The sequence below is a fragment of the Sedimentitalea todarodis genome (genome assembly GCF_032595355.1).
In the GTDB taxonomy this organism is placed as follows: Bacteria; Pseudomonadota; Alphaproteobacteria; order Rhodobacterales; family Rhodobacteraceae; genus Sedimentitalea; species Sedimentitalea todarodis.
The window spans coordinates 1-56,539 of record NZ_JASMWN010000001.1; the positions used below are offsets into that span (position 1 = coordinate 1).

At 60.2% G+C, this 56,539-nt stretch carries 53 protein-coding genes and 1 pseudogene (1 of these 54 cut by a window edge); 32 read left to right on the top strand and 22 right to left on the bottom strand.

Going from position 1 to position 56,539, the window contains the following annotated elements; translation table 11 throughout:
• The 4 genes and pseudogenes from tnpC to QO231_RS00020 form a co-directional block, all read right to left on the bottom strand.
• Positions 1–1,168: pseudogene (gene tnpC, locus QO231_RS00005) on the bottom strand (IS66 family transposase); the annotation flags it as partial.
• A 93-nt stretch (positions 1,169–1,261) separates the two neighbouring features.
• Complete coding sequence (gene tnpA / locus QO231_RS00010; protein ID WP_316771687.1) at positions 1,262–1,672, bottom strand: IS66-like element accessory protein TnpA; 411 nt, start codon at positions 1,670–1,672, stop codon at positions 1,262–1,264.
• Between the two features lie 363 nt (positions 1,673–2,035).
• Positions 2,036–3,721: a hypothetical protein gene (locus QO231_RS00015; protein ID WP_316771690.1), complete on the bottom strand. Its 1,686-nt coding sequence runs from the start codon at positions 3,719–3,721 to the stop codon at positions 2,036–2,038.
• A gap of 69 nt (positions 3,722–3,790) precedes the next feature.
• A complete protein-coding gene (locus QO231_RS00020) occupies positions 3,791–4,141 on the bottom strand; it encodes a hypothetical protein (RefSeq protein ID WP_316771693.1) in 351 nt (116 codons plus the stop codon).
• 378 nt (positions 4,142–4,519) lie between these two features.
• Here QO231_RS00020 and QO231_RS00025 point away from each other — a divergent pair, with 378 nt between their 5' ends.
• The 3 genes from QO231_RS00025 to QO231_RS00035 all read left to right on the top strand — a co-directional run bounded on the left by QO231_RS00025 (position 4,520) and on the right by QO231_RS00035 (position 6,936).
• Entirely contained in the window at positions 4,520–5,008 is a 489-nt protein-coding gene (locus tag QO231_RS00025; protein WP_316771696.1) for a peptidase associated/transthyretin-like domain-containing protein, read from the top strand.
• Between the two features lie 5 nt (positions 5,009–5,013).
• Positions 5,014–5,619, top strand: a complete 606-nt coding sequence (locus QO231_RS00030) for a ferric reductase-like transmembrane domain-containing protein (protein WP_316771699.1) — start codon at positions 5,014–5,016, stop codon at positions 5,617–5,619.
• A 282-nt stretch (positions 5,620–5,901) separates the two neighbouring features.
• On the top strand, positions 5,902–6,936 hold the full coding sequence (locus tag QO231_RS00035; RefSeq protein ID WP_316771702.1) for a ligand-gated ion channel: 1,035 nt from the start codon (positions 5,902–5,904) through the stop codon (positions 6,934–6,936).
• Between the two features lie 5 nt (positions 6,937–6,941).
• Here QO231_RS00035 and QO231_RS00040 read toward each other — a convergent pair whose 3' ends face one another.
• The 3 genes from QO231_RS00040 to QO231_RS00050 are packed head-to-tail and all read right to left on the bottom strand — an operon-like array spanning position 6,942 to position 8,973.
• Positions 6,942–7,736 (bottom strand): iron chelate uptake ABC transporter family permease subunit, encoded by a 795-nt coding sequence (locus QO231_RS00040; RefSeq protein WP_316771705.1) that lies wholly within the window; start codon positions 7,734–7,736, stop codon positions 6,942–6,944.
• On the bottom strand, positions 7,736–8,491 hold the full coding sequence (locus QO231_RS00045) for a metal ABC transporter ATP-binding protein (RefSeq protein WP_316771708.1): 756 nt from the start codon (positions 8,489–8,491) through the stop codon (positions 7,736–7,738). The genes QO231_RS00040 and QO231_RS00045 overlap by 1 nt, the downstream gene beginning before the upstream one ends.
• Entirely contained in the window at positions 8,488–8,973 is a 486-nt protein-coding gene (locus QO231_RS00050) for a transcriptional repressor (protein WP_316771710.1), read from the bottom strand. The genes QO231_RS00045 and QO231_RS00050 overlap by 4 nt, the downstream gene beginning before the upstream one ends.
• 90 nt (positions 8,974–9,063) lie before the next feature.
• Here QO231_RS00050 and QO231_RS00055 point away from each other — a divergent pair, with 90 nt between their 5' ends.
• The 6 genes from QO231_RS00055 to QO231_RS00080 all read left to right on the top strand — a co-directional run bounded on the left by QO231_RS00055 (position 9,064) and on the right by QO231_RS00080 (position 16,267).
• The gene (locus QO231_RS00055; protein WP_316771713.1) at positions 9,064–10,059 is read left to right on the top strand and encodes a zinc ABC transporter substrate-binding protein; all 996 of its coding nucleotides are present in this window, start codon (positions 9,064–9,066) and stop codon (positions 10,057–10,059) included.
• A gap of 241 nt (positions 10,060–10,300) precedes the next feature.
• A complete protein-coding gene (locus tag QO231_RS00060; RefSeq protein ID WP_316771716.1) occupies positions 10,301–10,933 on the top strand; it encodes an ATP-dependent Clp protease proteolytic subunit in 633 nt (210 codons plus the stop codon).
• 157 nt (positions 10,934–11,090) lie between these two features.
• Positions 11,091–12,362: an ATP-dependent Clp protease ATP-binding subunit ClpX gene (gene clpX, locus QO231_RS00065; protein WP_316771718.1), complete on the top strand. Its 1,272-nt coding sequence runs from the start codon at positions 11,091–11,093 to the stop codon at positions 12,360–12,362.
• Between the two features lie 3 nt (positions 12,363–12,365).
• Positions 12,366–12,746, top strand: coding sequence for a RidA family protein (locus QO231_RS00070; protein ID WP_316771722.1), 381 nt, complete (start codon positions 12,366–12,368; stop codon positions 12,744–12,746).
• Positions 12,747–12,838: 92 nt separating this feature from the next.
• Positions 12,839–14,395: an AMP-binding protein gene (locus tag QO231_RS00075; protein ID WP_316771724.1), complete on the top strand. Its 1,557-nt coding sequence runs from the start codon at positions 12,839–12,841 to the stop codon at positions 14,393–14,395.
• A gap of 234 nt (positions 14,396–14,629) precedes the next feature.
• Positions 14,630–16,267, top strand: coding sequence for a SulP family inorganic anion transporter (locus tag QO231_RS00080; RefSeq protein WP_316771726.1), 1,638 nt, complete (start codon positions 14,630–14,632; stop codon positions 16,265–16,267).
• A 70-nt stretch (positions 16,268–16,337) separates the two neighbouring features.
• On the opposite strand, the gene QO231_RS00085 is transcribed toward QO231_RS00080, so the two are convergent.
• The 3 genes from QO231_RS00085 to QO231_RS00095 form a co-directional block, all read right to left on the bottom strand.
• Entirely contained in the window at positions 16,338–16,784 is a 447-nt protein-coding gene (locus QO231_RS00085; protein ID WP_316771729.1) for a GNAT family N-acetyltransferase, read from the bottom strand.
• Between the two features lie 14 nt (positions 16,785–16,798).
• Complete coding sequence (locus QO231_RS00090) at positions 16,799–17,056, bottom strand: YjhX family toxin (protein ID WP_316771732.1); 258 nt, start codon at positions 17,054–17,056, stop codon at positions 16,799–16,801.
• A 311-nt stretch (positions 17,057–17,367) separates the two neighbouring features.
• Positions 17,368–17,973 (bottom strand): flavin reductase family protein, encoded by a 606-nt coding sequence (locus tag QO231_RS00095; RefSeq protein ID WP_316771736.1) that lies wholly within the window; start codon positions 17,971–17,973, stop codon positions 17,368–17,370.
• 79 nt (positions 17,974–18,052) lie between these two features.
• Here QO231_RS00095 and QO231_RS00100 point away from each other — a divergent pair, with 79 nt between their 5' ends.
• The 3 genes from QO231_RS00100 to QO231_RS00110 all read left to right on the top strand — a co-directional run bounded on the left by QO231_RS00100 (position 18,053) and on the right by QO231_RS00110 (position 20,395).
• On the top strand, positions 18,053–18,544 hold the full coding sequence (locus QO231_RS00100; protein ID WP_316771738.1) for a GNAT family N-acetyltransferase: 492 nt from the start codon (positions 18,053–18,055) through the stop codon (positions 18,542–18,544).
• Between the two features lie 57 nt (positions 18,545–18,601).
• Entirely contained in the window at positions 18,602–19,360 is a 759-nt protein-coding gene (locus tag QO231_RS00105; RefSeq protein ID WP_316771741.1) for an EcsC family protein, read from the top strand.
• 354 nt (positions 19,361–19,714) lie between these two features.
• Positions 19,715–20,395 carry a hypothetical protein gene (locus QO231_RS00110; protein ID WP_316771744.1) on the top strand — a complete coding sequence of 227 codons (681 nt, stop codon included), beginning with the start codon at positions 19,715–19,717 and terminating at the stop codon, positions 20,393–20,395.
• On the opposite strand, the gene QO231_RS00115 is transcribed toward QO231_RS00110, so the two are convergent.
• Positions 20,378–21,118 carry a helix-turn-helix transcriptional regulator gene (locus QO231_RS00115; protein ID WP_316771746.1) on the bottom strand — a complete coding sequence of 247 codons (741 nt, stop codon included), beginning with the start codon at positions 21,116–21,118 and terminating at the stop codon, positions 20,378–20,380. The two genes, QO231_RS00110 and QO231_RS00115, sit on opposite strands and share 18 nt — an antisense overlap.
• Before the next feature lie 108 nt (positions 21,119–21,226).
• Positions 21,227–22,207, bottom strand: a complete 981-nt coding sequence (locus tag QO231_RS00120) for a DMT family transporter (RefSeq protein WP_316771748.1) — start codon at positions 22,205–22,207, stop codon at positions 21,227–21,229.
• Between the two features lie 182 nt (positions 22,208–22,389).
• On the opposite strand from QO231_RS00120, the gene QO231_RS00125 reads away from it, so the two are divergent.
• The 9 genes from QO231_RS00125 to QO231_RS00165 all read left to right on the top strand — a co-directional run bounded on the left by QO231_RS00125 (position 22,390) and on the right by QO231_RS00165 (position 30,557).
• Entirely contained in the window at positions 22,390–23,319 is a 930-nt protein-coding gene (locus QO231_RS00125; protein WP_316771751.1) for an ABC transporter ATP-binding protein, read from the top strand.
• Positions 23,316–24,077 carry an ABC transporter permease gene (locus QO231_RS00130; protein WP_316771753.1) on the top strand — a complete coding sequence of 254 codons (762 nt, stop codon included), beginning with the start codon at positions 23,316–23,318 and terminating at the stop codon, positions 24,075–24,077. Before QO231_RS00125 ends, QO231_RS00130 begins: the two co-directional genes overlap by 4 nt.
• 135 nt (positions 24,078–24,212) lie before the next feature.
• The gene (locus tag QO231_RS00135) at positions 24,213–25,010 is read left to right on the top strand and encodes a S49 family peptidase (RefSeq protein ID WP_316771754.1); all 798 of its coding nucleotides are present in this window, start codon (positions 24,213–24,215) and stop codon (positions 25,008–25,010) included.
• Positions 25,011–25,178: 168 nt separating this feature from the next.
• Positions 25,179–26,126, top strand: coding sequence for a calcium/sodium antiporter (locus QO231_RS00140; protein WP_316771757.1), 948 nt, complete (start codon positions 25,179–25,181; stop codon positions 26,124–26,126).
• Positions 26,123–26,932, top strand: coding sequence for an SDR family oxidoreductase (locus QO231_RS00145; protein WP_316773035.1), 810 nt, complete (start codon positions 26,123–26,125; stop codon positions 26,930–26,932). The genes QO231_RS00140 and QO231_RS00145 overlap by 4 nt, the downstream gene beginning before the upstream one ends.
• Before the next feature lie 293 nt (positions 26,933–27,225).
• Positions 27,226–29,106, top strand: coding sequence for an excinuclease ABC subunit UvrC (gene uvrC / locus QO231_RS00150; RefSeq protein WP_316771758.1), 1,881 nt, complete (start codon positions 27,226–27,228; stop codon positions 29,104–29,106).
• A gap of 99 nt (positions 29,107–29,205) precedes the next feature.
• The gene (gene pgsA / locus QO231_RS00155; RefSeq protein WP_316771761.1) at positions 29,206–29,871 is read left to right on the top strand and encodes a CDP-diacylglycerol--glycerol-3-phosphate 3-phosphatidyltransferase; all 666 of its coding nucleotides are present in this window, start codon (positions 29,206–29,208) and stop codon (positions 29,869–29,871) included.
• On the top strand, positions 29,871–30,116 hold the full coding sequence (gene moaD / locus QO231_RS00160) for a molybdopterin converting factor subunit 1 (protein ID WP_316771764.1): 246 nt from the start codon (positions 29,871–29,873) through the stop codon (positions 30,114–30,116). The genes pgsA and moaD overlap by 1 nt, the downstream gene beginning before the upstream one ends.
• Positions 30,117–30,119: 3 nt before the next feature.
• Positions 30,120–30,557 (top strand): molybdenum cofactor biosynthesis protein MoaE, encoded by a 438-nt coding sequence (locus tag QO231_RS00165; protein ID WP_316771766.1) that lies wholly within the window; start codon positions 30,120–30,122, stop codon positions 30,555–30,557.
• Between the two features lie 7 nt (positions 30,558–30,564).
• On the opposite strand, the gene QO231_RS00170 is transcribed toward QO231_RS00165, so the two are convergent.
• The 3 genes from QO231_RS00170 to ubiA are packed head-to-tail and all read right to left on the bottom strand — an operon-like array spanning position 30,565 to position 33,832.
• Complete coding sequence (locus QO231_RS00170) at positions 30,565–30,876, bottom strand: hypothetical protein (protein WP_316771768.1); 312 nt, start codon at positions 30,874–30,876, stop codon at positions 30,565–30,567.
• Positions 30,863–32,809: an OmpA family protein gene (locus tag QO231_RS00175; protein ID WP_316773037.1), complete on the bottom strand. Its 1,947-nt coding sequence runs from the start codon at positions 32,807–32,809 to the stop codon at positions 30,863–30,865. Before QO231_RS00175 ends, QO231_RS00170 begins: the two co-directional genes overlap by 14 nt.
• 60 nt (positions 32,810–32,869) lie before the next feature.
• Positions 32,870–33,832: a 4-hydroxybenzoate octaprenyltransferase gene (gene ubiA, locus QO231_RS00180; RefSeq protein ID WP_316771771.1), complete on the bottom strand. Its 963-nt coding sequence runs from the start codon at positions 33,830–33,832 to the stop codon at positions 32,870–32,872.
• Between the two features lie 12 nt (positions 33,833–33,844).
• On the opposite strand from ubiA, the gene QO231_RS00185 reads away from it, so the two are divergent.
• The 3 genes from QO231_RS00185 to QO231_RS00195 all read left to right on the top strand — a co-directional run bounded on the left by QO231_RS00185 (position 33,845) and on the right by QO231_RS00195 (position 36,529).
• Positions 33,845–34,570, top strand: coding sequence for a 16S rRNA (uracil(1498)-N(3))-methyltransferase (locus QO231_RS00185; protein WP_316771774.1), 726 nt, complete (start codon positions 33,845–33,847; stop codon positions 34,568–34,570).
• Positions 34,567–35,094 (top strand): hypothetical protein, encoded by a 528-nt coding sequence (locus QO231_RS00190; protein ID WP_316771777.1) that lies wholly within the window; start codon positions 34,567–34,569, stop codon positions 35,092–35,094. Before QO231_RS00185 ends, QO231_RS00190 begins: the two co-directional genes overlap by 4 nt.
• A 64-nt stretch (positions 35,095–35,158) precedes the next feature.
• Positions 35,159–36,529 (top strand): glutamate--cysteine ligase, encoded by a 1,371-nt coding sequence (locus tag QO231_RS00195; RefSeq protein ID WP_316771779.1) that lies wholly within the window; start codon positions 35,159–35,161, stop codon positions 36,527–36,529.
• Positions 36,530–36,778: 249 nt separating this feature from the next.
• On the opposite strand, the gene QO231_RS00200 is transcribed toward QO231_RS00195, so the two are convergent.
• The gene (locus QO231_RS00200) at positions 36,779–37,405 is read right to left on the bottom strand and encodes a VPLPA-CTERM sorting domain-containing protein (protein ID WP_316771782.1); all 627 of its coding nucleotides are present in this window, start codon (positions 37,403–37,405) and stop codon (positions 36,779–36,781) included.
• Between the two features lie 318 nt (positions 37,406–37,723).
• Positions 37,724–41,080 (bottom strand): carbamoyl-phosphate synthase large subunit, encoded by a 3,357-nt coding sequence (carB, locus tag QO231_RS00205; RefSeq protein WP_316771785.1) that lies wholly within the window; start codon positions 41,078–41,080, stop codon positions 37,724–37,726.
• A gap of 187 nt (positions 41,081–41,267) precedes the next feature.
• On the opposite strand from carB, the gene QO231_RS00210 reads away from it, so the two are divergent.
• The 4 genes from QO231_RS00210 (at position 41,268) to QO231_RS00225 (ending at position 45,643) form a co-directional block, all read left to right on the top strand.
• On the top strand, positions 41,268–42,389 hold the full coding sequence (locus QO231_RS00210; protein ID WP_394356555.1) for an aminodeoxychorismate synthase component I: 1,122 nt from the start codon (positions 41,268–41,270) through the stop codon (positions 42,387–42,389).
• Entirely contained in the window at positions 42,344–43,009 is a 666-nt protein-coding gene (locus tag QO231_RS00215) for an aminotransferase class IV family protein (protein ID WP_316771790.1), read from the top strand. Before QO231_RS00210 ends, QO231_RS00215 begins: the two co-directional genes overlap by 46 nt.
• Before the next feature lie 64 nt (positions 43,010–43,073).
• Positions 43,074–44,852 carry an aspartate--tRNA ligase gene (aspS, locus tag QO231_RS00220; RefSeq protein ID WP_316771793.1) on the top strand — a complete coding sequence of 593 codons (1,779 nt, stop codon included), beginning with the start codon at positions 43,074–43,076 and terminating at the stop codon, positions 44,850–44,852.
• Positions 44,852–45,643, top strand: coding sequence for a BglII/BstYI family type II restriction endonuclease (locus QO231_RS00225; protein ID WP_316771796.1), 792 nt, complete (start codon positions 44,852–44,854; stop codon positions 45,641–45,643). Before aspS ends, QO231_RS00225 begins: the two co-directional genes overlap by 1 nt.
• A 106-nt stretch (positions 45,644–45,749) precedes the next feature.
• Here the strand turns inward: QO231_RS00225 and QO231_RS00230 are convergent, their stop codons facing one another.
• Positions 45,750–46,382, bottom strand: a complete 633-nt coding sequence (locus QO231_RS00230; RefSeq protein WP_316773039.1) for an MT-A70 family methyltransferase — start codon at positions 46,380–46,382, stop codon at positions 45,750–45,752.
• Between the two features lie 225 nt (positions 46,383–46,607).
• Here QO231_RS00230 and QO231_RS00235 point away from each other — a divergent pair, with 225 nt between their 5' ends.
• Both QO231_RS00235 and QO231_RS00240 read left to right on the top strand, forming a co-directional pair.
• Positions 46,608–47,999 (top strand): DUF1800 domain-containing protein, encoded by a 1,392-nt coding sequence (locus tag QO231_RS00235; RefSeq protein ID WP_316771798.1) that lies wholly within the window; start codon positions 46,608–46,610, stop codon positions 47,997–47,999.
• A 10-nt stretch (positions 48,000–48,009) separates the two neighbouring features.
• Positions 48,010–49,182: a DUF1501 domain-containing protein gene (locus QO231_RS00240; protein ID WP_316771801.1), complete on the top strand. Its 1,173-nt coding sequence runs from the start codon at positions 48,010–48,012 to the stop codon at positions 49,180–49,182.
• 83 nt (positions 49,183–49,265) lie between these two features.
• Here the strand turns inward: QO231_RS00240 and QO231_RS00245 are convergent, their stop codons facing one another.
• From QO231_RS00245 to QO231_RS00260, 4 genes are all read right to left on the bottom strand, one after another.
• Positions 49,266–49,985 carry a response regulator gene (locus tag QO231_RS00245; protein ID WP_316771804.1) on the bottom strand — a complete coding sequence of 240 codons (720 nt, stop codon included), beginning with the start codon at positions 49,983–49,985 and terminating at the stop codon, positions 49,266–49,268.
• A gap of 118 nt (positions 49,986–50,103) precedes the next feature.
• Entirely contained in the window at positions 50,104–51,267 is a 1,164-nt protein-coding gene (locus tag QO231_RS00250) for an alpha-hydroxy acid oxidase (RefSeq protein ID WP_316771806.1), read from the bottom strand.
• A gap of 74 nt (positions 51,268–51,341) precedes the next feature.
• Positions 51,342–52,133, bottom strand: a complete 792-nt coding sequence (gene trpA, locus QO231_RS00255; protein WP_316771809.1) for a tryptophan synthase subunit alpha — start codon at positions 52,131–52,133, stop codon at positions 51,342–51,344.
• Between the two features lie 72 nt (positions 52,134–52,205).
• The gene (locus QO231_RS00260; RefSeq protein WP_316771815.1) at positions 52,206–52,970 is read right to left on the bottom strand and encodes a nuclear transport factor 2 family protein; all 765 of its coding nucleotides are present in this window, start codon (positions 52,968–52,970) and stop codon (positions 52,206–52,208) included.
• Between the two features lie 333 nt (positions 52,971–53,303).
• Between QO231_RS00260 and ychF the strand changes: the two genes are divergently transcribed.
• A complete protein-coding gene (gene ychF, locus QO231_RS00265) occupies positions 53,304–54,401 on the top strand; it encodes a redox-regulated ATPase YchF (protein ID WP_316771818.1) in 1,098 nt (365 codons plus the stop codon).
• A 207-nt stretch (positions 54,402–54,608) separates the two neighbouring features.
• On the top strand, positions 54,609–56,539 hold the 5' portion of the coding sequence (locus QO231_RS00270) for an AAA family ATPase (RefSeq protein ID WP_316771821.1). 559 nt of this gene lie beyond the right edge of the window; the window shows 1,931 of its 2,490 coding nt (coding positions 1–1,931); its start codon is at positions 54,609–54,611; the stop codon falls past the right edge of the window.

Genomic DNA, 56,539 nt, shown 5'->3' on the forward strand with positions numbered 1-56,539 from the left:
GACTGGCGTTGTCGCACCTCGAGGCGAGCGGCGGGGAATTTGCCGTTGATGTCGCGCTCGATCTCGAACAGGGCGTCGATGCGCTTCACCGCCTCGAACGCGATCGGCGAGATCTCCTTGGCGTTCTTGCCCTTGCGAATGTTCTTTTCGACATCCGCGAGCTCGAAGAACTTGCGGCGCGCGTGTGCCCAACACAGAGCTGAAGCAACGGGCCCCGGTGATCTTTTCGGATCATAAAGCTGGTTGTATCCGGCATAGGCATCCACTGCCCGGCAGTGGTTTGCTTGCAAACCACGAGAGGGGGCCTGCAGGATCCCCTGCCATCCCTTGAGATGCCTTGTGGGATGTTCCCCGCCCCGATCGCGGGAGAAGCGGAAGACCACCGTCGGCGGGGCGGCTACCGCCGACGGTGCGGTCATCGCGCACATAGGTCCAGAGCCGCGCGGTCTTCGTGCCACCCCGGGCCAGCAGCGGCACGGTGGTATCGTCCCCATGCAATCGGTCGGCCGCCATGACATGGTTTTCGATCAGCGCATGCAGCGGCGTCAGCAACTCGGTCACCGCGCCGACCTGGTCGGCGAGCGTGGACAGGCTGAGGTCGACGCCCTCGCGGGCATAGCGGTCGGCCTGGCGGTTCAACGGTTGGTGCTGCCCGAACTTTTCGAACACGATCATGGCCAGAAGGCTCGGGCCCGCCCAACCGCGCGGGATCGGGTGGAACGGGGCTGGAGGCTGGCTGATCTTTTCGCACGACCGGCAAGTGAACTTCTCGCGCACCGTCTGGATCACCTTCCACTGCCGCGGCACCACCTCCAGCGTGTCGGTGATGTCCTCACCCATCTTCACGATCCGTTCGGATCCGCAGCACGCGCAGTTTGAGGGGGCCTCGACCACGACCCGTTCGCGCGGCCCCCTCTCATCGCTGCAAGCAGCGACTGCCGGGCGACGGATGCTCAGGGAACGGCTTCTTCACCGGCTTGCGCCGCTCGGAGCCTGCGACCTTCGTCTTCTCCGCCGCCTGCTCGGCACGGATGGCATCTTCGGCCGCAGCGGTTTCCATCTCCTCGAGCTGCAACTCGAGCTGGTCGATCAGCCGGGCGGTGCGCTCGGCGCTGCGACCGTACTTGTCGCGCTTGAGCATGGCGATCTCGAGCTTCACGCCCGAGACCTTGCTGCACCTGCAATGCCAGCGTGTTCATGCCCCGCCGCATGTCAGTCACGCCGCCGGCGATCCAGACCTTCACGCCTGCCGGAAACGCGATCATTGCCCGTCCACCACTGACAGGATCCGCGCAAGCGCTTCCGGCTCGACCCCGGTGGGCACGACAGGCCGACGGCCATTCGGCAGGGCTATCTCCACCTGAGAGGTCCGTGCAAGGTCAGGGGGATCAACCGGCCCCGTTTGAGAGGCAGGGACACCCTTCGTGACGGTCACCGGGGCGAAGGATACCGGGCGGCCCGCACCCAGCTCTCCGTTGCGATACTGTCGCCGCCAGATCGTCAACAGCGATCGGCAAATGCCATGCCGCCGAGCCGTGGCTGTCACTTGCCTGTGACCGACAAAACTCTCCTCAACAATCCGGTGCTTGTCCTCATCCGACCATTGCCGACGACGAATGCAATCGGCTGCAGAGAGAACTTCGATTTGAGGGCAGTAAATAAAGTCGGACATAACGTCGGACTTATCATCGGATCGTAACCGAACTCAGACGGCCCCCGCAGGAGCCTTACTCCGAAATGGTTCAGAGAAACGTCGTTCAATCCGAACTCGAGCACAGCCAAAATGAGGTTTGATGGTGCTAAATCGATCTCATATCAGGTCGTCGATGCGAACGAGCGATTTAAGGCCATCTTAGCCCAACCTTTACAGGCCAACAGCAAACAAAACCGATTTCGCGCGTTTTAGAATTTCCATCTTCGGATCTTCGCCCAGTGGCTAAAAAGTTGATCGCGCGCTCGACCTATCCGCCATGCAACCATTATTTTTTTTGCCCGATGTTTGCGGCAATGCCCCCGTTCAGGCGCGAGGGTCTGCTCAAACAAGCGGGGTATCGTCGATATAGGTGGTGCCGAGCAGATTTCCGTCTGCGTCAAATGTCTGATTGTAGCTTTCCCAAACATAGACGTCGGTGGCGTCGGTCATTGTCTGCGTCGTGCGGATCCCGGCGTCATTGTAGTCGACATCGAGCACCCGTCCGTCATCATAGGTGGTGATCCGATCGGTCTTGATTATGCCATCCGCACCGAAGGTTGTCGTCCTTTCGTTCCAAACATAGACATCTGCGGTGTCCATCACTGTCTGCGACAAGCGGACCCCGGCGGCATCGTAATCGATTTCGAACAACCGTCCGTCGTCGTAGGTGGTGATCCGATCGATCTTGGTCGTGCCATCTGCGCCGAAGGTCGTTGTCTTGCTGTCCCAGGAATAGTCATCTGCAATGTCCGTCAATGCCTGCGACAAGCGGATCCCGGTGGCCTCGAAGTCGATTTCGAGTAGTCGGCCGTCGTCAAAAATCGTGGTCCGGCCCGTTTCGGTTACTCCATCTGCATCGAAAATGTGCATGTAGCTCGACCAGTCTCTGCTGTTTCCCGAGTCGAGAACAGTGCGCGCGAAATGCACGTCCATCTCCGTGAAAAATGTGACAATCACATTGTCCACGCCAACAGTCACGTCTGCGAAGGTTCCGTCCGAGAAGGTCACAACTTCAATGCCGATCAACGTGTCAACGCCTTCGTTGACCCCGGACGTCGTGTTGGTATCGGCGATTTTCAATGTGCTATCAAAGGAAAATTCGAACTCGTCCCACGCGCCATCAAGCTGTACTTCGTCGGTCCCATCCCCACCGTTGAAGGTGTCGTCCCCTTCGCCACCGGCAAGGATATCGTTGCCGGTTCCGCCATGGATAGTCTCGCCATCAGCGTCGCCCATCGCCACGTCCCAGGCGATGTCTTTCATGAAAGCGGCCAGTTCCGCCGATGGAGCGTCGAAAGCTTCGCCCCATTGCCCGTATTGCTGCAGTTCTACATCGTCCGGGCGTTGACCGAACACGGTCGTGTATTGAACGATCGCGACAAGGTAGAGCCCCAAATCGTTCAAATGAATGTCGTCAATAAAGAGTTCCCTGATGTCAGAGATGCCGGGCACGTTTCCTGCGGCTATCTCATCGTAGAGGCGTCCCATCACCTGTCCGACCGGGATAAGCAGCATCTCGGGCGCGTCCGGGGCCCGCTGGTCATTCACGGCATCAACGATGGCCTGCCATTGCGGTAGAGCATGGTCGATGCGCTCTCTCCAGGGTATATCGTCTTCCGGATCGTATTCGACATCAAATCCCGGTGTCCCTGACCTCAGATCGTGCCAGGTTTCGTACATGTAGACTTGGGTATCCGGGTTCGCCGAGATGGCCAGGTTGTAGAAGTTCGACGCGCCTTCGACCGCCTCTGCAAAGCTGGGGTGCGGGACGCCCTCGGTCAGGATCAGCACATCGGTCTGTCCTTGAGGCAACTCCTCTCTGGCATTGACGCCAAAGCCGGGTAGTTCAGCCCGATCTGCGTTTTCCCAGCTCCACCACAAGGGGGAGCCGTTGATGATATGCTCCTGAACGGATCCGGTCCCGCCGGTCTGCGATACAAAACCCCGCAGCATGGCCGGCAGATCATGGTTGACCAGGCTGTGGCCGACGAACAGGATGTTTGAATCCAGTGAATTTGTTACAGGCATCAGGTTTGTCGGATCCTATTCTGGCTCGCATCATACGGCATCAGGTAAAATTGTTGCATGCGCATCCCATCACTTTTTTGCTAACTTGGCAAAGCTCGGAGTGATCGGGATGTGGCCAGTTTGCCGGCGCTGCGAGCGAACAATAACGCCAGCGAAAAGGCTCGTCCAGCCATGTGATTGCATCACGTCATTTACACTGGTCAACGCACCGTCGCGATAGGACCTTAAGTGTGAGTTGCGGCGCAGCGCGTACGATTCTGACCATTCTGGAACCGACATTCGCCAGATTGTTTGCCCCAATGCGTAACTTGTCACTGTCTTGCTTTCCAATGGAAGCCTTTTGGTCCCGCCGTGCGGTGCATCGGGCATCTGCCGCGCGCCGTGAGTGCGGCGTCCGATCTTGAGGGCGAGATTGGTCAAGGTTCTCGTCATATCATCCCGTTTTTTGCCAGCCAATATGTGGGATAGTATAGGGCAATATGCAACAATGTGAGACAAGGAAATGCCGCTAAATTACTGAGAATTTTACGCTTTTATACATGGTGGGAAAATGGCGCGGGACTCTAACGCACCGCCCGCACGATTTGACGGTTGGCCAATGACGACGCTTCGGAAACCTGAAAGGACCGAATCGTCTGGGCGTTGCGCCTTCACGAAGCCGTGGGAGCAGTTCGCGCCACGTTCCAAATCTGGTACCTTTTATCTGCGCGACAGTCTGATGATTCCGTCTGAGGACCACTTGATCGGCCCGATCGGACGAATGACCGGGCGTTCGTTTGCCATTGAGGACAGACCAGCATGATAGGAGTCTTGCCATCACGCCGCACCGTGCTCGCCAGTGCAGCATCAGCGATGGTGACTGGCTTCTCGGGTCTCGCCGTTCCTGCCCGGGCACAGGGCCTTAAACCGACGCGTTCGATGCGCGGAGGGGCAAACAACTATCTTCCGGGCGCTCCCGTTGTCGAACGTATCGGCGGCGGTGGGTTCTGGATGACCGGAACCGTGCGTCGTGCCGGTGACGGCGCGCCGCTGGCGGGCCAGCGCATTCAGATCTGGGCACACACCACCGAGGGGCACGAGCGTGACCCGCATAGTCACGGTGCGACGCTGACGGATGCCAACGGAGCTTTCCGCCTCGAGATGCCGCAGATTGTCCCGGCGTTTGGACAGCCGCATGGCCATCTTGCCTATGACAGCGCCGATTTCGAGACAGTGTTCTTGCGTCCGATCATGGCGCGTTCAGAAGACACAGCACTGAGCGCTGATTTCGTCCTTTTGCCTGTCTGAGACAGATGAGACATGTCAAAGCGGTCGTGTTCTGGATCGCCCTTGCCTTCACAATAGTCATTCCGCTGTGCGTGGCGGCGCAAAGCCCGCTGCTCGCGTGGCGTGACCCAATCTACATCGTGGCAGGCTTCGCGGGGGTGACTGCGATGGCGTTGCTCCTCATTCAGCCATTGCTGGCCGGGGGATACCTTCCGGGCCTGTCCACGTGGCGAGCGCGCGAGGCACATCGTGTAACTGGCGGCATTCTCGTTGGTGCCGTGGTCATCCATATCGCCGGTCTCTGGTTGACCAGCCCCCCGGACGTCGTCGATGCGTTGCTGTTTGTATCACCTACGCCATTTTCTGATTGGGGCGTGATCGCGATGTGGGCGATCTTTGCTGCGGCTTTCCTCGCCGTGTTGCGCAAACGGATGCGCCCGAACCGATGGCGCATTGGTCATACCGCCTGTGTCGCCATTGCCGTGACGACGAGCGTCGCCCATGCGATGTTGGTCGAGGGAACGATGGGTTTGGTCTCCAAGAGCATTCTCTGCGTCCTGGTCCTTGGGGCAGCAGCGAAGGTGATTGCCGACCGGAGGGCCTGGCAGCGCCGCACACGGTGGACCAGGTGATGCGGGGACCTGCGGCCGGGGTGCGTCTCCGGGGTCGCAGCATAGAGCCCAGTGTCAGCATGAACCGAGCGGACCGTGGGGGCGCCCGCCTTTCAATGCCGTCATCACGGATGAATGTCCGCAAACCGCCGTGATCGAATGGTAAATCGAACGACGAAGTGTGCGCTTGTAGTGAAATCGCGCTGTTGGCCGGACGGCTCCGAATTCTATGGATCTTTCAGGCGAACTGCGAATGATGGTCCAAGTACCCAATGCGAAAGCGGTCTAACCCGAGGAGATTCCATGCGCCAGCCTGCCCTATCGTGCCTGATGACCAGTCTGGCCGCGCTGCTTCTGGCATGCCTTCCGGGGCTGGTCACAGCGCAGGAATCCTGCGCGCCTCCGAACATCAGGACGGATGTACGGCCCGGTGTCGCCGGTGTACCGACGGATGTGACAGTGGGCGCATATATCGTGGATCTGAGAGGGATCGATGATGTCGAGCAGACCATTACGCTCGACATCGCGCTGCGCATGCACTGGACCGATCCGCGACTGGCGGCGTGGACTGGATGCAGGTTGGCCACGACCGACATCTGGTTTCCGGTCTTGCTGTTGCGCAATTCAGGGCGGATTTTCATGCGATGGCCCGAAACTGTCAGCATCGAGGAAGGTGGGAAGGTGACCTACCTGCAACGCGGCGCGGGCACGTTTTCGAGCTATCATTCGCTTGATAGCTTTCCCTTTGATACGCAGGAAATCAGCTTGCGGTTTTTTCCGCTGGACTGGACCAAACCCAAGGTCAACGTGATTGCCGATCCTGAGTATTCGGGGATCGCGCAGGTTCTGAACATTTCCGACTGGCAGGTTCTCGGGGTGGATATCGAGGTGGGCGAGCAAACGCTCAAGGCCACGGGCAAGACACATGCCACGTTTGACGTCGTACTTTCGCTCGAGCGCTACAGCGGCTTTTATGTTCTGAAAATCATGCTGCCGATTGCGCTGATTGTCAGCATGTCATGGATGGTGTTCTGGATCGATGCCAAGGAGTTCGGCACCCAGTTGGGCCTGTCGGCAACTGCGGTTCTGACCATGATCGCGTTTATCTTTGCGACAACGAACATGCTGCCGCGCCTCGGGTATTTCACGTTTCTGGATCGGTACATCGCGGTCGCCACGGTCTTTGTTTTCGCGGCCTTGTTGCAATGCCTGGGCACGGGGTATCTTGCGTCACGCGGGCGCCACCAAACGGCGGAACGGATCGATGTCCTCTCGCGTATCATCTTTCCAGTGGTGTTTGCGGGATTGTGCGCAAAGTTCTCTTGGTCGGTGATGTGACCGGTTCAGCGTGCGGGTCTGAGCGCCGCCATCAATGAAGTTGCCGCAAACAGGGCGGCGGCGGTGCAGACGATGCTGGGGCCGGTGGGCGTATCGAGCATGAGCGCCGCCCAGAGACCTCCGAGAACCGATGTCATGCCGATCAGCGCCGCGCCAAGGGCCATCGCCTCGGGCGTGCGGACCAGGGGGCGGGCCGTTGCGGCGGGGATCACAAGAAGCGCCGCGATCAGCAGGACGCCGACGACTTTGATCGCCACCGCGACCACAAGCGCCAGCGCCAGCGTCATGATGAAATCCTCGCGTCGGGGATTGAGGCCGCTGGCGCGGGCAAGGTCCGGGTTCAGCGTTGTGGTCAGGAGCGCCGACCAGCGCCACGTCATCAGCGCCAGCACCAGCGCCGCACCGCCCCAGATCACGGCCAGATCGCTCTTGCTGACGGCAAGGATATCGCCAAACAGGAAGGCCATCAGGTCGAGACGCACATCGGCCAGCATGGTGACGGCCACCAGCCCTATGGCCAGCGCACTGTGGGCCATGACCCCAAGGGCCGTATCCATTGCATACCCGCGCCCGGTCAGGGCCAGCACCGCCAGCGCCATGATCAATGCCGCGAGCAGCACCATGGGCAGCACGGGCAGGTGAAAGGCCAGCGCAAGCGCCACGCCAAGGATCGCCGCGTGCGCGGTGGCTTCTCCGAAGTATGCCATCCGGCGCCAGACTACGAAACAGCCCAGGGGGGCGGCGGCCAGGGCCACGCCGAGACCCGCAAGGGCGGCGCGGATCAGGAAATCGTCAAACATCAGGCGGCATCTCCGTGGTCATGCTCGTGGGCGTGATCGTGATCGTGCGAATGGCTGTGCTCATGACGATAGAGTGCCAGCGCGCCTTTGGTGCCGCTGCCAAACAGGGCGCGATAGGCCGGGGCGCTTGCAACGATTTCTGGTGTTCCTTCGCAGCAGATATGCCCGTTGATACAGAGCACCCGGTCCGACGCGGCCATGACCACATGCAGATCGTGGCTGACCATGACAACGGCGCAGCCGAGATCCCGGCGCACATCCTCGATCTGGCGGTAAAAGGCGGCAGAGCCGGGTTGGTCCAGTCCCTGTGTCGCTTCGTCCAGCAACAGGAGTTGCGGGCGGTCGAGCAGTGCCCGGGCAAGCAGCACGCGCTGAAACTGACCACCCGAGAGGGCGGCCATCTGCCTGTTCGCGATATCGGGAACGCTGGCCTGATCCAGCGCCGATTGCGCCGTCTTGTTGTCGATGCGATGGGGCAGCGACAGGAAGCGGCGCACCGTCATCGGCAAGGCGTTATCGATCGCCAGCCTTTGCGGAACGTAGCCGATACGCAGGTTGGGTGCCTGCGTGACCGTGCCGTGTTTCGGTGGGAGCGCACCAATCAGAGCCCGCAGAAGCGTCGATTTTCCGGATCCGTTGGGACCGACGATGGTGACGATTTCGCCCGGCACGATGTCGAGCGTCACGCCCTTAAGAATCACGCGGCCGCCCTGAACGATGTCTAGGCCTTTGGCGGAAATCAGGGGGGTAGTCATGGGGCGGCCCCTGCACCTGCACAACCGGGGCACAGGCCTTCTGCCTCGACCACGAGGCGTTCGATGGTGAACCCGGTTTCCCGTGCAATGGTGCCAAGCCGCCCCTGGGTCAGGTCGGTTTCCGTCTCGGCCACGGACTTGCAGGTTCGACAGACGAGAAAGGCCGGCACGTGATCGCGGTCGAGATGGGCGCAGGCGGTATAGGCATTCAATCGTTCAATGCGGTGCGCCAACCCGTGCTGCACCAGAAAATCAAGCGCGCGGTAGACGACGGGCGGCTGCGATCCCAGTCCTTCCTCGGCAAGGATTGGCAGGATGTCATAGGCCCCGAGCGCGCGGTGATCACGCAACAGGATCTCCAGCACACGTCGCCGCACCGGCGTGAACTGCAATTTTTGATCCGCGCAAAGCGTTTCGGCCCGGCGCAGGGCGTCCTCGCGGCAATGGCTGTGGTCATGCGGTTCAAATGCGATGTCGGTCATCTGGGCCTGTCCGGAAATTTGGTATTGATATGTTATAACATGACATATAGCAGATAGGCCCAGTTTCCAATCGGTTTTTGCGAGGATGTCATGACGCCGTTTCGAAGTTCAGTTTTTGTGTTTCTGCTCTGTTCTGGTGCAGTTTCTGCCGAGGTGCCGCAGGTTGTTGCGGATATCGCGCCTGTGCATGCACTGGCGGCACAGGTAATGGAAGGGGTAGGCGTACCGGATCTTTTGATCGAACAGGGCGCTTCGCCTCACAATTATGCGCTTCGCCCGTCACAGGCCAGAGCCCTGCAAGAGGCTGATCTGGTGTTCTGGGTCGGTGATGCGCTGACGCCGTGGCTGGAAAAACCATTGGCGACATTGGGCGCACAGGCCCATGTCGTTGGGTTGCTTGAGGCACCCGGGACCGTGCAACACGAATTTCGGGACGCGGGCCACGAAGATCACGCTGACGGTCATGAAGGTCACGAAGATCACGATGAAGGTCATGAGGATCACGCCGACGGTCACGAAGAGCACGCCGAAGACCATGCAGAGCATCATGAACACGATCACGCGCATGGCGATCTTGACCCGCATGCCTGGCTGGATCCCGAGAATGGAAAGCGATGGTTGGGGATGATGGCAGAGCATCTTGCCGAGATCGATCCACAGAATGCGGAACACTACCGGGCGAATGCCGCAGCGGCGCAGGCAGATCTTGACGTGTTGAATGCAGAGCTTGCGGTGACGCTTGAGCCGGTCAAGTCCCGGCCCTTCGTGACGTTTCACGATGCGTTTCAGTATTTTGACAGTCGGTTCGAATTGAACTTTGCCGGCGCGCTCAGCCTTGGCGACGCGGCTGATCCAAGCCCGGCACGCGTGGCGGAACTGCGCGAGCTCTTGTTGGCTGGCAACATCCAATGCGCCTATCGCGAACCACAGTTCAACGATCGGCTGCTGGCCGCGACGTCAGAAGGAACCGGGTTGCAGATCGGGGTGCTCGATCCGCTTGGAACCGAATTGGTTCCGGGTCCGGACCTCTATGCGGATCTGCTGCGCGGCATGGCGCGCAGCCTCGCCGACTGTGGCGCCGAATAGCGGCCAGCGGGTCGCCGGACACGTCCGGTCATGGCAAAGAGAAAGGGCGTTGGCGGATGAATTTCCGCCAACGATTGTGTCCCGGAAACGTCGCTTGACGATCCCGTGCTGCGTTCTGGGGCGAAAAGAGCGCTCGGCAAATTCGGTTGCTGCCCTTGCAGCCCCCCGACGGCGATACTAAGACTCTGCAAACACATTGTCGGGTATCCTCCCGATCATCCAACGCAGCAGGCAGGCACAGATGTTTGATCCCACAGAAACCTACATGAATACCCTTGTCCCGATGGTCGTGGAGCAGACGAGCCGCGGTGAACGGGCGTATGACATCTTTTCGCGCCTGCTGAAGGAGCGGATCATTTTCATCAACGGACCGATCCACGACGGTATGAGCCACCTGGTCGTCGCCCAGTTGCTGCATCTCGAGGCGGAAAACCCGTCCAAGGAGATCAGCCTGTACATCAATTCGCCCGGCGGCGTGGTGACATCGGGCCTGTCGATCTATGATACCATGCAGTACATCAAACCCAAGGTCAGCACGCTTTGCATCGGGCAGGCGGCGTCGATGGGGTCGGTCCTGCTGGCCGGCGGCGAGCCGGGAATGCGGTTCAGCCTGCCCAACAGCCGGATCATGGTGCACCAGCCTAGCGGGGGCTATCAGGGTCAGGCCAGCGACATCATGATTCATGCGGCAGAGACGCAAAAACTGAAGGACCGGCTGTATGACATCTACGTCAAGCACACCGGGCAGACCAAGAAGGCCGTTGAAAAGGCGCTTGATCGGGACAACTTCATGTCTCCGGAAGAGGCGAAGGAATGGGGCCATATCGACGAGATCGTGGCCAGCCGGGACAAGGGCGAAGACACGGACGTCTGAGTTTCAGAAAAACGGGGCAGCGCCGGACCACCCGGTGCAACACGGGCACGATTTGCGATTGTGATGCCCTGAGCGCTGTCCTAAGCTGCCGCGAGGTGGGTGAATCTGTCCTGTCAAAGACGGGGCGGCGTGGAAAACGAAGCCGGAAAGGTTGATCATGGCAACGAACTCGAACGGCGACAGCAAGAATACGCTTTACTGCAGCTTTTGTGGCAAGAGCCAGCATGAGGTCCGTAAGCTGATCGCTGGCCCTACCGTCTTTATCTGTGATGAATGCGTTGAACTCTGCATGGATATCATCCGCGAAGAAACCAAGGCCTCGGGGCTCAAGGCGACCGACGGTGTTCCGACGCCAAAGGATATCTGCGAAGTCCTCGATGACTATGTGATCGGCCAGGCGACGGCCAAGCGCGTCCTGTCCGTGGCGGTGCACAATCACTACAAGCGACTGAACCACGCCCAGAAGGCAGGCAGCGATATCGAGCTGGCCAAGTCCAACATCCTGCTGATTGGCCCGACCGGTTGTGGCAAGACGTTGCTGGCGCAGACACTGGCACGAATCCTGGATGTGCCGTTCACGATGGCGGATGCGACGACACTGACCGAGGCGGGATATGTGGGTGAGGATGTCGAGAACATCATTCTCAAGCTGTTGCAGTCCAGCGAATACAACGTGGAGCGCGCGCAGCGTGGCATCGTCTATATCGACGAGGTCGACAAGATCACCCGCAAGTCCGAGAACCCGTCGATCACCCGTGACGTGTCGGGCGAGGGTGTCCAGCAGGCCTTGCTCAAGCTGATGGAAGGCACCGTAGCCAGCGTGCCGCCACAGGGCGGACGCAAGCATCCCCAGCAAGAATTCCTGCAGGTGGACACGACCAACATCCTGTTCATCTGTGGCGGGGCGTTTGCCGGGCTCGACAAGATCATCGCTCAGCGTGGCAAGGGCAGCGCGATGGGCTTTGGGGCCGATGTGCGCGATGACGACGATCGCGGCGTGGGCGAGATCTTTACCGATCTTGAACCCGAAGACCTGTTGAAGTTCGGCCTGATCCCGGAATTTGTCGGCCGTCTCCCTGTTTTGGCGACGCTCGAAGATCTAGATCAGGATGCGTTGGTGACCATCCTGACGAAACCCAAGAACGCGCTTGTGAAACAGTATCAGCGGTTGTTCGAACTGGAAGATACCGAACTACAGTTTACCGATGATGCCCTGTCGGCGATCGCAAAACGCGCGATCCAACGCAAGACAGGCGCGCGGGGGCTGCGGTCGATCCTCGAGGATATCCTGCTGGACACCATGTTCGAATTGCCGGGTCTCGACAGCGTGACCAAGGTGGTCGTCAACGAGGAATCGGCCCGTTCCGAAGCCGCGCCGCTGATGATTCATGCGGATGCGGAAAAGGAAACAGCAGCCACCGCAGGCTAGACAATGGCCATTCGGCGCATCTCGTCCGGTGGGGAGTTTGAACACCGGGTGGGGTATTGTCGGGCCGTTGTCGCGGGCGGATTCGTGCACGTTGCCGGAACCGTGGGGCAGGGCGACGGTGTTGTGGATCAGTGCCGTGCAGCACTCGACATCATCAAGAATGCCCTGAACGAGGCCGGGGCATCCTTTGCCGATGTGGTGCGGGTCAGCTACATGCTGCCTGACCGGTCAGAGTTCGCGCCCTGCTGGCCGATCCTGTCAGAGACGTTCGGCGCAAACCCACCGGCCGCCACCATGATCGAATGCGGCCTGATCGACCCGAAATACCGGATCGAGATCGAAGTGACCGCACTCTTGCCGGCGCCTGCCGCCCGGACTGAATGATGCATCCCTTGCCAGATTGCGCCCGACGTCGCTAACGTGAACTTCAGTCTCCGAAAAAGTCGGGGGCAGGCCGGCATTCGCGAGGGACGATCATGCACATCATCAAGAGCAGATTTCCGGATGTCGAGATCCGGGATCTGACGATTACCCAAAGGGTGTTCGAAGGGCTCGGCGATGATCCGGACCGGGTGATCCTGATAGACGGGCCGTCCGGGCGCGAAATGACCGTTGGCCAATTCGTCGGCGGGATCAAGTCTCTGGCTGGGGGGCTGAACCAGAGGGGCCTGGGGCAGGGTGCCTGCGTGGCGCTGATGGCCCCCAATCTGCCAGAGTACTGCGTGGTGTTTCACGGGGTTGCCTGGGCGGGAGGCACAATCACCACGATCAACCCGACCTATACGGCGCATGAAGTGCATCACCAGTTAATCAACGCGGACGCATCGATCCTGATCACCATTGCGCCCTTTCTCGATACCGCGCGCGAGGCGATCAAGAATACCGATGTCAGTGAGATCTTTGTGATCGGAGACGCGCCGGGCGCTGCCTCGTTGACAGCATTGATGGGAGCACCGCAAGGCGACCAGACGCCGGTCGATCTGGACACGCATGTACTGGCCCTGCCCTACTCGTCGGGGACCACCGGTTTGCCAAAGGGCGTCATGCTGACCCATCGGTCGATGGTCGTGAACATCGACCAGACCCTACAGGCATCGGAAATGAACGGCGCAGAGTTGACTGTCGCTTTCCTGCCGTTCTTTCACATCTACGGGATGCAGGTGCTGATCAACATGCATCTGGCGGTGGGGGCAGGGCTGGTGACGATGCCGCGGTTCGACCTGGAACAATACCTGGCACTGTGTGAAAAGTACAGGACACCGCGGATGTGGATCGTTCCCCCGATTGCCATCGCGCTGGCCAAGCATCCTGTCGTGGACAATTTCGATCTGTCAGCAGTCGAACAGGTGAACTCGGGAGCGGCACCCCTGGGCGGGGATGTGGCTGCCTTGGTCGGAAAGCGGCTGGGCTGTGTGGCGACGCAAGGCTACGGGATGACGGAACTCAGCCCGGTCAGCCACCTGACGCCGCCGGCGCTGATGCGGGCAGGGTCCTCCGGGCTGACCACTCCGAACACCGAATGCCGAATTGTCAGCACCCAGAGCGGCGAGGACATGGCGCGGAGAGAGGTCGGCGAATTGTGGGTGCGCGGTCCGCAGGTGATGAAAGGGTATCTGAACAATCCCGAGGCAACGGCCCAAACCATCGATGCTGATGGGTGGCTGCATACCGGCGATATCGGATACTTTGATGAGGATGGATATCTGTTCATAACGGACCGCTTGAAAGAGTTGATAAAATACAAGGGCTTCCAGGTGGCGCCTGCGGAACTTGAGGCGGAACTTCTGACCCATCCGGACATTGCCGACGTGGCGGTGATCGGTGTGGCTGACGACGAAGCGGGTGAGGTGCCGATGGCCTTTGTGGTGCCTGCGGCGAACGCGGAACTGACGCTCGACGCCGTGCAGGACTATCTGGAGGGACGTCTGTCGCACTACAAACAGGTGCGCCGCATGGAGATTGTCAGCGAGATACCCAAATCCGCATCGGGCAAGATCCTGCGCCGCGTTCTCAGGGATGGTCTTGCGGACTAGTCGGATTGCGCGCACAGCCATGTCAGACCTGCATGGCAGACATCATTGTGGTGGCATGGTCATTTGGACAAGATGTGTGTAAGAGGCACCTTTGATAGCGCGAGAGCGTTCTGAATAGAACCTCGATCGGCTCTTGCCGCCGAAATCAAAGATCTGAGCGCGAACAACGACAGTGCAGGTGTTTCAACGTATCGTCGAAACACCTTGACGGCCCGATACAGACAGGAACCCTCGATGCCCCGCAAAGCTATTCTGGCAGCATTCGCCGACCGACTTGCCATGCCCGATCTCAGATGGATGCCGGATGACCGGCTGACGCCGTCGCGCTTGCGTATCGAGTTGCTGTCCGGATTGACGGTGGCGCTGGCTCTGGTGCCTGAAGCGGTTGCCTTTGCCTTTGTTGCCGGGGTTCATCCGCTGGTCGGGCTGTATGCGGCGTTTCTGGTCGGGTTGATCACTGCGCTGATCGGTGGGCGACCGGGGATGATCTCGGGCGCGACCGGGGCTTTGGCGGTTGTCATGGTGGCGCTCGTTGCACAGCACGGGGTGGAGTATCTGTTTGCCACCGTGGTCCTGATGGGCCTATTGCAGGTTTTTGCCGGTGTCATGCAATGGGGCAAGTTTATCCGCCTCGTGCCGCATCCGGTCATGCTGGGCTTTGTCAACGGTCTGGCAATCGTGATTTTCCTGGCCCAGATGGGCCAGTTCAAGGTGCCGGGCAGCATGGAAAACACGGGTCACGGCATGTCTGGCGGCGAATGGCTGACCGGGATGCCGCTTTATCTGATGCTGGGCCTCGTGGCGCTGACCATGGCGATCATCTGGATCATGCCGCGTATCACGCGGATCGTGCCGGCACCGCTCGCCGGTATCGGGGTCGTTGCGGCTCTGGTGATTGCGATGGGCCTGGATGTGCCGCGCGTGGGTGATCTGGCGTCGATCCAGGGCGGGCTGCCCACGTTCCACATTCCGATGGTGCCGCTGACACTGGAAACTATTGAAATCATTCTGCCCTACGCGATCATCCTTGCCGCTATCGGATTGATCGAAAGCCTGCTGACCCTGAACCTTGTTGGTGAAATGACCGGCAAGCGGGGCGGCGCGTCGCAGGAATGTATCGCACAGGGTGTCTCCAATACCGTGACCGGCTTTTTTGGCGGAATGGGGGGCTGCGCGATGATCGGTCAGTCGATGATCAACGTGAAATCGGGCGGACGCACCCGTATCGCGGGGATCGCTGCGGCGGTGTTCCTGTTGATCTTCATCCTGTTTGCTGCACCGGTGATCGAATTGATCCCGCTGGCGGCGCTGGTCGGGGTGATGTTCATGGTGGTGATCGGGACCTTTGCCTGGAACAGTCTGACCATCTTGCGCAAGGTCCCGCTGACTGATGCCTTCGTGATCCTGTTAGTGACAGTGGTGACAGTGATGGAGGACCTCGCGGTTGCCGTGGTCGTCGGCGTCATTGTCAGCGCACTGGCCTATGCCTGGAACAATGCGCGGCGCATCCATGCGGTGACGCGGGATTCGGTCACCGAGAAGGGCGCCAAGGTCTACGAAATTCAGGGCCCGCTTTTCTTCGGCTCTTCAGAAGGGTTTATCGAACTCTTTCAGATCGAAGACGACCCGGACCGCGTGATCATCGACTTTGCCGAAAGCCGTGTGGTGGATCAGTCTGCGCTGCAGGCGATCGAGGCGATTGCCGGGAAATACGCGGCCGCCGGAAAAGAGATCAAGCTGCGCCATCTGAGCCGGGATTGTCACCGGTTGCTGACCAAGGCCGGGCACCTGATGGTCGATAGCGACGATGACCCTGATTATGAGCTGGCGGTCGACTATTCTGTGCGAACAGGGATTCTGGGCGGCCACTGAGCGCGGCCAGTACCGTGGTCCGGCGCGCGTTGAGCAGATGCCGCCCCTTTGAGCAGGGACGGCATTTTTTCTAGGCTCCGGGCATCGCCAATTTGCGGCTCATCTGGCCGGAGGCCTCGTGAAGTTCTTCTGCGACGAATGCAAAGCCGACGCGGTCATAGAACGCACGGCCAATCCTGTTGTCGCGAAAAACGTCGACGGTCAACGGGCCTTTGAGGTCGACGGCAAAGGTCACCAGCGCCTTGCCATAGCCCCTGCCGTGTCGGGATGGATCAAGAAACAGGCCGCCGATTTCATTGCCAAGCAGGGCGATGAAACCGACGACGTCGCCGTTCTCTTCCAACACATAGGTTTCCGCCATGGGAACATAGGTGTGCCGAATGTCCTGTTCCAGTTCGGCGACAAAGCCGGCCGTAAGGAAGGGATGGGCCAGTGCATTCGCATTGCGCCAGGCGGCCATGACGAGTTCGATGTCGCCCTCGCGATAGGCGCGGATCGAGGTTTTGCTGGTCTTCATTGTTTGAAACCTTCTTATCGTTGATTGAGTTGCGCGCGCACGACGGAACCGCCCAGCCGCGACAAGCGGTAGGGTTTGCCGTTCGACGAGTGTACGAACCGGCGGGTTCTCAGGCGCTGGAAAACTTCAAACGTGCAGTCGGTCAGCACATGACCCTGACGTGTGAAGCAGGTGATCTTGCGAATTTTGCCGTTGTTGCCGCGCTCATGGTGAATGGCTCCACCAAGGGCGAGTTCATGCAAAACACGCTGTTCGTGCTTTGATATGTTCAAAGGAGTTTCTCGATTTCATGAGAGTGCAGTCACAGGCCCGCTCAGCGTTCCGCTTGAGGGTCCGTTTTGTGTCCAGCATTCCTGATCTTCTGTAGCCGATCAGGAACGGGCGTTTGCCCGGGTCTCTAACATAAAATCTCCATTGGCTGAGGAGCATTCCCCTCAGCTTGGCGCTGCCTATGCGATGGCGCTGCCAACCTCAAGCATACGGTATCCGCAGGGATGCGAAGGGGTCCAAACTGTTACCCAACGATCACATGGCTCTGTGCCAACGGGTCAGCCTTGCCGACCGCAGGCACGGCCTGCGCTGATCAGTCATCCGGACGCGCCAGTTCAAAGACCTCGGTCACATGGCTGTAGTCGCGGTATCCCAGCCGCGCGAGTGGTTGGAACGTGGTGACGTCGAACCGTCCATCGCGAATACAGTCGTCACGCATGTGGATCCCGACGACCTCGCCCAGAACCAGCCGGTTGGATTTTCCGGGCAGTTCAACGATCTGGGTGAGCTTGCATTCAAGGGATGCCGGAGCGCCCAGCACCCGTGCACAGGGGATGGTTTCACATTCGACAGGAGAGAGGCCGGCGGCGCTGAATTCGTCCTCGTCCTTCCCGACGCTTTTTGAAGTCATGTTCATCGCGTCCCGGATGGCGTATTCGACGATGTTGACACAAAACACCCCGGTCTCGGCGATGTTGGCGACGCTGTCCTTGGTGCCGTCTTGGTCGGGTTTGCTGCCGGTGGAGGAGAACATCACCTGCGGTGGCACATAGGCGACAGCATTAAAGAACGAATAAGGCGCGAGATTGTTGGTGCCGTCTGCCGCGCGACTTGAAATCCATCCGATTGGGCGTGGCGTGACGATCGCGTTGAAGGGGTTATGAGGCAGGCCGTGACCGTCCTGGGGGCGATAGAACATGGGAAACTCCGACTGTTTGCCCAAGACCTAGCGGCGTGTTAGGGCGAATTCCACCACATACCGCCGTTGGGATGATCGCGTGATAGAGCTGAGACCGGAAACCGGAGAGGATTGGTGGGAAGTCGAGGCGCTCTATGATCTCTGCTTTGCACCGGGCCGCGAGGCGCTGTCGTCCTACCGATTGCGCGATGACATACCCCCGGTCGCGGGCTTGTCGCTGGTGGCACGTGACGAGGCCCTGATATTGGCCGGTGCGATCAGGTTCTGGCCGGTGCGGGTTGGCACGGCAGCGGCGCTGTTGCTGGGACCCGTTGCCGTGCACCCGACGCACCAGGGCGAAGGCTTGGGCGGTGTCCTGATCCGGGACGGGCTTGCCGCCGCCGCGACCGGCGGCTGGGAGCGGGTGCTGCTGGTGGGTGATTATCCCTATTATTCGCGGTTCGGCTTTGAGCCATTGACCGACGTGGTCATGCCGCCACCAACCAACCCCGAACGGGTTCTGGGGCAGGCGATCTGCGCGGGGGCGTGGGATGGGGTTCGGGGAGATGTCACGCGGTGGACAAACGCCTGACATTGAAAACCGGTGCCAGAATGCCGATCTTGTGAAGATGCGCGCACAGGAGTCGAAATGCCGGATATTGAAATCGTTGAGGCCGTGGACGTAGAAGCCGAACTGGACCGCTTGGCCGCGCAATACCGCGCCGCCGGCGGGATCGGGGTGCGCATGCTCAACATGCTTGGCGGCAAGGCCGAGTCGCTGATTGATCGGCTGCCTGCGTCCGTCCGCGAGAATCTGGGTGATGCGACGCAGCGGGCATTGACCCTGGCGATGTACGCGGCGCAATCAACGCGCACGACCGTGCCGGATCAGAAACCCTGGGTCAACACGGCCGTGACAACCGCCATGGGGGCCGCTGGCGGGTTCGGCGGGTTGCCGACGGCATTGGTCGAATTACCTGCAACCACCACGGTGTTGCTACGCGCCATTCAGGGCGTGGCAGCGGAGCACGGCTTTGATCCCGCAGCGGAGAACGTGCAGTTTGACTGTATCCGGGTGTTTGCGGCCGCAGGGCCGCTGGCTGCGGACGACGGCGCGGATCTGGGGTTTGTGTCTCTGCGGCTCACGCTGAGTGGTGGCGCAATGCACAAGTTGATCGCGACGGTCGCACCAAAACTTGCCACTGTGCTCGGTCAGAAACTGGCGGCGCAAACCGTGCCGGTTCTCGGGGCTGTCGCCGGGGCGACAACCAACTATGTCTATACCAGCTACTATCAGCAGATCGCGCATGTGCATTTCGGATTGCGGCGATTGGCAATCGACGGTGATATTGCCGAAGATGAGCTGGTCAGCAAGCTTGGCCAGCGGATGCAGGGGCGGTTGTCCTGACGGAGGGTTCCCAGGGTCCCGAATTGCAACGGAACTACAAGACCGAGTCTGCCTGCAACGCATCGACAGAAGGTGCAGGCGCCGGATGGGTCGTGGCATATCTGCTGCTTTGTTCGGATTCAGCGCAAGGGAATTGAGTTGCCTTGTTGCCCCTGTGGTTGTGAATGCGATAACGCAGGACAACGTGTCGCGCAGGGTCGGAGACCGGGTCGCCTGAACCAGGCAAACCCGAGGGCACAGGTTCATGACCCATGTGGATTTTTTCTCCGGGATGTCCGATGGCGGCCCGATTGTCAGTGTGGGCGACGTTTGTCAGTGCCCTAAAACCGCAAGGACTGATCCGACGAGGGGTAGATGGGAGAATACGAAAAGGCAGAGCTGATCGCGATATGCCGGGAAAAGCTGTTGCTCAATGGTCTGGTTGTGCATGTCGAACAGGATTTCGACAAGGTACCCAAGATCATTGAGACGATTGGAAAACCTTACCTGACACCCAAGATGTCGCCGTTCTTCAATGACTTCACCGGCGAGAACTGCTTTTGGCTTCGGCTTGAGAAGGACGGAGAGATTGTTGCCGTTGCCGGCGCGCGTCTGGATGATCTGGGCGAAGGCAGCATCACCGAATACTGGCGGCGCACCATGCGCCGACAATATGGCAATGGCGAAGTCGAGATGGTGACCCGGGTCGCGCCTCCGCTGGAGCAGGACCTCAAGGGACGGCTGGCCTATTTCGGTGATCTGCATTTTTCCCGCGCCGCAGGCCGGTCACTCAAGACGGTGCGCCGCTTTGTTTTGATCGGACATATGATCTCGGCGCTGAAGTGGAACCCGGACTGGACCTATGCGTTCCTGCGCGAAGACGATGTGCGGCGAGGAGGAGGCTATCACTATGGGTTCAATCGCTATATTCCCGACGCCCAAATCTGGGTCGATCCTCCTGCGCCGCGGGAGAACACCGAGTATTGCGTGATGACCAACCGTCGTGATCTGGCCTATATGGCGGAGTCCTTCATCCGTTCACCGGAGCGGCTTTGAATAGCTGATGATCACATTGCCGTCGGTCTCTGATGCAACCGGCAACAGCAACCGGATATAGTCGAGCCGGATTTGTTCGGCATGTCCGGGGGCAAGCACGTTTAGCGCTTCTTCGGACAGTACCGGTTGGCCTTCGGCGGCCGAACGATAGGCCAGCAACAGGCGCTTTTGCAGGTCACTATCGCGGACTTCGTCCAGTGCGTATTGCAACGATTTCTTGTCGGCGACGCCCAGTGTACGCGCAGAGAGGCTGCTGCGTCCCATGCGCAGCACCTCGATCCGATTGGACCGGTCGCCGGGGGCCCTGTAGATATCAAACCACTCTATGATCTTGTCAAAGCCGCTCAACTGCCTGCCATATTTGAACCAGCGCAACATCATGTCATCGACCGTGGGTTCCTGGCCACGCATGTTGGCGGCTTCCCGCAGGCTTCCGGCGATCTGGTCAAAGAACTTCATGGCCTGTTCGGTGATCGGCCCGTCAGCGCCCAGATCGGTCACATCAAACGGTTGCGACGTGCTGCCTGCCAGGTAGGCAAGAGACACTTCCAGTTCGCGGGCCAGTTTGACAGACAGATCCCAGCTTGGTGAGGCCTTGGTGCTGAGCATGGTCGAGATGTAGTTCGGACTCATGTCCAATGCGCGGGAGAGTCGCGCGCGGTTGCCGGCGTATTTCTTGGACATGTCGATAGCGCTGGCAATGCGGTCGTGGAAAATGCTCATGGGAGGCTTGTCCGAGTCGTACTTAATATTATGCAATCGTATAATATTTTGGCTTCATTGCAATCCGAAAGCGAGTTTACCTGACGTGAGGAAGGTGGGTCGCATGTTTCAAAAGCGCGACGGAATGGCGGATCGTGCGATCTTGCGGGCTTTTTGTTGTTCCCGCAGAAAAACGAAGAGGCCGGAGCCGACAATCATGGTCATGCCGATCCAGACCGCCATGTCAGGCAGTTCGGCCCATAAGAACCAGCCCCAGAAAACCGCCATTGGCATCAATGCGTATTCGAACGGGGCCACCGTTGCGACGTCTGTGAGGCGATAGGCCTGTGCCAGGCAATACCCGATGACGGCTGAGTTCAGTCCAAGGCCGATCAGAACACCCCAGTCCTCCGGCGAGGGCCAGACCCAGGCGCGCAACAGAAAGACGATGCTGGCATTGTCACTGCCTTCGGCAAACCGTCCGTCGCCGGCAACCAGCCAGAACCCCAGCGACACGAGGATGAAAACCACCTGAATATAGATCGACAGAGCCGAAGCCTTGCTCTCGGCGCCGAGTTTCCGTGTCATCAGTTGCATCAACGCATAGGTCAGAGCTGAAAACACCGGCAACAACAGGATCATGCGGTCGACTTGAAGGTCGGCGTCACCTGCCCAGGGCCGCTGCATGACCAGCACCCCGGCAAATCCGACGAGGACGGCCCCGATCCGCAGCGGGCCGACCTTTTCGCCAAGGATCGGGATGGACAGGACCGTGATGAACAGCGGCGCCACAAAGAACAACGCGGTTGCGTCCGCCAGCGGGATCACCGCCAGCGCGATGAAAAAGCTCATGTTGGACAGAACCACCAGGAGTCCACGCAGGAGGTGGAGGCCCGGCTGGCGGGTCTTGAGGATGGTCCAGCCGCCTTCCATCTGCACCAGTGCCAGCCCGAACACCAGCCCGATGGCGGAGCGGGCGAACACCAGTTGGTGCAAGGGATATCCACCCGACAATTGCTTGATCAGCATGTCGTTGATCGAGATCGCAGCCATCCCCGCGATCAAAAAGGCAATCCCGGCGGCGGGCCGGCTTTGGGTTGATTCTATCATGTGGCAACTCCCGGCGGCGGCGGGCAGGCCGCAGCCGCAGAACAGACCGCTATCACAGCCGTGTGTTTTGTCCATCCCGCGCCCTGCACATGTGCGCAGTGAACTGTGCATTCGGGCTCTGGTCCCGGTCAGCACGCGCAGGTAGTCTTGCGCCCAGTGTGCGGACAAAAAATGGAGAGATCATGTCAGTCATTCTGTCCATTCGGGACCTGCAAAAAACCTATGCTGGTGGGTTTCAGGCCCTCAAGGGGGTCAGTCTCGACATCGAACAGGGCGAGATCCTGGCGTTGCTAGGTCCCAATGGTGCGGGCAAGACCACATTGATTTCAACCATTTGCGGTATCACAACGCCAACTGGCGGGCAGGTTACCGTGGGTGGTTATGATATCATTACCGAATTCAGGGGCGCACGGTCACTAATCGGGCTGGTGCCGCAAGAGGTGAACCTGCAACCGTTCGAGACGCTCATGAACACCGTGAGATTTTCGCGCGGGCTGTTTGGCAAGCCGCGCAACGATGCGTATGTCGAGAATGTGCTGCGCACGCTGAGCCTGTGGGACAAGAAGGACAATCAGATCACAACGCTGTCGGGTGGGATGAAGCGCCGGGTGCTGATCGCCAAGGCGCTGAGCCACGAACCGCGCGTGCTGTTTCTGGACGAACCCACCGCCGGGGTCGATGTCGATTTGCGCAAGGACATGTGGGATACCGTCGCCGATCTCAAGGCCGATGGCGTCACCATCATCCTGACCACCCACTACATCGAAGAGGCCGAGGCGATTGCCGACCGTGTGGGTATTATCACGCGCGGCGAGTTGGTTCTCGTCGAGGAAAAGACTGCGCTGATGGCGCGGATGGGTCGAAAACAGATCGAGGTGCAATTGACCGCGCCGCTGCAGTCCATCCCGGCCCCGCTGGAAAAATACGCGCTGGAATTGTGCGACGGTGGAGAGGGATTGATCTACACCTATGACGTTCATGGCCCGCGCACCGGGATCACCGGCCTGCTGAACAGTATCGCGGAGGCCGGGCTGACTCTGCGAGATGTGCAGACGCGGCAAAGCAGTCTCGAAGACATCTTTGTCGATCTTGTGAAGGGCGACCCGTCATGAACCTGTCAGCTGTCGGCGCGATTTACAGATTTGAAATGATGCGTTTCTTTCGCACGCTGATGCAGAGTTTCCTGTCGCCTGTCCTGTCCACGTCGCTTTATTTCGTGGTCTTTGGCGCGGCCATCGGCAGCCGCATCCAGGAGGTTGAAGGCGTCAGCTACGGGGCGTTTATCGTGCCGGGGCTGGTAATGCTGTCCGTGATCACCCAGGGCATTTCCAATGCAGCCTTTGGCATCTATTTCCCTAAGTTCACCGGTACCATCTACGAGTTGCTGTCCGCGCCGGTCAATTTTCTCGAAATCGTGATGGGTTTTGTCGGCGCTGCCGCGACCAAGGCGTTGTTCATCGGCGTGGTGATTCTGTTGACGGCTTCGCTCTTTGTGGATCTGACCATCCAGCACCCGGTTGCGATGGTGCTGTTCCTGCTACTGACCTGTCTCAGCTTTGCGCTGATGGGCTTCATCATCGGAATCTGGGCCGGAAACTTTGAACAGTTGCAACTTGTGCCCTTGTTGATCGTAACGCCGCTGATCTTTCTCGGTGGCTCGTTCTATTCCATCTCGATGCTGCCACCGATCTGGCAGACGGTCACCCTGTTCAACCCGGTCGTCTACCTGATCTCCGGCTTTCGCTGGTCGTTCTTTGGAACGGCGGATGTGCCCATCGGTCTGAGCCTGCTGGCCATCGCCGGATTCACCGTGCTGTGCATGACTGTGATCTGGTGGATATTCAAAACCGGCTGGCGCATTCGGAGCTAACCGTTCAACCCAAGCGGTCGTTGGTCTGGTTGGACGTGGCAATTTTGCCCGGCCGTCGCGTGAATTGGGCGTGACGCGCGGTTCTGTTCGGGACGACATCTTGTTTGTCGGCGGGCGGCGTTCTACATCGACTGCATGAACCTTCGCATTCCCTTTCTCAAAAAGCCGCCCCTTGTCTCCGTCGTCCGATTGCATGGGGCCATAGGAATGGCCGGGCGCCGATCGCTCAATGATCACGCCCTGGCCCCGATCCTCGAAAAGGCGTTTCGTCGCGGCAAGCCCGACATGGTGGCGCTCGAGATCAACTCGCCGGGCGGCTCGCCTGTGCAATCCTCGCTGATCGGCGCGCGTATCCGGAGGCTCTCAGAGGAAACCAAGGTGCCGGTCGTGGCCTTTGTCGAAGACGTTGCCGCATCGGGTGGATATTGGCTGGCGGCGGCGGCGGATGAAATCTGGGCCGATGAAAGCTCGGTTGTCGGATCGATCGGTGTGATCTCCGCAGGCTTCGGCGCACAGGTGTTCCTGGCGCGCCAAGGCATCGAACGGCGGGTCTATACCGCCGGGAAATCCAAGTCGATGCTCGACCCGTTCCGACCAGAAAATGAAGAGGATGTGGCGCGTCTGCGCGTCATACTCGGCGATATCCACGATAATTTCATCGCCCATATCAAGGCACGCCGGGGGCAGAAACTCGATACCACCAAGGATCTCTTCACTGGCGAGATCTGGCTGGCGCGGCGCGCGACAGACCTGGGACTGATTGATGGCATCGGACATCTGAAACCCAAGATGAAGGCACGTTTTGGTGACAAGGTGAAATTCCGCCGCCATGAAATGCGCCGCCCGTTCCTGTCCCGTTTCGGGGCGCAGATCATGGACGATGCTGTCGCCGGCATCGAGGAACGCGCCGCATTCGCGCGTTTTGGTCTCTGATTTGATCATCAAGATCGTCACCTTGTTCCTGATCGGCATGGCAGTGCTCGCAATGTTCGGCAAGCTGCGGCTGCCGGGCATGCGGCGGCTCGCTTCCGTGAAATGCCCCTCTTGTGGCCGGTACCGGATCGGCAAGGGGGCGTGTCCCTGCGGCCATGGAGGGCGCGGATGACACCGTGGCTCTTTTCGATGTTGGGTCTGGTCATTCTGTTGCTGGCAGGGGATGCGCTGGTACGTGGTGCGGTGAATCTCAGCCTGCGGTTGGGCGTTCCGGCGCTGATCGTCAGCCTGACGATCGTTGCCTTTGGCACATCGGCGCCCGAGTTGTTGATTGCGATCAGTGCAATCCAGGATAACGCACCGGGTATCGCACTGGGCAATGTCGTGGGATCAAACACCGCCAATATCCTGCTGGTATTGGGCATTCCGGCGATGCTGAAGACTTTGCACACCAGCGAATGCGACAGTCGAAAAACCTATATCTTCATGATCATGGCCTCGGTGGCCTTTATCGCGCTCGCGTTCTACGGGACCTTTACGATGGGCACCGGATTGATCCTGCTCGCCCTGCTGGGGTTGGTCCTGTTTGACATGATGCGCGACGCCCGCGCCCACCGTCGCTGCGGCGTACCGGATCAGTTGGAAGAGATCGAGGAGGCCGATCCCGATATGCCCTATTGGCGGGTCGTCCTGTATCTGCTTCTGGGTCTGATCGGCCTGCCTCTTGGCGCACATCTGTTGGTCGAAAACGCATCATTGATTGCCCAGGAATACGGAGTCAGCGACACGGTGATCGGGCTGACGCTCGTGGCGGTGGGAACGTCGCTGCCGGAACTGGCGACGACGGTCATGGCGGCGCTGAGACGTCAGGCGGACGTGGCCCTTGGCAACGTCATCGGGTCGAACATGTTCAACTTGCTGGCCATTGTCGGGATCGCCACCTTTTTCGGAGATATCCCGGTTGATCCCGAATTCCTGCGTTTTGATCTTTGGGTCATGCTGGGGTCATCGTTGCTGTTGGTCCCGTTCGTGTTCTTCCACGTGAACATGACCCGCATCTGGGGCATTGGATTGACGGCCCTATATGCGATTTACGTGATCGCGATACTGACCTGAACAAAGCCACCCGCGAAAGGACCCGCATGTCACGCAGTCTCGTCACCGGCGCAGGAAAGCGACTTGGGCGCACGATGGCGCTGTACCTGGCGGGGCGCGGGCAGGATGTCGCGGTGCATTATGCGCATTCCACGGATGCGGCCAACGCCGTCGTTTCAGAGATCAGGGCGATGGGGCGCAAGGCTGTTGCGCTAAAGGCGGACCTGCTGGATGAAGTTCAGTCTACTGCGCTGTTGCCGGAGGCGGCAGAGGCCTTGGGTGGTCCCGTAACCTGTCTGGTCAACAATGCCTCGATCTTTGAGCATGATACCATCCACAGCGCCACGCGCGAGAGTTGGGACAGGCATTTGGGCAGCAACTTGAGGGCGCCGTTCGTCCTGATACAGGCGATGGCGGCACAAGGGCTGGTTCCCGCGACCGATGATGCGGGCGAACCGGTTGCCACGGGGCTGATCGTGAACATGATCGACGAACGGGTGCGCAAGCTGACGCCCGAGTTCATGACATATACGCTGGCCAAAATGGGGCTCTGGGCATTGACCCAGACCGCGTCGCGCGCGCTCGCGCCGGCCATTCGGGTAAACGCGATCGGTCCGGGCCCGACCTTGCAGGGAAAACGCCAGACCGGAGCGCATTTTGCCGCGCAACGGGCCGCAACGATCCTGGAGCGCGGGGCAAACCCGCAGGATATCACCGCCGCTCTGGGCTACTTTCTGGATGCACCCGCGGTGACAGGCCAGTTGCTTTGCGTTGACGGCGGACAACATCTTGGCTGGCGCACGCCGGATGTGCTGGGCGTGGAATAAATGACATTGTTGACGCAAGTTTTGCACCGGTCATCCTGACGTTACATATCTGTCACAAATTTGTGTTAGAAATCATCAGCTTGCATTGTGAATTAAAAAGTATCGTTGTATTTCAATAGCTTAAATATATGCCTATTTATTAGTCATTTCAGCGAAATCAGCCGAAACTAAGGGAAATTTCCCAACGCACCAAAGATATCATCAGACTTATCCACACAAACAGTGGATTTGTTAGGGGTTGATCCGTCCCGGCCAAGATTGCAGCCAGGTCCAGAGAATCATAGGTATGTCCAATGACTGACGAGATTGAACATACCGCGGATCCGGCACCAATCGGGCATGCCCGCATTCAGGGATATCTGAAAACGCTTGATACATCGCCCGGTGTCTACCGGATGCTGGATGGCGAAAGCCGGGTCCTCTACGTGGGCAAGGCACGCAATCTGAAGGCGAGGGTTTCAAACTATGCCCGACCGAGCGCGGGGCATAGTGGCCGGATCGACCGGATGATCCGCGAAACCGCCAGCATGATGTTTCTGACCACGCGTACGGAAACAGAGGCCTTGCTTCTTGAACAGAACCTGATCAAGCAGTTGAAGCCCAAATATAACGTGTTGCTGCGTGACGACAAAAGCTTTCCAAACATTCTCGTAGCGCGGGATCATGCCTTTCCGCAGATCAAGAAACACCGAGGCGCCAAGAAGGAAAAGGGCACTTATTTCGGGCCGTTTGCGAGTGCGGGCGCGGTCAACCGAACGCTGAACCAACTGCAAAAGGTATTCCTGTTGCGCAATTGTTCGGACGCGATGTTCGAAGGCCGCACGCGGCCCTGTCTGCTTTACCAGATCAAGCGCTGTTCTGCGCCATGCGTCGGGTTGATCTCTGAAACGGACTATGCCGGAAGTGTGCGCGACGCCGAGCTTTTCCTGTCAGGCCGATCCACGCGGGTACAGGAGGAACTGGCCGAACAGATGGCTGCCGCCTCGGACGCGATGGAGTTTGAGCGCGCCGCTGCCCTGCGGGATCGCATCCGGGCGCTCACACAGGTGCAGTCCACGCAGGGCATCAACCCGCGCGGGGTTAACGAGGCGGACGTCATTGCCCTGCACATGGATAGCGGCCAGGCCTGTGTTCAGGTGTTCTTTATTCGGGCCAACCAGAATTGGGGCAACCGGGACTTCTATCCGCGTGTCGGACCGGATGTATCGGCCGCAGAAGTCATGGAGGCGTTTGTTGGCCAGTTCTATGACAACAAGGAACCACCGCGCCAACTGATCCTGTCGGATTCGATTGAAAACGCAGATCTCATGGTCGAGGCCCTGACCGGCAAAGCGGGTCGAAAGGTCGAAATTCTGGTGCCGCAACGCGGGGAAAAGGCCGAGCTGATCTCGGGCGCGCTGCGCAATGCACGGGAATCACTCGCACGGCGGATGTCCGAGAGTGCAACGCAGGCCAAATTGCTGCGCGGATTGGCCGAGGCGTTTGATCTGGATGTCCCGCCCGAGCGGATCGAAGTTTATGACAACAGCCATATACAAGGAACCAACGCCGTCGGGGCGATGATCGTGGCCGGACCCGAAGGACTCATGAAGAACAGCTATCGCAAGTTCAACATCAAGGGCGATGATCTGACGCCCGGCGATGACTTTGGCATGATGAAAGAGGTTCTGAACCGCAGGTTTGCGCGGCTGTTGAAAGAGGACCCTGACCGAGAAAAGGGACACTGGCCCGATCTGTTGCTGATTGACGGCGGCGCGGGACAGGTCAGCGCGGTTGCAGAGATCATGCGCACCCACGGGGTCCAGGACATACCCATGGTGGGCGTTGCCAAGGGCGTCGACCGCGACCACGGCAAGGAAGAGTTCCACCGCATCGGCGCGCGCCCCTTCGCGCTGCGGCGCAATGATCCCGTGCTGTATTTCGTACAACGTTTGCGGGACGAGGCGCACCGCTTTGCCATTGGCACTCATAGGGCCAAGCGGGCCAAGGCCGTGGGAGCGACACCGCTGGATGAGGTGCCTGGCGTCGGGGCGACGCGCAAACGTGCGTTGCTGGCGCATTTCGGCAGCGCCAAGGCAGTGAGTCGTGCCAATCTCGCAGATCTCAAGGCCGTTGATGGCATTTCCGGCACACTTGCCGAGACCATCTACGATTTCTTTCATGACAAGGGATGAGTCGCCGTCGTCGCAGGGCATCGGCATTTTCGACCTGTGATCGCCGGATCGGTTGAACATGCGCTTTTATGTTCCAAACCCGCGATGTAGGGTTCCGGCATGATGTGGAACCTGCCAAATATCCTGACGGTCCTTCGGCTGCTTGCGGCGCCGGGACTGGCGGTCATGTTCCTGTATTTTCAGAGACCCTACGCAGACTGGTTCGCGCTGATGCTGTTTGTCAGCGCGTCCCTGACGGACTGGGTCGACGGGTATCTGGCGCGGGCGTGGAAGCAGGAAACCAAAGTAGGTGCGATGCTGGACCCGATTGCCGACAAGGCGATGGTCATCATCGCGCTGATGGTGATCGTCGGCTATTCGTCGATGTCACCCTGGTTGGTTCTGCCGGCCACCGTGATCCTGTTCCGCGAGGTCTTTGTGTCGGGACTGCGCGAATATCTCGGAGATACCGCAGGCACGCTCAAGGTGACGAACCTTGCGAAGTGGAAGACCACCTTGCAGATGATCGCCATCGCGGTGCTGTTTCTGCAGGGCATTTTCGAGCACTATTTGGATTTGTCATCCCAGGGTCTGGATGCGCAGATGGTTGGCGAAATTCTTGCCGGTGACGTGGCGGACCCGCGTGGCTTGGGCTGGAAAACCGCCGCGATGGAATGGACGGGACGCGCCGGGCTCTGGCTGTTGTGGCTGGCAGCGGCGCTGACGCTGTTGACGGGGCTTGACTATCTGCGCAAGGCATTGCCGTTCCTCAAGGAGGTGCGCTGATGGATGTCTTGTATTTTGCATGGGTGCGCGAGCGGATTGGCTTGCCTCGCGAGAGGGTCGAAACCAACGCGGCCACGGTGGCGGAGTTGGTGGCGGAGTTGAGCAGCCGCGAAGAACGCTACGAAGCGGCGTTCGCGGATTTGAGCGCCCTGCGCGTTGCCATTGATCAGGAACTCGCTGACTTTGACGCACCGATCGGGGATGCGCGCGAGGTGGCGTTCTTTCCGCCAATGACCGGAGGCTAGGCGATGCGGGTTGTCGTGCAGGAAACCCCCTTTGATCTCGCCTCGGAACTGTGCGGTTTCGGCGGAGAGAGCATGGGCGCGATCGTGACCTTTACCGGTGTCGTGCGCGACAATGCGCAGGGCAATCTGATTGCGATGGATATCGAACACTACCCCGGCATGACCCAATCAGCGCTGACCCGGATCGCGACCGATGCGGCAGATCGCTGGTCGTTGGGCGATGTATTGGTGATCCATCGGCACGGACGTCTGACACCCGGAGATCAGATCATGATGGTCGCGACGGCGTCGCGGCACCGCAAGGATGCGTTTGAGGCGGCAGAATTTCTGATGGACTATCTCAAATCCCGTGCACCGTTCTGGAAAAAGGAAATCACCCGGGGCGGTGCGGATTGGGTTGCGGCGCGTGACGAGGACGAGGCAGCATTGGACCGCTGGTAGGTCGCAGTCAGCCCAATTGGCCGCGCAGTTCCTCGGCCTCGCGGCGGGCATCGCGCAGACCATCCATCGCGGCGTTCAATTCTGCCTCAGTTTGCGACAGTTGGTTGGTCAACTCGGATTCGCGCTGCTGCAGATAGGTGATCGCCTGATCGCGGGTTTCCTCGGCCTCGTGCAACTCCTGGCTCATCCGGTCGAGATCTGCGACGTCGCTCTGTTTCACACGGGTAAAGCGATGGACAAGCCAATTTGCAAACCAGCCTGCCGCAAAGGCGACAAACAATATGATGGCCGTCGCAATGATGAACTCAGTTCTGTTCATTTTCTGATCCTTGTTCGTCGTCGCTGGAGGCCTCGGTGTCATCTGCACTGTCATCCGCGCTCTCGTTTTGCGCTGCAGTTTGTTCGGCCACTGCTTCGAGGGTGGTTTGCTTTTCCTTGATGGGCTCGGGCCGGATCAGACGGAAATCGATGCGTCGATTGGCTTCGCGACCGGACTCGGAATCATTGCTGGCGATGGGCTGGGTTTCGCCATAGCCGACGGCAACATAGGTCGAGGTCAGAACCCTGCGCGCCCGCAATTCGTTCAGTACCGATTGCGCCCGCGCCTGGCTGAGTTGCTGGTTCATGCTTTCGCGGCCCTGACTGTCAGTGTGCCCCTGGATTTCCAGCCGGATTTCACCGCAGGCTTTCAGCACATCGGCAATATCGTTCATCGTATCCAGCGATTCGGCGGCGATGGTCGCAGATCCCGGTTCGAACTGGATCTTGTTGACCGACTGTATCTCGACCAGTTCCGCTTCGCAGACATCAGGGTCGGGGGGCACATCGACCGGTGGCGGTGGCGGACGATAGGTGACGTCGATGTCGTAGGTTTCGGCTTCGCCCAGCTTGTCCGACAACAGGCCGGAAATCGTAGCGTTGGCGTCTTCGCGGGTGCTGACGCCGCGCAGTTCGACGTTGTCCGGCGTGACGATCACCGCACCGTTGCTGAGAAGGGCCAGCGCCTCTAGCCCGGAAAGCACCCGGATGGGCCAGTCTTGGGGCAGGTCGCTGACAAGCCGCGCGGCGGTATACACACTGTCTGATCCGAACCGTGCCCTGGCATAGCTGTCGACCGCCTGTCGCAGCGTCTCGTCGCTCAACCGCCCGCGCAGCTGAACCAGCCCTTCCGGGCTGAGCGTGGCCACGAATTCCGGCGGACCGGACGGTTTGCTTCCGGGAGGATCAGGCAAGACGGCATGCAGGGCAAAGACATCGGGCAGTTCGGTTTCAAGTTCGCCCACGATACGATCAAACGCCGCCGGATTGGTGCCCTGTGCGGCCACCAGCGTGATATCCGCATCTGCAATGGTCACGGCCCCGCTGCCCAGCTCTGCCAGGGCCCCGATGGCCAGTTCGCCCGCACGCGCCCACTGCGGCGAGGGAACACCCATCCCGATCGTGCAACGATCATTGCCGGACAGGCCGGCGCGAAAGGCAGCGTTCAGGATGCGGTCACGCGATTTCTCGTTCTCCGCGGAACAGGCGTCAAAGCGCGCGCCCTCCTCGTCGATCAGAAAACGCAGGGTAAATGGCGTGATGACGGGCCGGGGCGCGGCGATATCCATCGATATCCGCAGTCCTGGAGGAGCCGCGCGGGTAAGTTCCTTCTCCAGTGCATCGCGTGCCTCGGCGCTATCGGAAATCGCGGTGATCCGAACAAGGCCTGCTTCGACCGACAGTTTCGAGCGGGGCAGGCGCGACAGGGCAGTCGCCGCAAATCCAAGCGCGTCATTCCAGCCGCGCGGAACGGGATAGCTGGCTGTTTCCAGAAGATCCGTCACAGGCGTGTCGTCGGCGATGGCATTCAGACGTTTGATCAGGGCCTCACGGTCGGTCTGTGCCGGAATCAGGCCGATGATGGAGATACCGCTGTCGTTGCGCAGGATTTCGGCCGAAAATTGCGGCGCGGCCAAGGCGGCCGTGGGACGCACGTCCATCTGGTTGATGACTCGCGCGGAGTCGACCACCGTGCCGACCCGGCTGATGGCATCAAATCGCTTGGCCTCGGTCGGGGAGGTGCCGGTCAGGATAACCTGCAACCCGTCGGCCTCGACCTCTGCCCAATCATAACTGGCCTGATCGAGTGCGCGGCGCACCCCGATTTCAGAACTGTCCTCGATCGCGGTAACCGCAAAGCTGGCAGCGACCAGGCATAAGGCGGCCCCGATGACAAAAGAAAGCACGGCAACAAGAAGCGGAGACTGGCGCATGGGCAGTGTTGATTTCCCTAGATACCCGGTTGTCATAGCTGGCTGCGCGCCGGGGTTCAATCAAGCCAGCAGCGCAGCGCAAAAGAAGATGAGCGGAATAAGGCCGGTGTCGCGGTTGAGCCGAAACAAGTGCAACATCCGTTTGTCATCGCTCGGATCAAAACCGCGCAACTGCCAGGCCATGTGCCATCCCATCGCCCAGGGACCGGTCAACGCCAGAATCAGTGCGATCAGGGACGCGTCGGGAACCGCAGCATCGACCACGCTCGCCGCCATCAACGCGACCGTGGCGACAAGGAAATACTTCAGCCAATGCGACGTTCTGTCCCCGAACAGACGTGCGGTCGATTTGACCCCGATCAGCGCATCGTCCTCGGTATCCTGATGCGCATAGATCGTGTCATAAAACAGGGTCCAGCAGATGCCCGCCAGATAAAGCAGCGCCGCGGGCAGTTCGACCCTGCCCGTGTGGGCGGTCCAGGCAAGCAACGCGCCCCAGTTGAATGCCAGCCCCAGAAACACCTGTGGCCACCACGTAAAGCGCTTGGCAAACGGATAGATCGTGACCAGCAGCAGCGACAGGACGCCCAGCGAGATCGCCATACGGTTAAAGGTCAACAGGATACAGAAGGCGAGCAGGGATTGTGCGCCCATCCAGATGACCGCACCGCGCACACTGACCTGTCCCGACGGGATCGGGCGCGACCGGGTGCGGGCGACCTGTGCATCAAAGTCGCGGTCGGTGATGTCGTTCCAGGTGCAGCCTGCGCCGCGCATCAGCCACGCCCCGAGGCCACATCCAAGCGCGATCCAGGCATCTTCCCAACGCGGCGACTGATCTGACAGCATCCCCAGGGCCAACCCCCACCAGCAGGGGATCAGTAACAGCCACGTGCCGATCGGCCGATCCGCACGGCTGAGCCGCAAATAGGGCCGTGTCGCCTCGGGCGCATACCGATCCACCCAGTTGTCGGCTGGCGCATCGGCGACCTGACCATCTGGCATTGGCGCTTTGCCTTGCATATGTAGTCTTTCATGAACGCAAAAATCAGACTGTTTGTAGAGCACCCCTTGGGGCAGGGGCAATCGGTTCCTTTGAACCGGGAACAGGCGCATTACCTGTTCGGGGTGATGCGCCAGAGCGCAGGCAATGCCGTGCTATTGTTCAACGGGCGGGATGGCGAGTGGCGCGCAACGGTGGCAGAGGCGGGCAAGCGCGGTGGCGTCTTGACCTGCGAGCAGCGGACGCGTGGATTGATGATGCCGCCCGATTTGTGGCTGCTGTTTGCCCCGATCAAAAAGGCGCGTACGGATTTTATCGTCGAGAAAGCCGCCGAAATGGGGGCGGCGCGGATTCTGCCGGTTCAGACCGAGTTCACCAATGCAGAGCGGATCCGGCAGGACCGATTGCAAGCCCACGCGGTCGAGGCGGCAGAGCAATGCGGTGGCACCTTTGTGCCCGAGGTCGCGCCCCTGCAAAAGCTCGACCGCGTACTGGCCGACTGGCCGGGCGGCCGGCAGTTGATGTTTTGCGATGAAGTCGAAGCGGGGTCGAACATCGATCTTGCACCGGGTGTTTCCGCGGGTCCGTGGGCGATTCTGATCGGTCCCGAAGGCGGGTTTTCCGACACTGAACGGGCGCGGCTGACGGCGATGCCCGCATCGCATGTGGTCAGCCTGGGACCCCGGATCCTGCGCGCGGATACCGCCGCCGTGGCGGCGATGGCCCTGTGGCAGCGCGCATTGGGGGACTGGCGGTGAACTTTATTCGCCCCGAGCTGCGCGCGGCACTTTGGCGCTGGCGTGAGGCGTTGGCCGGCGTTGCCCTGATGGTGCTGGGTCTGTGGTGGATGCTCGGGCCGGGTGGATTGCTGGGCTGGGTCGGCGGTGCGCTGGTGCTTGGGGGTTTGGCGCAGGGTTTTGTCGGCGTGCAAAAGGCGCGGTTCCGATCGGGTGGCGGCGGGCCGGGTGTCGTGCAGGTGGACGAAGGGCAAATCACCTATTTCGGTCCGCTGGGCGGAGGCGCGGTTGCGGTCGCTGATCTGCGCAGCATTGCGTTGCATCCCGCTGGTCGGCTGGCGCATTGGGTGCTGGATCAACCGGGTCAGCCAGAGCTGCAGATACCGGTGAACGCCGAAGGGTCCGAAGCACTGTTTGACGTTTTTGCCGCGCTGCCGGGCATTCGGACCGAACGGATGCTGGCCGAGCTTCAGAACCGATCGCCACACCCGGTTGTGATCTGGTCGCGCGGTAGGTTGCGCCCTGAACACCAAAGGCTGCATTGACAGCCCGGCGAAATCACCGCACTCCTGAGCGCCAAAACCTCGACAAATGGCTCGGAGCGTATTCATGTCTATTCCACAGTCCGGCGGCGGACCGATCGAACGTCACGAACAGCTTGCGGAATACCTGGCAGATGGGTGCAAATCCAAGGCTGATTGGCGCATCGGCACCGAGCATGAGAAATTCGGCTATTGCAAGGACACGCTCTTGCCGATCCCCTATGAAGGAAAGCGGTCGGTCCGGGCGGTCCTGGACGGGCTGCGCGATGCCCATGGCTGGTCGCCGGTCGAAGAAGGTGGCAACCTGATCGGGCTGGAAAAGGACGGCGCCAATGTCTCGCTCGAACCGGGGGGGCAACTGGAACTGTCCGGAGCACCGCTGGAAACCATTCACGAAACCTGTGACGAGGTGAACGAACACCTGCGCGAGGTCAAGGACGTGGCCGACAAGGTGGGTGTTGGGTTCATCGGGCTGGGCGCTGCGCCGGTCTGGACGCACGAGCAGATGCCGCTGATGCCCAAGGGGCGATACAAGCTGATGGACGCCTACATGAACAAGGTCGGCACCATGGGCACAACGATGATGCGCCGCACCTGTACCGTGCAGGTCAATCTCGATTTCGCCTCTGAGGCGGACATGGTCCAGAAGCTGCGGGTGGCCATTGCCCTGCAACCGGTGGCGACCGCGCTGTTTGCCAATTCGCCATTCATCGACGGCAAGCCGAACGGGCACAAATCCTGGCGCTCGCGGGTGTGGCGCGATCTGGATGCGGATCGCACCGGCATGGTGCCGTTTGTGTTCGAGGACGGGTTCGGGTTCGAACGCTGGGTGCAATATGCGCTCGATGTGCCGATGTACTTTGTCTACCGCGATGGCGAGTACATTGATGCACTTGGCCAATCATTCCGCGATTTTCTGCGCGGTGACCTTCCTGCATTGCCGGGAGAAAAGCCGCAACTTTCGGATTGGGCCGATCATCTGACCACGCTGTTCCCCGAGGCGCGGATCAAGAAATTCATCGAGATGCGCGGCGCAGATGGCGGACCATGGCGCCGGTTGTGTGCGCTGCCGGCCTTCTGGGTCGGGCTGATGTACGATCAGACGGCGCTGGATGCGGCGTGGGACCTCGCAAAGGGCTGGGACAGTGAAACCCGTCAGGCCCTGCGGGTCGCGGCCAGTGAGCAAGGGTTGCAAGCCCGGGTTGGTGATATTCACATGAATGATCTTGCCCGTGAAGTCGTGGCAATAGCCGACGCCGGATTGCAGGCGCGGGCGCGACCCGGGGCCGGAGGCATGGTGCCCGACGAGACCCATTTCCTGAATGCGCTGAAGGAGAGCCTCGACAGCGGACAGGTTGCTGCGGACGAACTGCTTGCCCGATATGAGGGCGACTGGGCTGGCGACCTTGACCGGATTTACGCCGATTACAGCTACTGAAGTAAGACGCGCCCGCAGCGTGGGCGGCATGATCACACGCCTTGGACACAAGGCCAGAGGCCGATCCGGTGTTTGTCGGAGTCAAGCTGGCCGCCGAGGGGGCCATGTTACGCCAAGGTCAGTGAGGCCAATAGCCAACAGCAGCGCCGTCGCTGGAAGGTGAGGATTGCAGTTCGCCTGAACACCGCTCCCGAGACGCAATACAAGGTCCGCCTCGGGTTGAATTTCGAGTGGGTCCGGCGCGCAGTTTCAGCCTCGCCGCCTGCGCGCCGCCACTGCGCCCAAACTGCCAAGCCCCGCCAGGAGCATCAATGCAGTCGCCGGAAGCGGAACCGGTGTAGCGATCTCGCCATTGAGCGCAAAGTCCAGATCACCGGTAGTGCTCATGAAATCGCCAAATGCACTACCGCTGAAGCCGAGCCCTGAACCGGTCAGGTCCTGGTTCCCGAAAATTTGGGTGGCCGTCGCGGTCTCCCTGTCGCCCATGACAAAGTAATAGGTCGTGTCAGCCACCAGGGTTACGTCCCGGTCAAACGTCCAGAACCCATTCTCGAATCCATTGTTCTTTGCCAAGAAACCGGATGTCGACGAATCGAGATCTTCGGCGGAACCAAGGTGATTTTCCGTGAGGATGTACAGATCACCGGCGGAATAGGCTTCAAATCCGGACCCGCCTTGCAGGTCAAATGCAAACGAAATGGTATCCCAATCATGGCGCGACCCTATCGTGATACCCTGGCTGTAGTAGAGTTGTTCGACGCCCCTCGTGCTGTGGGTCATGCTCTGAATCGTCGCCGCCTGCACTGCAGTCGCGCCCAACATCAAGGCGGCGGCTGACGACAGGGCCGCCAGAATACTGCTCTTACCAATTTTCATAGCTACTTCTTCCTATCCCGCGAACATTTACACATACAAAGCTGGGTGCCGCCATACATGCGGGAACACACGGACCTAGCCAAGCTCCAAACCTTCCGAAGCAGGTTCGATTTAAGTCAGTCCTTGACCAAATTCAACCATATGAGTGAAGGGGTTAACAATAAGTTGTTCTTTTGGACACACTGGCTGCAACCCTTGCGAGAGCCCTTGATTTTAATCGCAATCCCAAAGGCGTTCATTGTCGGAATCAAGCACGCCAATGCTGATTCCCGTCGTCATGTCGTCAGCCATATTGGCTGTGGGGCTTTTGACCTGCGCCTAGCCCTGCAAGCTCTTTACCCCGACGTCCCCTTCGGCCTGTGCCTTGATCGCCAGCGCGGCAGCGTGGCTGCCAGCCGCCGTCGTGAAATAGGGGATCTTGTCATAGAGCGCGATGGTGCGAATCGATTTTGAATCTTCGACCGCCTGCGCGCCTTCGGTAGAGTTCATCACCAGCTGCACGCCGCCATCCTTCATCATGTCCGTCACGTCGGGGCGGCCTTCGTAAACCTTGTTGACGACGCCGCATTCGATCCCCTGGTCCGCCAACCAACTTTGCGTTCCGCGTGTCGCGACGAGCGTGAACCCGAGGCCCGTCAGGATCTGTGCGGCCTCGATGATCTCGGGGGTCTTGTCGTCATCCTTGATCGACAGGAAGGCACAGCCAGATGTGGGCAGCACCATGCCGGCGCCCATCTGAGCCTTGAGAAATGCGCGAGGAAAATCCCGGTCCCAGCCCATGACCTCACCGGTGGAACGCATTTCAGGGCCCAGAATTGTGTCGACGCCGGGGAAACGGGCAAAGGGCAGAACGGCCTCTTTCACCGAGAACCACGGCATGTTCGGGTCTGCCAGCGTCATCGGATCCGCCAATGGCAGCACCGTGTCGTAGTCCGCCTGTGCGTCATAGGGCGCGCGCATCGAGAAGTTTGACAGCGGCTCGCCGGCCATGACGCGGGCCGCGATTGACGCGATCGCGGAATCCGTGGCCTTGGCGACAAAGGGAACAGTTCGGCTGGCGCGGGGATTGACTTCGATCAGGAAAATCTCGCCATCCTTGATCGCAAACTGGATGTTCATCAGCCCGACGACATTCAGGGCGCGCGCCAGAGCGCTGGTCTGTGCCTTGATCTCTTCGATGATCGCAGCGTCCAGCGAATAGGGTGGCAGAGAACACGCGCTGTCCCCGGAATGCACGCCGGCCTCTTCGATATGCTGCATGATACCCGCGACATGCACGTCGGTGCCGTCACAAATCGCGTCAACGTCAAGTTCGACGGCGCCGGACAGATAGCTGTCGAGCAGTACCGGGCTGTCGCCGGAAACCACAACCGCTTCGGATATATAGCGTTCGAGCTGGGCCTGATCGCGCACGATCTCCATGGCGCGTCCACCCAGAACATAGGACGGGCGAATGACCAGCGGAAATCCGATATCCTTGGCGATTTCAAAGGCTTGGGCGTCGGTGCTGGCAATTCCGTTGTGAGGCTGCTTGAGACCCAGATTCTGAACCAGTTGCTGGAACCGCTCGCGGTCCTCGGCCAGATCGATGGCGTCGGGCGTGGTGCCCAGGATCGGAATGCCCTCGTCCTGCAGCGCGTTGGCCAGTTTCAGCGGGGTCTGCCCGCCGAACTGCACGATGACGCCATGCAGGGTGCCGTTTTGCTGTTCTACCCGCAGGATTTCGAGGACGTGCTCCAACGTGAGCGGCTCGAAATAGAGCCGGTCCGATGTGTCATAATCGGTCGAAACCGTTTCCGGGTTGCAGTTAATCATGATGGTTTCATAGCCAACATCGGTCAGCGCGAAACAGGCATGACAGCAGCAATAGTCAAACTCGATCCCTTGACCGATCCGGTTCGGGCCACCGCCGAGGATCACGACTTTCTTGCGGTCGGTCGGGCGCGCTTCGCATTCGACCTCGCCCATCATCGGCATTTCATAGGTCGAATACATGTAGGGCGTCTGCGCCTCGAATTCGGCAGCGCAAGTGTCAATGCGCTTGAAGACGGCGGTGACATCAAGATTGTGACGGGCGCGGCGCACGTTGGCTTCGTCCCGTCCGGTCAGGAAGCCAAGCCGGGCATCGGTAAAGCCCATGATCTTGAGCGCGCGCAACTCCTCCGTGTTCGTAGGCAAACCGGATTTGCGCAACTTCGCTTCGGTTTCGACAATCTCGCGGATACGCGCAAGGAACCACGGATCGAACATGGTGACGGCGTGGATTTCGTCGTCTCCCATCCCGTGGCGCATGGCCTGTGCAATGGTACGCATCCGGTCTGGCGTCTGCTGGCTGATGGCCTTGATGACGGCGGCCTTGTCCTCGACGATGTCCCAGGTACCGACGGTGACACCGGGAATCTCGATTTCGTCGAAACCGGTCAGGCCGGATTCCATACTGGCCAGCGCCTTTTGCAAGGATTCGTGGATCGTGCGGCCAATGGCCATGGCTTCGCCCACGGATTTCATCGCGGTCGTAAGGTAGGGTTTCGCGCCGGGGAATTTCTCGAAGGCGAATTTCGGGATCTTGGTGACGACGTAGTCGATCGTCGGCTCAAACGACGCCGGGGTCACCTTGGTGATGTCGTTGTCCAGCTCGTCCAGCGTGTATCCCACGGCCAGCTTTGCAGCGATCTTGGCAATCGGGAAACCAGTGGCCTTCGATGCGAGCGCCGATGAACGTGACACGCGCGGGTTCATCTCGATCACCACCATGCGGCCATCGTCCGGATTTACCGCCCATTGCACGTTGGAGCCGCCGGTTTCGACGCCGATTTCGCGCAGCACGGCAATACTGCCGTTGCGCATGATCTGGTATTCCTTGTCGGTCAGCGTCAGAGCCGGGGCCACGGTGATCGAATCGCCGGTGTGCACGCCCATCGGATCGACGTTTTCGATGGAGCAGACGATGATTGCATTGTCAGCGGTATCGCGCACCACCTCCATCTCGAATTCTTTCCACCCCAGCAGGGATTCGTCGATCAGGATCTGGCCCATCGGGCTGGCGTCCATGCCCGAGCGGCAGAAATGTTCAAAATCATCACGGTTATAGGCGACGCCGCCACCGGTGCCGCCCATGGTAAAGGCTGGCCGGATGATGGCTGGCAGACCGATGTCTTCGAGTTCGGCCAGCGCCAGGCGCACGCCCTCTGCCAGGTCCTTCTTGCCATTTGCATCCTTGGGTGCCGTGACGATCGTGGCGCGTGGGTTTTCGATGCCCAGCCGATCCATCGCCTCGCGAAACAGCTTACGGTCCTCGGCCATTTCGATGGCCTCGCGCTTGGCCCCGATCATTTCGACTCCGTATTCCGCCAAGACGCCCATTTCTTCGAGCGCGAGACTGGTATTCAGCCCGGTTTGACCGCCCATCGTCGGCAAGAGCGCGTCGGGGCGTTCCTTGGCGATGATCTTTGCGACGATTTCGGGGGTGATCGGTTCGATATAGGTCGCGTCGGCAAGTTCCGGGTCGGTCATGATCGTCGCCGGGTTCGAGTTGACAAGGACGACCCGATACCCTTCCTCACGCAGGGCCTTGCAGGCTTGTGCCCCGGAATAATCGAACTCGCATGCCTGTCCGATCACGATAGGTCCGGCTCCGATGATCATGATCGACTGGATGTCGGTTCTCTTCGGCATGGCGCGGCCCCTTTTGGCTGGTGATGTCCGGGCACCCCCAACGTGCCCAAATTGTCCTGCGTTATAGGGATGGGGTGGGCATGTGCAAGGGCCGAAGCGGCAAGAATCTGTAACGATGACTTTGCATCGGTTGCCGGGTGGCAACGATGCGGCTATGAGAGCGCGATTGCGGGGGTATGTGGCACAGTTGGATATTCGCTTTGATCATGGGTCGCAGGGGCCGGGCGACTGGTTTCGCGATCCGATGCGCCTGATCCGCGCGGATCGTCCGGACGAGGTCGGGGCGGCGCTGGCCGAACTGGATGCGGCGCAGGCAAACGGGCATTGGCTGGCCGGGTATTGCAGCTACGAACTCGGCTATGCACTGGAACCAAGATTGGCCGGATTGATGCCGGAGCGCCGGCGATTGCCACTGATCTGTTTCGGGGTATACGGCGCGCCGGGGCAGGGAAACCTGACCGACGGCGCGGCGGAGTTCGAAGTGTTTCAGCCGGGCTGGAGACGCGAAGAATACGGTCGCGCGTTCAATCGGGTGCATGCGCTGATTCGCGCCGGAGATATTTATCAGGCGAACCTGACCTTTCCGATGCGCGCGTCTGCGCATGGCGGGGCCCAGGCGTTGTATGCGGCGCTGACGAGGCGGCAACCGGTCGGATATGGTGCGCTGGTGGAACAGGACGGCCTGCCGGCCCTGATCTGCCGCTCGCCCGAGCTGTTTTTTCGTACCGATGGTGCCGGGGCAATCGAGACAATGCCGATGAAAGGCACCCAGCCACGCGGCGCAGGTGCCGCTGACGATGCCCGACGGCGGGCCTTTCTGGAAAGTGACGTCAAGAATCGCGCCGAAAACCTGATGATTGTTGACCTGTTGCGCAACGATCTGTCCCGCGTCAGCCAGCCCGGGTCGGTGCGGGTTCCGACGCTCTATCACGTCGAAACCTACACGACCGTGCACCAGATGGTGTCCCGGGTGACCGCGCAGTTGCAGCCGAGGGTTGGGCTGGGCGGGATCATGCGCGCGCTGTTTCCCTGCGGCTCGATTACCGGTGCGCCCAAGATCCGCGCGATGGAGATCATTCGTGAACTGGAGATGGAAGCACGCGACATCTATTGCGGCAGTATCGGTTGGGTCGCGCCGGATGGTCGGAGCGGTTTCAATGTGGCAATCCGCACCATCCTTCTTGAGGATGGGCAAGCGCAGCTGAATGTGGGCGGCGGTGTGGTCTATGACAGCGACGCGAACAGCGAATATGAAGAGGCGCTATGGAAAGCCCGGTTTTCGGCGATATCCCAACCGATACCCGTCTGATCGAAACGCTTGCCTGGCAACCGGGAAAGGGAGGGGTCGATGCCGACCTGCATCTGGACCGGATGGCGCGATCGGCGCAGGCACTGGGCGTGCCATTCGATCGTGTCGCTGCGCATGCGCTGTTGGCGTCGGTGACAGGAGAGCTGCCGCTGCGTTGCCGCCTGACGCTGGGGCCGGACGGCGGATTTGATCTGACAACGGCAACGCTGGGGCCACCTGCGCCGATCTGGACAGTGGCATTGGCCCGCCACGCGGTGAGGTCGGATGATCCCTGGCTCAGGCACAAGACCACCAATCGGGACCTATATGATCACTCCCGCGCGACGATGCCTGTGGGTGTGGACGAGCTGTTGTTTCTGAATCAGCGCGGCGAAGTGTGCGAGGGCACGATCACCAACCTGTTCGTACGACTTGGCGAGGGGCGGCAGGTTACGCCGCCCCTGTCCTGCGGTCTGTTGCCGGGGGTGTTGCGGGGGCGGTTGCTCGCCAGCGGCAGCTGGAGCGAACAGGTGCTGACACCGGATGATCTGGCCGATGCAGAGGCAATTTGGGTTGGAAATGCGTTGCGCGGGCTGATCCGGGGCCGGTTTCAGGGAGCAGGTCGGGTCAACACGGCTTGACTTTTGCGGCGCAGCCTTGTGTACCGACGCGACGCCAGAAACCACCCAAAACGAGGCATTTCCCATGCACGCCTATCGCAGCCATACCTGCGCCGATCTGACTGCCGCCAATGTCGGCGATTCCGTCCGCCTTTCCGGCTGGGTCCATCGGGTCCGAGATCATGGCGGGGTTCTGTTCATCGACCTGCGTGACCATTACGGCGTGACGCAGGTACTGTGCGATGGCGACAGCCCCGCCTTTGCAGAGCTGGAAAAGGTGCGCAGCGAGTGGTGCATTCGCATCGACGGAACCGTCAAGGCGCGCGATGCCGAGCTGATCAACGCCAAGCTTCCAACCGGCGAAATCGAGGTTTATGTGCGCGAACTTGAGGTTCTGGGGGCCGCTGCCGAACTGCCGTTGATGGTGTTTGGCGATCAGGAATACCCCGAGGAAACCCGCCTGCGGTATCGCTATCTCGATCTGCGACGCGAGGCGATGCAGGCGAACATGACCCTGCGCTCGGATGTGGTGGCGTCAATGCGCCGACGCATGTGGGATCGCAAGTTCCGCGAATTCCAGACGCCGATCATCACCGCGTCCAGCCCCGAGGGCGCGCGCGATTTTCTGGTGCCGAGCCGTTTGCATCCGGGCAAGTTCTATGCGCTGCCGCAGGCACCGCAGCAGTTCAAACAGCTGATCATGGTCAGTGGCTTTGACAAGTATTTCCAGATCGCCCCCTGTTTCCGCGACGAAGATCCGCGCGCTGACCGCTCGCCCACCGATTTCTATCAACTCGACCTCGAGATGAGCTTTGTCACCCAGCAGGACGTGTTCGACACGATCCAGCCGGTGCTTCAAGGCGTGTTCGAGGAATTTGGCGAGGGGGCCAAGGTTGATACTGACTGGCCGCAGATTTCCTATCGCGATGCCGCCCTGTGGTATGGCACCGACAAGCCCGACCTGCGCAATCCGATCAAGATGCAGGATTGTTCCGAGCATTTCCGCGGGTCCGGATTCGCAATCTTTGCCAAGCTCCTGGAGCAGGACGGCACCGAGATCCGCGCCATTCCGGCCCCGACAGGCGGCTCGCGCAAGTTCTGCGACCGGATGAACGCGTTCGCGCAGAAAGAGGGTCTGCCGGGGATGGGGTACATCTTCTGGCGCGATCAGGGGCAGGGCATGGAAGCCGCTGGACCGCTGGCCAAGAACATCGGCCCCGAGCGCACCGAGGCGATCCGTCAGCAACTGGGGCTGAAGGTCGGCGACGCGGCATTCTTCCTCGGGGGCAAGCCCAAGGCGTTCGAAAAGGTGGCCGGCAAGGCCCGCGACGTGATCGGCGCGGAACTGAACCTGACCGAACAGAACCGGTTTGCCTTTGCCTGGATCGTCGATTTTCCGATCTACGAGCAGGACGAGGAAACCGGCAAGATCGACTTTGAACACAACCCGTTCTCGATGCCGCAGGGCGGGATGGCGGCGCTGGAAAGCGATCCGCTCAAGGTGCTGGGCTATCAATACGATCTCTCGTGCAACGGCTATGAACTGGTCAGCGGTGCGATCCGGAATCACAAGCCCGAAATCATGTTCAAAGCGTTCGAAATCGCCGGATATGGCAAGGATGAGGTCGAAAAACGCTTTGGCGGCATGGTCAACGCGTTCCAATACGGCGCACCGCCGCACGGTGGCTGCGCGGCCGGGATCGACCGGATCGTGATGCTGTTGGCGGATACGGCGAACATCCGCGAGGTCATCATGTTCCCGATGAACCAGCGCGCCGAAGATCTGATGATGAACGCGCCGAGCGATCCAACCAGCGATCAGCTGATGGAACTGGGCCTGCGGGTGATTCCGCAGGAAGACTGATGTTGGAGCGGTTGCGCGAACTGGGGTTTGACATCGCAACGCGCAACCATGCGGACGCCATCCTGTCGTTCGATTTTGCCGAAGATCTGGACAGTCTCGTGGCGCGGCTCGCCGCGTTTCGCATCCATATCAGCGAGTTGATCGGCGGCGGCGGCGGTGAAAGCGGGCAGACCCAGAGGCTGCGCCGTGCGCTGGATGCCGGTGGCTGGCGCAAGCATCACTTTTCGGTCGAGACCATCGTTGACGGTCAAACGCGCGCGGGGGTGAGCCACGAGGTTGACCATGTTCGGTTTGCGGACAACGGCACGCTGGCGCTTGAGATAGAGTGGAACAACAAGGACCCGTTCTTTGACCGGGACCTCGAGAATTTCCAGCGGCTGCACGGGCTGTCGGCGATTTCTGTCGGGATCATCGTAACCCGCGGTGCCTCTATGCAGGATGCGTTCCTGCCTCGGATCACCGGTTGGATGAAGGCACAGGGACTGGACAGCGAAGAGCATCTGGAACGTCTTGGCATCACCGAGCGCACCCGCGCGCAACGCGACGCCGTGGCGCGGCAGGTCGAACGCGGCGTGCCGTTTGCAGAGGCATTTGCAAAGACCTTTGTCGCCAGCAAATTCGGCCAGGCTTCGACCCATTGGTCCAAGCTGGACGAACGCGTGGCGCGCGGTGTCGGCAACCCATGCCCATTGTTGCTGGTCGGACTGCCCGCAGATGTTCTGGTGGATGCGGCCGCAAGCGTGATCAGAGATACGGCAACGGCCCCCGACCTGTTCAGCAGGAACGGCTAGGCGATTCGCGTCAAACCTGAGTCACCTAACGCTGCCTGAAATCATAGATTTCAACGCGTTGGGTGACGCAAGATGCTTCACGTTAGACCCGAAACGCACTGGGCCGTTATTCGGCGGCGACGCCGGAATTGTAGGCGTATGTCTTCCAGCCGGGTTTGTAATCGGCGTCCGCCTGATTGCCCCAGACGGTCCAGCCATCCCGCACACCGCGCCCGAACAGCTCCAGATAGGGCCCCCAGGAACAGCTTTCGATCAGGTCATACTGTTCGTCGGGTTTGCGCGAATGTTCGCGTTTTCGGGTCTGCATCATGTTCACCTGCCGACGTCCGGGGGGCAGGGTCCGGGCATTCTTGCCGCGCGTGCCAAACAGCAAGATTTCGGTCACGTTGCGGAAGTAGAAGCCGACACCGCGTCCGTCGCTGCCACCATCCTTGCGGATCTTGTGCCAGACGATGTTTGACTTGTAATCAAAGCCCCATGAACGCAACACCTGCAAGCCTTCGGGCAAGAGCGCGTTGGGCACCCAAAGGTAACAATGGGCGCGGTCCTCAAGGTGCGAGGCGACCGGCAAGGCGCAAATGTCGTCAAGTGTCATGGTCGGATAGCGGGCAAGGCGCTTGTGTTCAGGCGCGATTTTCCCAGTGCGGTTGGTGAACCGCCACGGGGGATCGGCCATGATCGTCGCAAAACGGTCCGATCCGAGGAATTTTGACAGATCTTGTGAGGGGCTTTCAGTCATATCCCACATATTGCCGGTTCTCCGTGCTCTTGTCACTAGAACAATAAGGGAACATACTTGCTTTAACACGCGTTGAACAGAGGCGGCATGACCGGCGCATGGCGTTTTTCTGCGCATCGGGCGACGGAACGCCCAGCGTTGGGCGTATAACTGGAAAGGTTGGTGATTTGTGTCGCGACCTTGGTGTAGATAGCGAAGTGACTGAACCCAAGACAGGTGACGCCCGTGACCCTTTCCCCCGAACAGGCTTCAATCCGTTTCGGGTGCGGGCTGTCGCCGGAGCTGCCGCCCCAGACCACTGCCGACTTGTTGGCAGGATTACGTGGCCAGGACGATAGTGCGGCTCAGTTTCCGATCGAATCGTTTTCGGCCTACGCGCAGAACCTGGAGGCGGCCGCGCGTCTTCGGCGCGACATCAAGACAGCGAAGAAACACGGCAAAACCAAACATGCAAACGCTGCACGTGACGAAATCTCCGCCATGCGCAAGAGGCTCGCCAGCCAGAGCCTGGGATGGTACGTCAATACCCTGTTGAGGTGGAGTTGGAGCGAGGCTCCGCTGCGCGAGCGGCTGGCGATGTTCTGGGCCGATCATTTCACGGCCATGGGCAAGAATCCGATCATGGTGCCGGCGGCGTTTCCCTATATCGAGGAAGCGATCAGGCCGAATGTGAACGGACGCTTTGCGGATTTGCTGATTGCCGCCGTGACGCATCCGTTGATGCTGCATTTTCTCGATCAGTCCTATTCCGTCGGCCCGGGCAGCGTCGCGGCCGAGCGTGCCGAGCGATTGGGCGGGCTGAACGAGAATCTGGCGCGCGAGGTGCTGGAACTGCACACGCTGGGTGTCGACGGGCCCTACAATCAGGATGATGTGCGCCAATTGGCCGAGCTGTTCACCGGACTGAGCTACAAGACCGATGGGACATTCACGTTCCGGGAGGGCTTTGCCGAACCCGGCGCGGAAACGGTTCTGGGCGTCCGCTATGGCGTAGGCAAACCCGGAATCGAACCGGTATTGGATGCGTTGCGCGACTTATCCGTACATCCGGCAACCGCACGGCATATCGCCCTGAAGCTCGCGGTGCATTTCGTGTCGGATAATCCGGGTCCGGCCCTTGTGGATCACGTCGCTGCACGGTTCGTAGATACGGATGGTGACCTGCAGGAGGTCTATGCCGCGCTGCTGGACCATCCGGCGAGTTGGACCGAGGCGACGGGGAATGTAAAACCACCCTTTGATCTGATTGCCACGAGTTGCCGGGCACTGGCCGTCACACCCAAAGCGATGCAGGGTCTGGAGCCGCGCAAGGTGCGGCGGGCACTCTTGCGTCCGTTGGCAGAGATGGGACAGCCCTTGTTGAAACCTGGCGGTCCCGATGGCTGGGCCGAGGAGGACGCGGCGTGGATAACGCCACAGGGGTTGTCTGCGCGCCTGCGGTGGGCGGTGTCCGCGCCCACTGTCCTGCGGCCCAATTTGCCGGAACCGAGCGCGTTCGTGGATGCGGCGCTTGGCCCGTTTGCAACACAGTCGGTTCGTTTCGCCGCACAGGCTGCCGAGAGCCGGTCAGACGCGATCGGGCTGGTTCTGAGTTCCCCCGCGTTTCAGCGCAGATAGGAGAGTGCCAATGTCATCCGTGCGAAACCTGAGTCGCCGCGCCTTTCTGGCTCGCTCTGCCCTGATCGGGTGTTCGGTGGCAGCCAGCCCCCTGTTGACACCTGTCAGCTTTGCCGCAGCCCCGTGGGACACCCGGCTCGTGGTGATTGTCCTGCGCGGAGGCATGGACGGACTGGACGTGGTGCAGCCCTATGGCGCGCCGGAATTCGCGGCGTTGCGTGCCAATCTGACGAGTGGGGTCAACAACGGTGCTCTCGACCTAGACGGATTCTTTGCGCTCAATCCGGCTCTTGCGCCACTCATGCCACTTTGGCACCGCGAAGAGCTTGGCTTCGTGCACGCTGTGTCGACCCCGTATCGCGACAAACGCAGCCACTTTGACGGGCAGGATTTGCTTGAAGCAGGCACACCTACCTTGTCGGGCGCGCGCGATGGTTGGCTGAACCGCATGTTGGGTCAGTTGCCCGGCGTTGAGCCGCGAACGGCCTTTGCGATCGGACATGGCGAGATGAAATTGCTCGAGGGCCCGGTCGCCGTCGCGGACTGGGCGCCGGACGCGGATCTAGAGATCAGCCCGCAAGCGATGCAGCTCGCCGAACTTGTGATGCAGGATGATCCGGCCTTTCATGCCGCACTTAGCGAAGCAATGATGCTGACCGGGTCAGGCGGCGGTGCCGGGCGCGGCAAACCGCACGTAAAGGTGGCCGCGTTCGCGGCGGAACAGCTGCGCGGCGATACCCGCGTCGCGTCGTTTTCGATCAATGGCTGGGATACCCACCGACAGCAAGGCCGCAATCTGAACCGGGCCCTGGAACGGCTTTCCGACACGATCCTGACGTTGCAGTCAGGGTTGGGGCCAGAGGCTTGGGGCAAGACAGCGATCGTCGCCATGACCGAATTCGGCCGTACCGTGCGCATCAATGGCACCGGGGGCACCGATCACGGAACCGGCAGTGCGATGGTGCTGGCAGGTGGCGCAATCAGGGGAGGACGGGTGCTGGGTGATTGGCCCGGCCTGGAGGAAGCGGATTTGTATGACCGGCGCGATCTCATGCCAACCGGCGACGTACGTGCTCCCGTGGCCTGGTTGATGCGCGGCCTCGCAGGGCTTGATCGCGGATCGTTGCAGCGCGTGGTGTTTCCGGGGCTCGAGATGGCAGACGATCCCGGGATCTTGCGATAGAGTCGATGGCCTGAATGTCACGCGGGCCTTGCAAGAAAGCGTAGCATCGACATCGCGTGATCAGAACTGCCCCTGCGCCGTGTTCAAATGGCTCTCTTTTGCTCCAGACGCTCCTGAACCAACCCCGCGATGCGCGCCATATCGGTTGCAACAGGGCCACCGCGCCTGCGCGATGCCGCAAGCGACTCCGCTGCATTCGCCAGTGTGGCATCCTGTGCGCTGCGGGCCACGCCACCAACAAACTGCGCGAGATAGTCCAGCACCTTGTCGCCGGCCATATCGTTCAGGACATCGGCAACATGCGCCATGTCATCGTGAAAGGCCATCTTGTCAGGTTCGATCACTTCGTCTCGCACTGCGCGCGGGCCATTTGGCCGTTGATCAGCGGGCAGGCGCGACAACACGGCCTGCTGGAACGTGGCGAGTGAAGTAACTGGCTTGGCGAGAAAACCATCGGCCCCGGCAGCAAGAGCCGCGTCTTCGGCGTGATCGTCGCCCGATGTACCAAGGATGACAGGGACGCGGGGGGTGGCGTGCGCCAGTTCCGCAATCAAGTCAACGCCCGAACCATCGGGAAGCCCCAGATCGGCCACCAGGACGGACGGACGATACACCTGCAGATGCCGGCGTGCCGATCTCAGGCAATCGGCCCTGCGGATTCGCGCGCCGCTGCGCAGACACAAGAGACGCATCGCTTCGCAGGCGAAACGGCTGTCCTCGACGACAAGAATGGTGAGACCCAGCAGTGGCCGGTTGGCAGTCGGCACACGGGGCGGGGCGGTGAACGGATCAAATTCGTCCATGGTGGTTTCCTCTCAGCAGACCAGACTCACGCTAGGCCGCGATGGCTAACGCAACGTTAAGATCAGTGAGATTGTTTCCACGGAGTCGTTCGAGGCCTTCTGCGCTGACCCCGTTGGATCAGGCCCAGTCGCCTGCGAAACCCTTGGGAATCAACAGGTGATCCTTGCTGAGCTTAGCGACATCCGTGACACCGCACAAACCCATGGACAGGTCCAGTTCGCGGTGGATGAGTTCCAACGCCTTGGTCACGCCTTCCTGCCCCATCGCACCAAGACCATAGACATAGGCGCGGCCGATATAGGTGCCCTTCGCCCCCATCGCCAGGGCTTTCAGCACGTCCTGGCCGGAACGTATGCCACTGTCCAGATGGACCTCGATCTTGTCGCCGACCGCTTCGACGATCTCTTCCAAGACCCGGATCGAGCTTAGCGCACCGTCCAGCTGCCGCCCGCCATGGTTGGAGACGATGATCGCATCCGCGCCCACATTCAGCGCTTCGCGCGCATCGCGCGCATCAAGAATACCTTTGATGATCAGCGGTCCGTCCCACATCTTGCGGAATTCGCGGATGCGGTCCCAATCCAGTGCCTGGTCGAACGCCTCGGCGGTCCATGAGGACAGCGAAGACGGGTCCTTCACCCCCTTGGCATGGCCGACGATGTTGCCAAAGAACCGCCGCTTGGTGCCCAGCATCCCAAGGCCCCATTGAACCTTGGTCATCATGTTGGCGATGGATTTGGCGGTCAGCTTCGGCGGTGCCGACAACCCGTTCTTGAGATCCTTGTGGCGCTGTCCCTGCAGTTGCAGATCCACCGTGATCACCGCCGCCGAGCATTTCGCATCCTTTGCCCGGTCAAACAGACGCTGCATGAAGTCGTCGTCTTTCAGCGTGTAGACCTGCAACCAGAATGGCTTGGTGGTGTTTTGGGCGACATCTTCGATGGAACAAATCGACATCGTGGACAGGGTAAAGGGCACACCAAAGGTCTCGGCGGCCTTGGCGGCCTTGATCTCGCCATCGGCGCATTGCATTCCGGTCAGTCCAACCGGCGCCAGTGCGACGGGCATCGCGACATCCTGCCCGATCATCTGGCTCGCGGTCTTGCGCCCGGTCATGTCGGTCGCGACCCTCTGGCGCAGCCGGATATCCGCAAAATCGCTTGTGTTATCGCGAAAGGTCTGTTCGGTCCAGCTGCCGCTTTCGGCATAGTCAAAGAACATCCGCGGCACGCGCCGTTCATAGATGCGTTTGAGGTCGTCGATACTGGTGATCACGGGCATTGCGCAGCCATCCTTTCGCATGTCCCGTTTATCGTTAGCGGTCGTGCACCGGAAACTCAATGCGAGAGGAGAGCTCAGGCGCTATGTGCCCCGTCGGCCAATGACTTTACGAAGGCCAGCACATCGTCGACCGCTTCGCCGTCGCCGATCTTTGCGACGATGGCAGAGCCGACCACCGCACCATCGGCAACGCGTGCAATGGCCCGCGAAGTTTCGGGCGTCTTGATGCCGAAACCGACAATCACTGGCAGATCGGTCTGCGACTTGATCCGCGCAACTTCGGGGCCGACATCGACGGCTTCGGCCTCGGCCGCGCCGGTGATACCGGTGATGGACACGTAGTAGACAAAGCCCGACGTGTTTTGCAGCACCTTGGGAAGTCGCTTGTCATCTGTTGTCGGCGTTGCCAGACGGATGAAGTTCAGCCCTGCTTTCTGCGCCGGAAGACACAGCTCATCGTCCTCTTCCGGCGGCAGGTCGACCACGATCAGACCGTCGATTCCGGCGGCTTTGGCATCTTGCAGGAAGGTTTCGACACCGCGACTGTAGATCGGGTTGTAATACCCCATCAGCACGATTGGAGTCGTATCGTCGCCCTTGCGAAATTCCGTCGCCAGTTGCAGCGTCCGCTGAAGGGTCATGCCAGCGTCCAACGCCCGCTGCCCGGCCAGCTGAATGGTCGGCCCGTCAGCCATCGGATCGGTAAATGGCAGGCCCAGTTCGATGACGTCGACTCCGGCCCCCGGCAGGCCTTTGACCACCTCCAGCGAAGTATCGTAATCCGGATCGCCCGCCATGACGTAGGCGACAAACGCCTTTTTGCTCTTTGCGGACAACTCTGCGAACTTGGCGTCGATACGGGTCATGATGCTGGTTCCTTCTGCCTCCCCGTGCCTTGCCAAATAGAATGGCAGAAATCAATGCGTGACATACGCTGTTCAGAATTTGCCGTTGGCATTTTTCCATTCGCTTTGCGGCGCGACGGTCTCGGTCGTGTCCCAGTGCTCGACCAGATTGCCGCCATCAACACGGAACAGGTCATAGAATGCCGTATGAAGCCCGTCGCATTCACCCTCGCATACAGAGAGCGCAAAATTTCCCTCCGCCAGAACTCGATGTAACGTTTGGTATTCGATCCGTGGTTGTCCGTTCCTGGACGCCGTTAGCCTCGCATGGAGGGCGGCAACGCCATCGGCGCTGTGCGGGTTGTGCTCGGCGAAACTGTCACCGTCCACAAAATCCCCCAAACGGGCGATATCCCGGCCAATCAGTACGGTGTCCACAAACGCTCTGACCAGCGAGCGGCTCTGCTCGGTCAGGGCGTGGTCACCGGCCTCGGTCGGTCCATCCACCATGCTGCGACGCGAATCGTTTGGCCCCAGCCTGTCCTGAATGTTGTCCCAGTGTTCAACGGCCTGATCATCCTCGAACCGGAACACTTCAAAGCAAATTTTCCGGCTCGCGAAATCATACTCCATATGCGCGAATACAAAATCGCCGTCCTCAAACCCACGCACCATATTGACCTTCGGCTCGGTCTTGGACAGGCGCGAAAACAGCGCTGCCAGACCCTCGTTGCCTTCATGGGTCTGTGGATTGTGCTGAACATAACGGGACTCATTCACGACCGAAACGGGTCCCGGCTCTCCTGTTTCGATGCTCTTGAGCAAACTACGGATCCGTACTTTCTTCGAAACTGCCATTCCCGCCAACTCCTCTGATACTGATTTGGTCCCGGTGCATGTGGCAATTCATCTACAATAGCTGACAGATAACGGCGAACCCAGCGAAGAATCTGCGGCACAGGTTTGCCACCGTCCTGATGCAGGCCGCGTGCGACCTGCATGAGAACTTGACCAAATGGTCGCACCAGATCCGGGTGTTGGATAGGGCCTCCCGATCACAAAGCAATCCGCTCCCTCTCTGTTAGATCTCGAAGCTGTCGGCCAGGCCCGCGGTAAGTGTCAGACAATAGCGTGCTTGCGCCCTGCGCGCCTGCCCACTAGAAGCGGGCGAAATTCAGGCCGGAGGACAGCATGGGCTTTAAGATGGGAATCGTGGGGCTGCCCAATGTCGGCAAATCCACCTTGTTCAACGCGTTGACCCGTACGGCCGCCGCGCAGGCCGCAAACTTTCCCTTCTGCACGATTGAGCCCAATGTGGGCGAGGTCGCGGTTCCCGACACCCGGCTCGACAAGCTCGCCGCAATCGCAGGGTCCAAACAGATCATCCCCACGCGGATGACCTTTGTCGATATCGCCGGTCTGGTGAAAGGCGCCAGCAAGGGCGAAGGGCTGGGCAACCAGTTCCTTGCCAACATCCGCGAAGTGGACGCCATTGCCCATGTGCTGCGCTGCTTCGAAGATGGCGATGTGACCCATGTGGAGGGCAGGGTCGACCCGGTGGCCGATGCCGACACGATCGAAACCGAACTGATGCTGGCGGATCTTGAATCGATCGAAAAGCGGCGGGCGAACCTTGTCCGCAAGCTCAAGGGCACCGACAAGGAAGCGCAACAGCAGGATCGTCTGCTCGCAGCCGCGCAAGAGGTGCTGGAAAACGGCAAACCGGCGCGATTTGTCGAAGTCGATGACGAGGATCTCCGGGCCTGGAAACTCTTGCAACTTCTGACAACCAAGCCGGTCCTCTATGTCTGCAACGTCGGCGAATCCGACGCCGCGGAGGGCAATGACCATGCCGCCCGTGTTGCCAAAATGGCGGCGGCGGAGGGCAACGCGCACGTCATCATCAGCGCTCGGATCGAGGAAGAAATCAGCCAGCTCGAACCGGACGAAGCACAGATGTTCCTCGAGGAAATGGGCCTGCAGGAGGCCGGTCTCGACCGCCTGATACGCGCGGGCTATGACCTGCTGCATCTTGAGACCTACTTTACCGTCGGCCCGAAAGAGGCCCGAGCCTGGACTATTCGCAGCGGCACTACGGCACCGCGCGCAGCCGGTGTCATTCATGGTGATTTCGAGAAAGGGTTCATTCGCGCGGAAACCATTGCCTATGACGATTTTGTCACGCTTGGCGGCGAGCAGCCCGCAAAGGAGGCTGGGAAAATGCGCGCCGAGGGAAAGAGCTATGTCGTCAAGGATGGCGATGTTCTGCATTTCCTTTTCAACACCTGACTGCAAAAAATGCGTGAATGGGACACGCCCGGGAATTAATGGGCGCATCGCTTGAAAAACGAACGCGAAATGGCACAATGGAGCCCTATTACATGTTAGGATCCAACAGGCCCATGCCGCAGCAAGTTGAATCACCGGCGCTGCCGGTCGATTGACGTTCGGCAATTCTGGCATGAGGTGTCCTGCTCAGGTTGGTTTGTATGCGCGATGTATGAAACCTTTTTCGATCTGAAGACGTTGCCGTTCAAGATCACGCCGGACCCGTCCTTTATGTACTGGGACGTGGCCCACAAGCGCGCCGCCAGCGTTCTGGCTTTTGGCATCGAGCAATTGGTTCCTATCACCGTGGTCACGGGCGATGTGGGGACCGGCAAGACCACCCTGCTTCAGCATTTTCTTGAAGAGGCCCCGCGAGAGACCACCATCGGGATGCTCTCCAATTTCTGGAGCGGAATGGGGGGGCTCTACCAATGGATCCTGAGTGCATTCGACATTCGTGTCGAGGGAAGCACCGTCCAGCAATACCGTGCATTCGAGGATTTTGCCATTTCGGAATACGCTGCCGGGCGGCGCTGTGTTCTGATCGTGGACGAAGCTCAGAACATTTCCGATGAAGATCTCGAGCAATTGCGCATGTTGACCAATATCAACGCGCGCAAGGATTGCCTGGTGATGCTGTTTCTTGTCGGCCAACCCGAATTGCGCGACCGTTTGAAACAGCCGAACAATAGCCAGATCGCGCAACGGGTCGGAGCGGCGTTTCATCTCGGCCCGATGAACCTCGAGGATACCGGGCATTATGTTCGTCACAGGATATCCGTCGCCGGGGGCACCCGCGAGATATTCGATGACGGCGCAATCGAGCGAGTTTTCGGTGTGTCCGGCGGCGTCCCGCGCCTGATCAATGTGGTATGTGAACTCGCGTTGGTGACCGCGTTCGGGGAAGGCGTCGAGACGATCGACGCTGCCTATATGGATGAATTCCTGGCGGAGGCGGCAGAGACAGGTCTGATTGCCCATCTTCCTAACCAGCCACCGACACCGGTCAGTGGCCCCCCACCCCGCCAGACTGCAAAAGGGCCGGCCGGCAGCCCAGGTTCACCTTCCTTTCGCAAGTCGGCCTCGCTGGGCACTGGCAAGCCAAGCATTAGACTGGTCTCTGACCCATGGGATACGAAAGAGACCGTCAGTCCCGATGCCGATCCTCATGTGCCCGCCGCGCGGACCGCCGAGCCTGCACCTGAAGAAGCGGCGGAGACCACAGCGGAACCTGCGTCGCAAGAGCCCGACGGAGCACCCCTGTCGGACGATGAGGCATTGGACCTCTTGTCGCCAGAACCGGTAGTGACGCCGGAACCGCAAGCCGAGTCGGAGCAACCGCGCGAAGCGGCAAAGGACGTCGTGGCGTTAGAGCAGCAACCGGGGCTGAATGAGGTTCTGGATGCCAACCTTGCCTCCGCGTTGCGGCAAGAACCCGATCAGCCGCCCGCGCGCAGCACCGTGTCGCGCGGCGTCGTTGCGCGCACCCGCAACAATCGGGTCAATGTCGCTCTCATCGGCGTCGCTGTCGTGGTGGTTTTCGGCGCCGGAATCTGGATCCTTCGTGAGACGAGCTCCGATGGGGTTGCGGATGTGCCCCCCTCGGGGACCGCACCGGAATCCACTGAAGCGGCGCAGGAACCTGCCGTTTCAGACGCCCCGCAAGACGCCCCTGCGCAGCCTGAGAACGATGCTGGCGTGAAAGAGGAGCCTGCGGCAGATGTAATCGTCGCCACGCCATCTGCTGGTAGCGCGCCGGAGACAGACCATGCGGTTGAGAGAGACCCGGAGCCGGTCGCATCCGGCGCGATCGTGTTGCTGGACAATCCTGCCGGCGAGGCACTCCTCGAGAGCGCCCTGACCGCGAGTATTTCCGATCCGTTCGCTGCGGTGATCGACTATTCCCGCGCCGCTTTGCGTGGTGAGGACCAAGCCGCCTATTACCTCGGGCAGTTGTTTGAGACCGGCGTCGACGTCCCGCGCGATATTGCCGCCGCCCGTGCATGGTATGAACACGCGCAATCCAACGTGCGCAGCGCAAGGCGACGGCTTGCCGGCCTCGAAGCGGTGGAAAGCACCGGACCGTTGGCGGCAGCCAT

What these genes read in the sequence shown, in the direction of transcription:
- QO231_RS00025 (WP_316771696.1), top strand. Translation starts at nt 4,520, where the DNA reads ATGATAGGAGTCTTGCCATCACGCCGCACCGTGCTCGCCAGTGCAGCA.
- moaD (WP_316771764.1), top strand. Translation starts at nt 29,871, where the DNA reads ATGGATGTCTTGTATTTTGCATGGGTGCGCGAGCGGATTGGCTTGCCT.
- QO231_RS00045 (WP_316771708.1), bottom strand. Translation starts at nt 8,491, where the DNA reads ATGACTACCCCCCTGATTTCCGCCAAAGGCCTAGACATCGTTCAGGGC.
- QO231_RS00215 (WP_316771790.1), top strand. Translation starts at nt 42,344, where the DNA reads ATGGAAAGCCCGGTTTTCGGCGATATCCCAACCGATACCCGTCTGATC.
- carB (WP_316771785.1), bottom strand. Translation starts at nt 41,080, where the DNA reads ATGCCGAAGAGAACCGACATCCAGTCGATCATGATCATCGGAGCCGGA.
- QO231_RS00230 (WP_316773039.1), bottom strand. Translation starts at nt 46,382, where the DNA reads ATGACTGAAAGCCCCTCACAAGATCTGTCAAAATTCCTCGGATCGGAC.
- QO231_RS00035 (WP_316771702.1), top strand. Translation starts at nt 5,902, where the DNA reads ATGCGCCAGCCTGCCCTATCGTGCCTGATGACCAGTCTGGCCGCGCTG.
- tnpA (WP_316771687.1), bottom strand. Translation starts at nt 1,672, where the DNA reads ATGTCCGACTTTATTTACTGCCCTCAAATCGAAGTTCTCTCTGCAGCC.
- QO231_RS00105 (WP_316771741.1), top strand. Translation starts at nt 18,602, where the DNA reads ATGCCGGATATTGAAATCGTTGAGGCCGTGGACGTAGAAGCCGAACTG.
- QO231_RS00240 (WP_316771801.1), top strand. Translation starts at nt 48,010, where the DNA reads ATGTCATCCGTGCGAAACCTGAGTCGCCGCGCCTTTCTGGCTCGCTCT.
- QO231_RS00260 (WP_316771815.1), bottom strand. Translation starts at nt 52,970, where the DNA reads ATGGCAGTTTCGAAGAAAGTACGGATCCGTAGTTTGCTCAAGAGCATC.
- QO231_RS00250 (WP_316771806.1), bottom strand. Translation starts at nt 51,267, where the DNA reads ATGCCCGTGATCACCAGTATCGACGACCTCAAACGCATCTATGAACGG.
- aspS (WP_316771793.1), top strand. Translation starts at nt 43,074, where the DNA reads ATGCACGCCTATCGCAGCCATACCTGCGCCGATCTGACTGCCGCCAAT.
- QO231_RS00050 (WP_316771710.1), bottom strand. Translation starts at nt 8,973, where the DNA reads ATGACCGACATCGCATTTGAACCGCATGACCACAGCCATTGCCGCGAG.
- QO231_RS00075 (WP_316771724.1), top strand. Translation starts at nt 12,839, where the DNA reads ATGCACATCATCAAGAGCAGATTTCCGGATGTCGAGATCCGGGATCTG.
- ychF (WP_316771818.1), top strand. Translation starts at nt 53,304, where the DNA reads ATGGGCTTTAAGATGGGAATCGTGGGGCTGCCCAATGTCGGCAAATCC.
- QO231_RS00135 (WP_316771754.1), top strand. Translation starts at nt 24,213, where the DNA reads ATGAACCTTCGCATTCCCTTTCTCAAAAAGCCGCCCCTTGTCTCCGTC.
- QO231_RS00030 (WP_316771699.1), top strand. Translation starts at nt 5,014, where the DNA reads ATGAGACATGTCAAAGCGGTCGTGTTCTGGATCGCCCTTGCCTTCACA.
- QO231_RS00170 (WP_316771768.1), bottom strand. Translation starts at nt 30,876, where the DNA reads ATGAACAGAACTGAGTTCATCATTGCGACGGCCATCATATTGTTTGTC.
- QO231_RS00070 (WP_316771722.1), top strand. Translation starts at nt 12,366, where the DNA reads ATGGCCATTCGGCGCATCTCGTCCGGTGGGGAGTTTGAACACCGGGTG.
- QO231_RS00175 (WP_316773037.1), bottom strand. Translation starts at nt 32,809, where the DNA reads ATGCGCCAGTCTCCGCTTCTTGTTGCCGTGCTTTCTTTTGTCATCGGG.
- QO231_RS00110 (WP_316771744.1), top strand. Translation starts at nt 19,715, where the DNA reads ATGGGAGAATACGAAAAGGCAGAGCTGATCGCGATATGCCGGGAAAAG.
- QO231_RS00195 (WP_316771779.1), top strand. Translation starts at nt 35,159, where the DNA reads ATGTCTATTCCACAGTCCGGCGGCGGACCGATCGAACGTCACGAACAG.
- QO231_RS00200 (WP_316771782.1), bottom strand. Translation starts at nt 37,405, where the DNA reads ATGAAAATTGGTAAGAGCAGTATTCTGGCGGCCCTGTCGTCAGCCGCC.
- ubiA (WP_316771771.1), bottom strand. Translation starts at nt 33,832, where the DNA reads ATGCAAGGCAAAGCGCCAATGCCAGATGGTCAGGTCGCCGATGCGCCA.
- QO231_RS00015 (WP_316771690.1), bottom strand. Translation starts at nt 3,721, where the DNA reads ATGCCTGTAACAAATTCACTGGATTCAAACATCCTGTTCGTCGGCCAC.
- QO231_RS00115 (WP_316771746.1), bottom strand. Translation starts at nt 21,118, where the DNA reads ATGAGCATTTTCCACGACCGCATTGCCAGCGCTATCGACATGTCCAAG.
- QO231_RS00225 (WP_316771796.1), top strand. Translation starts at nt 44,852, where the DNA reads ATGTTGGAGCGGTTGCGCGAACTGGGGTTTGACATCGCAACGCGCAAC.
- QO231_RS00185 (WP_316771774.1), top strand. Translation starts at nt 33,845, where the DNA reads ATGAACGCAAAAATCAGACTGTTTGTAGAGCACCCCTTGGGGCAGGGG.
- QO231_RS00095 (WP_316771736.1), bottom strand. Translation starts at nt 17,973, where the DNA reads ATGTTCTATCGCCCCCAGGACGGTCACGGCCTGCCTCATAACCCCTTC.
- QO231_RS00165 (WP_316771766.1), top strand. Translation starts at nt 30,120, where the DNA reads ATGCGGGTTGTCGTGCAGGAAACCCCCTTTGATCTCGCCTCGGAACTG.
- QO231_RS00125 (WP_316771751.1), top strand. Translation starts at nt 22,390, where the DNA reads ATGTCAGTCATTCTGTCCATTCGGGACCTGCAAAAAACCTATGCTGGT.
- QO231_RS00055 (WP_316771713.1), top strand. Translation starts at nt 9,064, where the DNA reads ATGACGCCGTTTCGAAGTTCAGTTTTTGTGTTTCTGCTCTGTTCTGGT.
- QO231_RS00060 (WP_316771716.1), top strand. Translation starts at nt 10,301, where the DNA reads ATGTTTGATCCCACAGAAACCTACATGAATACCCTTGTCCCGATGGTC.
- pgsA (WP_316771761.1), top strand. Translation starts at nt 29,206, where the DNA reads ATGATGTGGAACCTGCCAAATATCCTGACGGTCCTTCGGCTGCTTGCG.
- QO231_RS00245 (WP_316771804.1), bottom strand. Translation starts at nt 49,985, where the DNA reads ATGGACGAATTTGATCCGTTCACCGCCCCGCCCCGTGTGCCGACTGCC.
- clpX (WP_316771718.1), top strand. Translation starts at nt 11,091, where the DNA reads ATGGCAACGAACTCGAACGGCGACAGCAAGAATACGCTTTACTGCAGC.
- uvrC (WP_316771758.1), top strand. Translation starts at nt 27,226, where the DNA reads ATGACTGACGAGATTGAACATACCGCGGATCCGGCACCAATCGGGCAT.
- QO231_RS00120 (WP_316771748.1), bottom strand. Translation starts at nt 22,207, where the DNA reads ATGATAGAATCAACCCAAAGCCGGCCCGCCGCCGGGATTGCCTTTTTG.
- QO231_RS00130 (WP_316771753.1), top strand. Translation starts at nt 23,316, where the DNA reads ATGAACCTGTCAGCTGTCGGCGCGATTTACAGATTTGAAATGATGCGT.
- QO231_RS00080 (WP_316771726.1), top strand. Translation starts at nt 14,630, where the DNA reads ATGCCCCGCAAAGCTATTCTGGCAGCATTCGCCGACCGACTTGCCATG.
- QO231_RS00085 (WP_316771729.1), bottom strand. Translation starts at nt 16,784, where the DNA reads ATGAAGACCAGCAAAACCTCGATCCGCGCCTATCGCGAGGGCGACATC.
- QO231_RS00140 (WP_316771757.1), top strand. Translation starts at nt 25,179, where the DNA reads ATGACACCGTGGCTCTTTTCGATGTTGGGTCTGGTCATTCTGTTGCTG.
- trpA (WP_316771809.1), bottom strand. Translation starts at nt 52,133, where the DNA reads ATGACCCGTATCGACGCCAAGTTCGCAGAGTTGTCCGCAAAGAGCAAA.
- QO231_RS00040 (WP_316771705.1), bottom strand. Translation starts at nt 7,736, where the DNA reads ATGTTTGACGATTTCCTGATCCGCGCCGCCCTTGCGGGTCTCGGCGTG.